The sequence below is a fragment of the Arcicella sp. BE140 genome (assembly GCF_031456255.1).
GTDB classification, from domain to species: Bacteria; Bacteroidota; Bacteroidia; order Cytophagales; family Spirosomataceae; genus Arcicella; species Arcicella aquatica.
Genome location: NZ_JAVDUE010000001.1, coordinates 692,059 through 749,729, shown reverse-complemented (window position 1 = coordinate 749,729; position 57,671 = coordinate 692,059). Strand labels below are relative to the sequence as shown.

At 34.6% G+C, this 57,671-nt stretch carries 46 protein-coding genes and 1 tRNA gene (2 of these 47 only partly in view); 25 read left to right on the top strand and 22 right to left on the bottom strand.

Annotation, left to right across the window (positions count from 1 at the left end; translation table 11 throughout):
* Positions 1–3,408: the 3' portion of a two-component regulator propeller domain-containing protein gene (locus tag J2Y60_RS03080; RefSeq protein WP_309911986.1), read on the top strand. The gene continues 672 nt to the left of window position 1, outside the view; only the last 3,408 of its 4,080 coding nucleotides appear in the window; the start codon falls outside the window, past its left edge; the stop codon is at positions 3,406–3,408.
* 107 nt (positions 3,409–3,515) lie between these two features.
* A complete protein-coding gene (locus J2Y60_RS03075; RefSeq protein ID WP_309911987.1) occupies positions 3,516–4,259 on the top strand; it encodes a phosphatase PAP2 family protein in 744 nt (247 codons plus the stop codon).
* A gap of 295 nt (positions 4,260–4,554) precedes the next feature.
* On the opposite strand, the gene J2Y60_RS03070 is transcribed toward J2Y60_RS03075, so the two are convergent.
* Positions 4,555–5,556, bottom strand: coding sequence for a zinc dependent phospholipase C family protein (locus tag J2Y60_RS03070; RefSeq protein WP_309911988.1), 1,002 nt, complete (start codon positions 5,554–5,556; stop codon positions 4,555–4,557).
* A gap of 211 nt (positions 5,557–5,767) precedes the next feature.
* Positions 5,768–6,232 carry a GNAT family N-acetyltransferase gene (locus J2Y60_RS03065; RefSeq protein WP_309911989.1) on the bottom strand — a complete coding sequence of 155 codons (465 nt, stop codon included), beginning with the start codon at positions 6,230–6,232 and terminating at the stop codon, positions 5,768–5,770.
* Between the two features lie 70 nt (positions 6,233–6,302).
* On the opposite strand from J2Y60_RS03065, the gene J2Y60_RS03060 reads away from it, so the two are divergent.
* Positions 6,303–6,920, top strand: a complete 618-nt coding sequence (locus J2Y60_RS03060) for a hypothetical protein (RefSeq protein ID WP_309911990.1) — start codon at positions 6,303–6,305, stop codon at positions 6,918–6,920.
* Positions 6,921–7,039: 119 nt separating this feature from the next.
* On the opposite strand, the gene J2Y60_RS03055 is transcribed toward J2Y60_RS03060, so the two are convergent.
* Complete coding sequence (locus J2Y60_RS03055) at positions 7,040–7,855, bottom strand: substrate-binding domain-containing protein (protein ID WP_309911991.1); 816 nt, start codon at positions 7,853–7,855, stop codon at positions 7,040–7,042.
* A 411-nt stretch (positions 7,856–8,266) separates the two neighbouring features.
* Here J2Y60_RS03055 and J2Y60_RS03050 point away from each other — a divergent pair, with 411 nt between their 5' ends.
* The 3 genes from J2Y60_RS03050 (at position 8,267) to J2Y60_RS03040 (ending at position 13,213) form a co-directional block, all read left to right on the top strand.
* The gene (locus J2Y60_RS03050) at positions 8,267–9,295 is read left to right on the top strand and encodes a GntR family transcriptional regulator (protein WP_309911992.1); all 1,029 of its coding nucleotides are present in this window, start codon (positions 8,267–8,269) and stop codon (positions 9,293–9,295) included.
* A 196-nt stretch (positions 9,296–9,491) separates the two neighbouring features.
* On the top strand, positions 9,492–12,440 hold the full coding sequence (locus J2Y60_RS03045; RefSeq protein ID WP_309911993.1) for a class I tRNA ligase family protein: 2,949 nt from the start codon (positions 9,492–9,494) through the stop codon (positions 12,438–12,440).
* 242 nt (positions 12,441–12,682) lie between these two features.
* Entirely contained in the window at positions 12,683–13,213 is a 531-nt protein-coding gene (locus J2Y60_RS03040) for a YfiT family bacillithiol transferase (RefSeq protein ID WP_309911994.1), read from the top strand.
* 84 nt (positions 13,214–13,297) lie between these two features.
* Here J2Y60_RS03040 and J2Y60_RS03035 read toward each other — a convergent pair whose 3' ends face one another.
* From J2Y60_RS03035 to J2Y60_RS03015, 5 genes are all read right to left on the bottom strand, one after another.
* Positions 13,298–14,383: a PLP-dependent aminotransferase family protein gene (locus J2Y60_RS03035; RefSeq protein ID WP_309911995.1), complete on the bottom strand. Its 1,086-nt coding sequence runs from the start codon at positions 14,381–14,383 to the stop codon at positions 13,298–13,300.
* 114 nt (positions 14,384–14,497) lie between these two features.
* Positions 14,498–15,850, bottom strand: coding sequence for an MATE family efflux transporter (locus J2Y60_RS03030; protein ID WP_309911996.1), 1,353 nt, complete (start codon positions 15,848–15,850; stop codon positions 14,498–14,500).
* Between the two features lie 282 nt (positions 15,851–16,132).
* A complete protein-coding gene (locus J2Y60_RS03025; protein WP_309911997.1) occupies positions 16,133–16,780 on the bottom strand; it encodes a response regulator transcription factor in 648 nt (215 codons plus the stop codon).
* A gap of 11 nt (positions 16,781–16,791) precedes the next feature.
* Positions 16,792–17,580: an ATP-binding protein gene (locus J2Y60_RS03020; RefSeq protein WP_309911998.1), complete on the bottom strand. Its 789-nt coding sequence runs from the start codon at positions 17,578–17,580 to the stop codon at positions 16,792–16,794.
* Positions 17,581–18,276: 696 nt separating this feature from the next.
* Positions 18,277–18,903, bottom strand: a complete 627-nt coding sequence (locus tag J2Y60_RS03015) for a hypothetical protein (protein WP_309911999.1) — start codon at positions 18,901–18,903, stop codon at positions 18,277–18,279.
* 316 nt (positions 18,904–19,219) lie between these two features.
* Between J2Y60_RS03015 and J2Y60_RS03010 the strand changes: the two genes are divergently transcribed.
* Complete coding sequence (locus tag J2Y60_RS03010; protein WP_309912000.1) at positions 19,220–20,983, top strand: ABC transporter ATP-binding protein; 1,764 nt, start codon at positions 19,220–19,222, stop codon at positions 20,981–20,983.
* A gap of 124 nt (positions 20,984–21,107) precedes the next feature.
* On the opposite strand, the gene J2Y60_RS03005 is transcribed toward J2Y60_RS03010, so the two are convergent.
* Positions 21,108–21,686 (bottom strand): DinB family protein, encoded by a 579-nt coding sequence (locus tag J2Y60_RS03005; RefSeq protein WP_309912001.1) that lies wholly within the window; start codon positions 21,684–21,686, stop codon positions 21,108–21,110.
* Between the two features lie 292 nt (positions 21,687–21,978).
* On the opposite strand from J2Y60_RS03005, the gene J2Y60_RS03000 reads away from it, so the two are divergent.
* From J2Y60_RS03000 to J2Y60_RS02985, 4 genes are all read left to right on the top strand, one after another.
* A complete protein-coding gene (locus J2Y60_RS03000; RefSeq protein WP_309912002.1) occupies positions 21,979–22,707 on the top strand; it encodes a hypothetical protein in 729 nt (242 codons plus the stop codon).
* 252 nt (positions 22,708–22,959) lie between these two features.
* Positions 22,960–25,224, top strand: coding sequence for a peptidylprolyl isomerase (locus J2Y60_RS02995; RefSeq protein ID WP_309912003.1), 2,265 nt, complete (start codon positions 22,960–22,962; stop codon positions 25,222–25,224).
* 208 nt (positions 25,225–25,432) lie between these two features.
* Positions 25,433–26,782, top strand: coding sequence for a peptidylprolyl isomerase (locus J2Y60_RS02990; protein ID WP_309912004.1), 1,350 nt, complete (start codon positions 25,433–25,435; stop codon positions 26,780–26,782).
* A 162-nt stretch (positions 26,783–26,944) separates the two neighbouring features.
* Positions 26,945–27,910 (top strand): MoxR family ATPase, encoded by a 966-nt coding sequence (locus J2Y60_RS02985; RefSeq protein WP_309912005.1) that lies wholly within the window; start codon positions 26,945–26,947, stop codon positions 27,908–27,910.
* A 79-nt stretch (positions 27,911–27,989) separates the two neighbouring features.
* Here the strand turns inward: J2Y60_RS02985 and J2Y60_RS02980 are convergent, their stop codons facing one another.
* From J2Y60_RS02980 to J2Y60_RS02940, 9 genes are all read right to left on the bottom strand, one after another.
* Complete coding sequence (locus J2Y60_RS02980) at positions 27,990–28,568, bottom strand: OmpH family outer membrane protein (RefSeq protein WP_309912006.1); 579 nt, start codon at positions 28,566–28,568, stop codon at positions 27,990–27,992.
* Between the two features lie 24 nt (positions 28,569–28,592).
* On the bottom strand, positions 28,593–29,237 hold the full coding sequence (locus J2Y60_RS02975) for an OmpH family outer membrane protein (protein ID WP_309912007.1): 645 nt from the start codon (positions 29,235–29,237) through the stop codon (positions 28,593–28,595).
* 145 nt (positions 29,238–29,382) lie between these two features.
* A complete protein-coding gene (gene bamA, locus J2Y60_RS02970; RefSeq protein WP_309994535.1) occupies positions 29,383–31,995 on the bottom strand; it encodes an outer membrane protein assembly factor BamA in 2,613 nt (870 codons plus the stop codon).
* 46 nt (positions 31,996–32,041) lie between these two features.
* Positions 32,042–32,818, bottom strand: coding sequence for an isoprenyl transferase (locus J2Y60_RS02965; protein ID WP_309912009.1), 777 nt, complete (start codon positions 32,816–32,818; stop codon positions 32,042–32,044).
* 307 nt (positions 32,819–33,125) lie between these two features.
* Positions 33,126–33,797, bottom strand: a complete 672-nt coding sequence (locus J2Y60_RS02960) for a DUF6089 family protein (RefSeq protein WP_309912010.1) — start codon at positions 33,795–33,797, stop codon at positions 33,126–33,128.
* 63 nt (positions 33,798–33,860) lie between these two features.
* Positions 33,861–34,904, bottom strand: a complete 1,044-nt coding sequence (locus tag J2Y60_RS02955) for a DUF6089 family protein (protein ID WP_309912011.1) — start codon at positions 34,902–34,904, stop codon at positions 33,861–33,863.
* Between the two features lie 189 nt (positions 34,905–35,093).
* Positions 35,094–35,984 carry an NAD kinase gene (locus J2Y60_RS02950; protein ID WP_309912012.1) on the bottom strand — a complete coding sequence of 297 codons (891 nt, stop codon included), beginning with the start codon at positions 35,982–35,984 and terminating at the stop codon, positions 35,094–35,096.
* A 243-nt stretch (positions 35,985–36,227) separates the two neighbouring features.
* The gene (locus tag J2Y60_RS02945) at positions 36,228–36,893 is read right to left on the bottom strand and encodes a CBS domain-containing protein (protein WP_309912013.1); all 666 of its coding nucleotides are present in this window, start codon (positions 36,891–36,893) and stop codon (positions 36,228–36,230) included.
* A 72-nt stretch (positions 36,894–36,965) separates the two neighbouring features.
* Positions 36,966–37,745 (bottom strand): alpha/beta hydrolase, encoded by a 780-nt coding sequence (locus J2Y60_RS02940; RefSeq protein ID WP_309912014.1) that lies wholly within the window; start codon positions 37,743–37,745, stop codon positions 36,966–36,968.
* Positions 37,746–38,355: 610 nt separating this feature from the next.
* Here J2Y60_RS02940 and J2Y60_RS02935 point away from each other — a divergent pair.
* Positions 38,356–39,573, top strand: coding sequence for an NAD(P)/FAD-dependent oxidoreductase (locus tag J2Y60_RS02935; RefSeq protein ID WP_309912015.1), 1,218 nt, complete (start codon positions 38,356–38,358; stop codon positions 39,571–39,573).
* Between the two features lie 56 nt (positions 39,574–39,629).
* Here the strand turns inward: J2Y60_RS02935 and J2Y60_RS02930 are convergent, their stop codons facing one another.
* Positions 39,630–40,547: an FAD-dependent oxidoreductase gene (locus tag J2Y60_RS02930; protein ID WP_309958969.1), complete on the bottom strand. Its 918-nt coding sequence runs from the start codon at positions 40,545–40,547 to the stop codon at positions 39,630–39,632.
* A gap of 249 nt (positions 40,548–40,796) precedes the next feature.
* Between J2Y60_RS02930 and J2Y60_RS02925 the strand changes: the two genes are divergently transcribed.
* From J2Y60_RS02925 to J2Y60_RS02875, 11 genes are all read left to right on the top strand, one after another.
* Positions 40,797–42,116, top strand: coding sequence for a vanadium-dependent haloperoxidase (locus J2Y60_RS02925; protein ID WP_309912017.1), 1,320 nt, complete (start codon positions 40,797–40,799; stop codon positions 42,114–42,116).
* Positions 42,117–42,209: 93 nt separating this feature from the next.
* Positions 42,210–43,556, top strand: a complete 1,347-nt coding sequence (locus J2Y60_RS02920) for a methyltransferase RsmF C-terminal domain-like protein (RefSeq protein WP_309912018.1) — start codon at positions 42,210–42,212, stop codon at positions 43,554–43,556.
* 313 nt (positions 43,557–43,869) lie between these two features.
* Positions 43,870–45,861, top strand: coding sequence for a DUF349 domain-containing protein (locus tag J2Y60_RS02915; protein ID WP_309912019.1), 1,992 nt, complete (start codon positions 43,870–43,872; stop codon positions 45,859–45,861).
* A 205-nt stretch (positions 45,862–46,066) separates the two neighbouring features.
* Positions 46,067–46,139 (top strand) — tRNA-Thr (locus J2Y60_RS02910).
* Between the two features lie 246 nt (positions 46,140–46,385).
* Positions 46,386–46,604, top strand: coding sequence for a hypothetical protein (locus J2Y60_RS02905; RefSeq protein WP_309912020.1), 219 nt, complete (start codon positions 46,386–46,388; stop codon positions 46,602–46,604).
* Entirely contained in the window at positions 46,601–46,981 is a 381-nt protein-coding gene (locus J2Y60_RS02900; protein WP_309912021.1) for a type II toxin-antitoxin system VapC family toxin, read from the top strand. The genes J2Y60_RS02905 and J2Y60_RS02900 overlap by 4 nt, the downstream gene beginning before the upstream one ends.
* 93 nt (positions 46,982–47,074) lie before the next feature.
* A complete protein-coding gene (locus tag J2Y60_RS02895; RefSeq protein WP_309912022.1) occupies positions 47,075–47,377 on the top strand; it encodes a hypothetical protein in 303 nt (100 codons plus the stop codon).
* A gap of 24 nt (positions 47,378–47,401) precedes the next feature.
* Positions 47,402–49,414, top strand: coding sequence for an NAD(+) synthase (nadE, locus tag J2Y60_RS02890; RefSeq protein WP_309912023.1), 2,013 nt, complete (start codon positions 47,402–47,404; stop codon positions 49,412–49,414).
* A gap of 57 nt (positions 49,415–49,471) precedes the next feature.
* Positions 49,472–50,095 carry an HAD family phosphatase gene (locus J2Y60_RS02885; protein ID WP_309912024.1) on the top strand — a complete coding sequence of 208 codons (624 nt, stop codon included), beginning with the start codon at positions 49,472–49,474 and terminating at the stop codon, positions 50,093–50,095.
* 64 nt (positions 50,096–50,159) lie between these two features.
* Positions 50,160–50,924 carry a type III pantothenate kinase gene (locus J2Y60_RS02880; protein ID WP_309912025.1) on the top strand — a complete coding sequence of 255 codons (765 nt, stop codon included), beginning with the start codon at positions 50,160–50,162 and terminating at the stop codon, positions 50,922–50,924.
* A 327-nt stretch (positions 50,925–51,251) separates the two neighbouring features.
* Positions 51,252–53,738, top strand: coding sequence for an outer membrane beta-barrel protein (locus J2Y60_RS02875; RefSeq protein ID WP_309912026.1), 2,487 nt, complete (start codon positions 51,252–51,254; stop codon positions 53,736–53,738).
* Between the two features lie 103 nt (positions 53,739–53,841).
* On the opposite strand, the gene J2Y60_RS02870 is transcribed toward J2Y60_RS02875, so the two are convergent.
* Together J2Y60_RS02870 and pgeF are read right to left on the bottom strand one after the other, a co-directional pair.
* The gene (locus J2Y60_RS02870) at positions 53,842–54,006 is read right to left on the bottom strand and encodes a hypothetical protein (RefSeq protein WP_309912027.1); all 165 of its coding nucleotides are present in this window, start codon (positions 54,004–54,006) and stop codon (positions 53,842–53,844) included.
* Between the two features lie 204 nt (positions 54,007–54,210).
* Positions 54,211–54,954: a peptidoglycan editing factor PgeF gene (gene pgeF, locus J2Y60_RS02865; protein WP_309912028.1), complete on the bottom strand. Its 744-nt coding sequence runs from the start codon at positions 54,952–54,954 to the stop codon at positions 54,211–54,213.
* A 138-nt stretch (positions 54,955–55,092) separates the two neighbouring features.
* Between pgeF and J2Y60_RS02860 the strand changes: the two genes are divergently transcribed.
* Together J2Y60_RS02860 and J2Y60_RS02855 are read left to right on the top strand one after the other, a co-directional pair.
* Complete coding sequence (locus J2Y60_RS02860) at positions 55,093–55,875, top strand: polysaccharide deacetylase family protein (RefSeq protein WP_309912029.1); 783 nt, start codon at positions 55,093–55,095, stop codon at positions 55,873–55,875.
* 38 nt (positions 55,876–55,913) lie between these two features.
* Positions 55,914–57,284 (top strand): M20/M25/M40 family metallo-hydrolase, encoded by a 1,371-nt coding sequence (locus J2Y60_RS02855; protein WP_309912030.1) that lies wholly within the window; start codon positions 55,914–55,916, stop codon positions 57,282–57,284.
* Between the two features lie 348 nt (positions 57,285–57,632).
* On the opposite strand, the gene J2Y60_RS02850 is transcribed toward J2Y60_RS02855, so the two are convergent.
* Positions 57,633–57,671 carry the 3' end of an acyl-ACP desaturase gene (locus tag J2Y60_RS02850; RefSeq protein ID WP_309912031.1) on the bottom strand. 939 nt of this gene lie beyond the right edge of the window, so the window shows 39 of its 978 coding nt (coding positions 940–978); its start codon lies beyond the right edge, outside the window — the gene reads right to left on this strand; it ends in the stop codon at positions 57,633–57,635.

Here is a 57,671-nt window from a genome sequence, read left to right as displayed (position 1 = left end):
GTGGAAGACCCACAAGGAAATATTCTAGTAGGAACGAGGGGTAATGGCTTGTATAGACTGAACCCGCAAACGAATGTATTCACTCAGGTGCTATACAGTCCTAATCAGAATAATCGAGCCAATTTGATTACTGATTTGGTTTATGACAAAGATGGAACGCTTTGGATCGGCACGGACAATGGAGTTTTTCTTGTAAAAAACAACAATTATACCCAGCTTAGCTACATAGAATCCAATCCTGATTCTGAAACAGGATTAAGCTCGCATGCTATTCAATGTATTTTTGTAGACCGTGATAACAATGTATGGATTAGTACTTGGGAAGCAGGATTGAACGTACATTACAGACATCGAAATAACTTCAAATTATACCGACATAAGATAAACTCGACACAAAATTTATTACGAGATAAAGTAACAGCCATTGCTTGCGAAAGTGACCCTAACCGAGTTTGGATTGGTAGTAATAATGGTCTGACACTATTTGATAGGGCTAAAAATACCTTTTCTCATTATTTTATAAGCCCTTCTCATGCCACTACTAGCACCAATGACATCAATAATTTATATTATGATAGTGATGGAGACCTATCAGTGTTAACGTGGGAAATTGGGCTTAGGATTATGAAAAAAGGCAGTAACTCTTTTATACTGTATCCTTATGATGATGGTAGCAATACAACACACCTTACCTGTCTGAGCCCTGCCAGAAAACCAAAACATTTGTGGATAGGTACACAAGAAGAAGGCATTTTGTTATTCAACAAACAGACGGGCGAATTCAGCCCTGTTCCAGACCTCAACCGTAAAGGTGTGCTATTGGGCATGCACATTAATTCTATCTTAGAAGAAGAAAACGGTACACTTTGGATTGGTACTTACAACAACGGTATTTACTGTTATAATCAGAAGAAAAGGCAAATTGTTCATATCCGTAAATCAAACCGCTCGGATGGATTAAGTGCAAATCAAATCAATAAAATATATCAGGATTCCCGCAAACAAATCTGGATAGGCACCAATGGTGGTGGTTTGAATCTTTACCAACCAGCTACTAGAAATTTTAAAGTTTGGAGAACAGAAGATGGATTACCTAATAATACTATCAAGGGAATTGTTGAAGACCGTCATTATCATTTGTGGTTATCGACCAATCAAGGTATTTCACAATTTATAACTTATAGCAATTCATTCAAGAACTATACAAAAGCTGATGGGCTTCAAGGCTCAGAGTTTTTGTTGAATGCTTATGCTCAAAACAATCGCGGTGAAATATTTTTTGGTGGTACAGAAGGACTCAACATTTTCCACCCCGACAGTCTGATTGAAAGTAATATAGTACCCAATGTATACCTTACAGGCTTAAAATTGTTCAATAAGCACGTGGTAGTAGGGCAACCCGGCTCGCCTTTGCAGCAAGATATTTCTCAAACAGAAGAATTGGAATTGGAGTCAGACCAGAATGTATTTTCAATTGATTTTACTGCCTTGGATTTTCAACAGTTCAAGAATAACCAATATGCTTATGTACTACAAGGCTTTGATAAAGAGTGGAACTATGTAGGCACACAAAGAACAGCCAACTATACCAACTTGAATGCAGGAAGCTATCTGTTTAGGGTAAAAGCGACCAATAATGATGGTGTTTGGAATCAAAGGGAAGCCATGCTACGCATTACGATATTACCCCCTTGGTACAGAACTTGGTGGGCATATTTCTTTTATCTAATCATTATAGGTATTGGGCTTTATTTTACCAGAAGAGTCGTGCTCATTCGTGAGCGTTTGAAATTGGATGTACAATTACAAGAAAGAGAAAAAGAACAAGTACAGGAATTAGACCGACTAAAAACTAATTTCTTTACTAATATTTCTCATGAGTTCAGAACACCTCTAACACTGATTATCAGCCCCTTAGAAAAATATTTAGCCGAAAACAAAGACATTCCAGATTCGCAACGCAAAAGGACGGAATCTATCTATAGAAATGCCAAGCAATTACAAAAACTGATTAATCAATTACTCGATTTATCTAAATTAGAAGCTGGCAAGCTATCGCCAGAAATTACCCAAAACGATGTAATTGATTTTGTTCAACAGATTACAGAATCATTTAGAGGATTAGCTGAACAAAAGAATATTAGGTTGATTTTCAAACCTTCTACGCCTTATTTATTAGCTTATTTTGATACAGACATTTTAGAGAAAATTGTCACCAATTTACTTTCAAATGCCTTCAAATTCTCGGATAATGATGGCGAAATTATCGTAAAAGTATCGGTAAATCCAGCCGATAATCAAAGAATTATTATTGCCGTAAGCGACACGGGTATTGGGATTGATAGTAAAAATTTACAAAATGTATTCAATCGTTTTTACCAGATTCATGGTAAAGACCCTCAGAAACATGTTGTAGGTACTGGTGTAGGATTAGCGCTGTGTAAAGAGTTGATAGAGTTACACAGAGGAGAGATTCTAGTTAGTAGCCGCTTAGGCAAAGGAAGTACCTTCACTATTCACTTACCTATTAACAAAGATGCCTACGATAGTAATTGGATTCGGGATAATGCTATTGACCCAGAACTTCCCCTGATTAATGTACATGATAATTTAATTGAGCCTCATAAAAACGAACATCATAAAAAGAATGTTCCGCTTTTATTAATTGCAGAAGATAACGACGATTTACGCAATTATATCAAAGAGATTTTCGTTGAAAATTTCAATATCATTGAGGCAAACAATGGTCAAAAAGCCCTTGACATTGCCATAGAACAAGTGCCTGATTTAATCATTTCAGACTGGATTATGCCTGAAATGACTGGTGGCGAGCTTTGCGAGCATATCAAAACCAAAGAAAGTACTAGCCATATTCCTGTAATTATCCTAACGTCTAGAAGTAGTAATGAAAGTAAATTGGCAGGATTAGAAATCGGTGCGGATGATTATATTACCAAACCTTTTAATGCTAGCTTGTTGGAAGCAAGGGTTAAGAACCTATTGGAAAGCAGGAAAAAACTAAGAGAAAGGTTTAGTAAAGAGGTGAAAGTAAATGCAAAGGAAATCACCTTAAATTCTTCAGATGAACATTTTCTAGAAAAAGCAGTTAGGATTGTAGAGGAAAATATGATGAATACGTCGTTGGATATTGCCTTTTTAGAAAGAGAGTTGAACATGAGCACGATGCAATTGTATAGAAAACTAAAAAGCTTAACAAACTTTTCAGGAAACGAGTTTATCAAGAATGTTCGTTTGAAAAAGGCGATTCAATTACTTGAAACTGACAGTTTTACCATTGCGGAGATTGCATATAAGGTTGGTTTTAATGACCCTTCTTATTTCACTAGAATATTTAAAAAGGAATTTGGTAAATCGCCATCTGAATACTTAGAAAAAACGCCACTATAATAACTATCACTATCTTCAAGTTTGCTTCAGATTTGTTAGGTATCTTGGTTGCGCTAAACCAATACTATTATCATTAAATTGTCTATAAGTCTTAACATTTCCGTCTGATGATGAATATAAAAAAAAGCTTTTATTTATTTATTTTACTTTGCCTAAGTATATGTCCTACTGCTTTTACGCAACAAAGAGATTCTACCTTCCGTAAATTAACCATCAAACAACTGATTGTTCCTGCTTCTTTACTTACTGGAGGTTATATCCTTAAAAGTATTAGCCTAAAACAAGAACAATTAGAATGGCATGATAAATATTATAAAGACTTTCATACACACGTAGATGATATTATTCAATATACGCCTTATGTAGGAGTTTTTGGGTTAGACTTAATGGGCATTAAAGCAAAACATACTGTGGGTGACCGTATTGGCATTTTATTGATTGGCGCTACTATCATGTCGGGAACGGTGTTTACCCTTAAGCATACTACTAAAGTGTTGCGTCCTGACCTTTCTGGACAAGATTCCTTTCCATCAGGCCATACAGCCAATGCTTTTTTTGGTGCAGCTGTTTTAGCGCAGGAATATAATGACGAAAGTATTTGGTATGGCGTCGGTGCTTATACTGTTGCTACCGCTACTGGAACGCTAAGAGTATTGAATAACAGACATTGGTTTTCAGATGTAATAGTTGGTGCTGGTGTAGGGATACTATCTGCGAAAGCGGCTTATGTAATCTATCCTTGGTTGAAGCAAAAATTAGGAAATAAACCAAGTGATAGTCCTTCTAAAATAGCTTTTACGCCTATGTATGATGGTAGGGTTGTTGGAGGAAATTTGGTGATTGGGTTTTAAAAAGTTGGCTTATTGATATTTTCATAAAACACAAACATGAGTCATCCCTAATTTTTCCTAAAATTGTGCGTTTTGGAGACAATTTGTGAGATTTTCTACTTAATTATCGTCTAGTCCTTACTTTTCTTGTCTTGAAACAAGAAAAGTAACAAAAGAAATTCAAGAATTCCTAAACTCGCTACCGCTCAAACAGTAGGAATTCATTGCCCATCAATCATAAAAAAGCGGTCGGAAAACTAATTTCGACCGCTTTTTTATGATTTTAAAATTCGGGATGACTCATGTTTGTTGAAAATTAAAACTCTTCTGGTTTTGCTTTTCTTGATTGTAACAAACCTTTTTTAATCAATTCGTTATTTTTCCAAGCTTTCTTCGCTATTTTGAATTTTGCTTTGTCTTCTTTCGTGACGGTCTCTAAATCAGATAGGTCTGGTTTGCCAGCATTTACCCAAGCAGTGTACCAAAAATCAGCGACACTTTCGCTTGATAATAACATCTGATTGTTGATGGTATTACCCAAACGTTCTCCGTAAGCCTTGGCAAATTCGCCCGTGTAATTCTTTCTCATTTGTCCGAAACGTTCAGAACGCTTGAATTTTCTTTCGTCGGTGAACCCTACGCTAGCATTTATTTCTTCTTTGAAAACACCATCTAATAATAAGCTCGTTGCTGCAATTTTTGTCCAAATCTCAGCCAATGGGTCTTTAATATATTTAGCTTTATGCTTTGTATAAAGGTTATAACTTTCAATGTTTATCTCTGGCACAGCGGTTTCCCAAAGCGAGTGAAGTCCTCTTTGGTTAGTCAATTGTCCATCATAATTATAACTCGTATGCAAAGGCACATGGGCGTCTGAAACATAATGACCTAAATCTGCGGCATAAAACAAAATACTGTCTTTCATTTTACTGCGGAAAGCCTCTGTCAGTTTTTCTTGCATTGCTACAACTACCCATGGTAAAGTACCATATTTTTTGAGGGTATCGGCAGTATATTTTTTTACGGCTGAATCCCAATCATGAGGAATGGTGTTTAGTGGGTCAGTACCATAAATAGGGGCATCTAAATCTATAAAGTGCTTAGGTGCTTCTGTTTTATCTGTATTTCTACGAACATCTGGACGAACAGAGTTATAAACCATGTAGTCTTCATTTTTCATAAAGAACGTTGCCATTTTTTTAGGCAAAGCATACGCTGAAATTTGATGAATGGTTTTGTGGCCTAAAAAGCCCCAAGAACAACAGCCTAACAGGATTAAAAGAGCAAGGATTTGTTTAAGTTTTGATAATTTCTTCATGAATAGTTGTTAGTTGTGAATTAGCGAGTTGTGAGTTAGTGAGTAGTCAGTATAAAATAAACGAGACTTCCATCTAAATTAAAATTCTAATACCCGTCCTCGTTGAAGTTATCTCCATCAGGAATAAAATCAGGGCAAAGATAAGTCTAAACGTTCGAGATTATCACCTTGCTTATTTATGTAATAATTAATTATTGCATTCCATATACGCTTAAAGTGCTAATTCAAAATATAGCACTTCCTCTAAAGGGTTATACACATAAGCGGACGTTTCTTGAAAGCCAAAAGAGCGATAGAGCCCAATCGCTTCTGTTAAGGTAGTTAAAGTATCCAATTTCATGGTTTGATAATTGGCATTTTTAGCAAACGTAATCAACTCTTCTACTAATTTCCTCCCTACTTTATGCCCTCTGGCACTTGGTTTTACATACAAACGCTTCATTTCACACACGCCTTCGGCAATGGGTTTCAAGGCAACACATCCTACAATCTCTTCGTTGATTTTAGCTAGGATAATACATCCAGCAGGAGCAGCATAAACTTTTGATAGCGTTTGTAACTCTTTCTCAAAATCCTGAAAACAAAGGTCTATCTTTAAGTATTCAGCATATTCTATGAATATTTTTCTTACCTCATCTAATTCATCAGGGGAGTAATTCACGTAATGGAATTGCATATTTTTAACTTTGTGAGTAAATAATTAGGGATAAAAAAAATTGAATGAAAATCACTTACTAATTTTGGGCATGAAATTACAAGAAATATTCCGAAACATCATTGCGACAGATTCGCTTCACGCTCGATTCTTGAATACTCTTTCATTAATGGAGAACACTGGTGCAAGAAAAATATCTGCTTCTGAAGATAAATCCAAAGTATCTTATATCGTTTTGAAGCACGCTGCAGAAGAAGCACGCCATGCTTTTTACTTGAAAAAGCAAATCCAAAAAGTTGGAAAAATATCAGATTTCCCAACTTATGAAAAACCATATCTTATCGCTCCTTTTGCTAGTTATACTTATTTGCATACCTTGGATATTCAGGTATGTAGGTATTTAAAACAAACCTTAAAGCTATCAGGTAATGATTTGAAATATGCAGCTTATTTGTTGGTAACTTATGCCATTGAAGTAAGAGCCGACGAATTATATCCTGTATATCAAGAATTACTCGAAGAGGTGTCATCTAAAGTAAATATGAAGTCCATTATTGTTGAAGAAGAAGGACATTTAGCAGAGATGATTAATCAATTAAAAGAGTTTTCGCCAGCATGGGAAATGCACGCTAAAGTGGCTTGCGATATTGAAAAGACTTTATTCGAACAATGGATTATTTCTATTGGTAATGAATTAGGAGTTAATTGAGTTTAGGAGTTTAAGGTTTAGGAGTCAAAAGTTTTTACTCATGAACCTTGAACTCATAAACCTTAACTTTATAAAGCTTGAAACCATAGACTCATAAACTTTAAACTCATAAACTCTCATCACAGAGAGTTTCTTCTGATAAACAGAAATGAGTTTCTGATATGTTCTTGCCTACCACTTAAAATTAAGTCGGCAGCATTTTTTCCTAATTGAAAATGATCTGTAGATACTACCGTGATTCCTCCTGATAATATTTCTTTAATGGGTGTTTCGTTATATGAAACAATACCTATATCCTCGCCTACTACCATCTTCTTATTCTTACAGCACATCAGTGTTTCGGCTAAATATCTTTCCGAAAGAATTAAATAAGCTTCTTTGCTTCGGATAGTATTTTCCTCAATATCCGAATAGATATTGTATTGGAGGTTATTCTCTTTGGCAAACTTTTTTAGTCCTTCAATGACAAAATACGCATTGGCATAATGTTCTTGAATAATACAATTCAGGGTACTGTATTTCAAAATGGCTTCTTTGGCTTTGAACAAAGCTTCGTAAATATCCTGCTCGAAATCTTGATAAACACAGGCATATTTCCCTCTGATAAATTCATTCCTTTTTTCCAGAATAATCAATTTATTGGTCGGAACACTATTGATAGTTTTTAGAAAATCTTCATTGAGATAACTCGTATGCATCATAAAAGCAAAGTAATCATACTGATTAATTTTCTCTTTTATTACCTTCTCAAAGTGAAAAGCATTCTGGGTACTGAACTGGTGGATGTATAAATCAACCGTAGCTTTCCCTTCGATTTTGTCCATAAATCCATCATAGATTTCATGTTTAAAATCGTTCAGCCTACTAAAAACCATGAGTATTTTTAGTTCTTTTGATTGAAGGCTTGTATGCGAATTGGCTAATTGTGCTGTCAATGAGAATGTCGTTTGAACTTATAGATACCAAGTAACTTATTCCCGAACAACTAAATATCCTGCCTTGCACCGTCAACAAAAATCAGGTCATAACAGGACACCAAATGTCCATTTCAACAATTTTGCAATATATATCCCAACATTTGCAAGAAATGTCCTAACCATTTAAATCAATTTGAGCCTACCTTTACGAAACAATTTATGCACTTTTTCAATAATTTATTTGACTTATTGGATTAATTCGTTTGTTTTTGACAAATGAAGCAATTCAGATAAAAAGTTTAGATTGAAATATACAAAAATTCGTACCACTATTATTTATAAGCATCGAATCAAGATTTCAATCACTTTGGCATTTATGTATTACCTACTATTACCAATATAACAACCCAATTTTATCCAGTAAATAAAATGATAAAGACATTCAGAGAGTTTTCTCAAAACAAGCAAGATTCAAAAACACCAAAATATCAGCAATTGGTAAACACCCTGTTGATTGATATTGAAAGCGGAAACTTACAAACGGGTGAACGCCTTCCTTCCATTAATGAAGCGAGTGAAGAGTGCTACTTGTCTCGTGATACTGTTGAACGTGCTTATTCAGAACTTCACCGCTTAGGTGTGATTACTTCTATTTTCAGAAAAGGTTATTTTATCTCTGGAAAGTCGGCTAAAACTAAAACGAAAGTTTTCTTTTTAGTTGGAAAAATTACAGAGAACAACAAAGCCATTTTTAATGCTTTTGTGAATGCTTCTAACAAAGATGTAACTGTTGACATTTTCACTTACAATTATAAGAGTGATAATTTCAGAGAAATCATCAATAGTCATTTAGGCAATTATCATTATTATGTAATCATGCCTCATTTGATTGAAGAAAGTGAAGAAAACATTAAATGCTTAAAGAAGATTTCTGGCGAACGCCTTATCTTTTTAGAGCAATCGTTGGCTTCTCTTCATGGATTAAATTCAAGCATTTTGAGTAACTCTGGTGATGAGATTGCTCAGGTAATGCAACAAAACATTAAACATTTCAAGAAATACAAAACCTTGAATTTGGTTTTGACAGAAGACGAGTATTTTGATTCGGAGTTGATTACTGGATTTAGAGATTTCTGTGAAACCAATCATTTTGATTTCCAAGTATTAGATGGCTTTCAGGATGAAGAAGTAATGGCAGGAAACGCTTATTTAACAATGGACGACATTGATTTAGTAGCAGTCATTAAATCTGCAGAACAACAAGGCTTAACACTCGGGAAAGAAATTGGGTTGATTTCATTAAACGATAACTGTTATAAAGAAATATTAGCTGGGGGGATTACAATAATATCCTCTAAACCTACCGAAATTGGCAAAATGGCCGCCAATATTATTCAAGGAGGAAAACGCCAACAAATACAAGTTCCGATGGAAATGGTATTGAGGAAATCCCTTTAAGACACTTTTTTAATTGAAAAATAGGCTAAGATGATTCAAAATCTTATTCCTTGTTACAACCTTGACTATGTTTAGTCAAGGTTGTTTTGTTTTCATGGCTCTTTTTCAGCTAAAAACCTGTAATTTTGCAATTCTAAAAAAATAGTCAATGTAGCCATACACTTATTGTTAATGACTACAACAAAAACCACAAGCAATGGAATACAATTTCAAAGAAACAGAACAGAAATGGAGACAGTTTTGGGAAGAAAACCAAACCTATAAAACAGAGGTTAATCATGATAAACCCAAGTATTACGTATTGGATATGTTTCCGTATCCTTCAGGTGCTGGTTTACACGTTGGTCATCCACTGGGTTACATTGCTTCTGATATCATCGCTCGTTACAAACGTTTGAAAGGTTTCAACGTATTGCACCCGATGGGCTTTGATTCTTTTGGTTTGCCTGCTGAACAGTATGCTATCCAGACGGGTCAACATCCAGCTATTACTACCGAAGAAAATATTGCTACTTATATTCGTCAGCTAAAGCAAATTGGTTTTAGTTATGACTGGTCGCGTGAAGTGCGTACTTCTGATGCTAAATATTACAAATGGACGCAATGGATTTTTATGCAATTGTTCAAGCATTATTATGATAAAGATGCCAACAAAGCTTTGTCTATTGCTAGTTTAGTTGAACGCTTCGCTGTGTCTGGTAACATAGGCATCAATGCTGTTTGTGATGAAGATACATCAAATTTCACAGCAGAAGAGTGGAATAACATGAGCGAACAAGAACAGCAGACTATTTTATTAAAATATCGTTTGACTTATCCAGATGAATCAGTTGTAAACTGGTGCCCAGGCTTGGGAACAGTTTTGGCAAATGATGAAATCAAAGACGGTGTTTCTGAACGCGGAGGCTATCCTGTTGAACAGAAAAAAATGAAGCAATGGGCAATGCGTATCACTGCGTATGCCGATAGATTAATCGATGGCTTGAATGAAGTAGATTGGTCGGATGCTTTGAAAGAACAACAACGTAATTGGATTGGTAGAAGTACAGGAGCAAGTGTAAAATTTAAAGTTGATGCTTCGACTGTTCAAGAGAATGCTCCAGAATTTATTGAAGTATTCACTACACGCGTTGATACTATTTATGGCGTATCGTTTATGGTAATTGCTCCAGAACATGAGTACGTTCCATTCTTGACAACTTCAGCACAAAAAGAAACCGTTGATGAGTATGTGAAATGGGTAGCTTCAAGAACGGAGTTAGACCGTATGTCTGAAGTGAAAAAAGTTACAGGAGCTTTTACAGGAAGCTATGTAATCAATCCATTTACGGAAGAGAGAGTACCTATCTTCTTAGCAGACTATGTGTTGGCTGGCTACGGAACAGGGGCAGTAATGGGCGTACCTTCGGGCGACCAACGTGACTGGAACTTTGCTACACATTTCGAGTTACCAATTATACCAATCTTGGATGCTCAGAAAAATATTGAAGAACAAGCGGATAATACCAAAGAAGGTAAATATATCAATTCGGGTATTATCAACGGAATGGGCTATAAAGAAGCTACGGCTACTCTAACAAAATGGTTGGAAGAAAGAGGCATCGGAAAAGGTAAAATTCAATACCGTTTGCGTAATGCCGTATTCAGTCGCCAACGTTATTGGGGAGAGCCAGTGCCTGCCTACTTCAAAGACGGTTTGCCATATTTGATTGAAGAAAGCGAATTGCCTTTAGAATTGCCAGTAATTGATAAATACTTGCCAACAGAAACGGGCGAACCTCCACTAGGTCGTGCAGAAGGTTGGAAATACAAAGGCGAGTACGAATACGAATTATCAACAATGCCAGGATGGGCAGGTTCATCGTGGTATTGGTACCGTTATATGGATGCTCAGAATGACCAAGAATTTGCTTCACAAGAAGCTATTAATTATTGGAAGGCAGTAGATTTATACTTGGGTGGCTCTGAACACGCTACTGGTCACTTGTTATACAGTCGTTTCTGGAATAAATTCTTGAAAGATTTAGGCTTAGTACCTGAAGAAGAATTTGCAAAAAAATTGATTAACCAAGGCATGATTCAGGGGCGTTCTAATTTTGTATATCGATTAAAAGAAACTGTATTTCAAAAACCTGATGATAAAATTGGCTTTACAAATCATTTCTTTAGTTACTCATATTATAAAAAATTCCTTAATGGTGATTTATCTAGCCTTGATTTGTATAAATTAATTTTTCCAAATCTTGCTACTGATGAACATTTCAAACTAGTTGAAAAGGGATTGATAAAGTATGATTTAGTAGCTTTAAATGTAGATGTAAACATCGTAAATAATGATGTTTTAAATACTGAAGCATTTAAAGATAGAAAGAAGAATTTATCATTTCAGCCTGATTTTGAAAATGCTGAATTTATCTATGAAGAAGATGGAAAATATATCTGTGGGTTTGAAGTTGAAAAAATGTCAAAACGTTGGTTTAACGTAGTGAACCCAGACGTATTGGTTGATAAAGTTGGGGCAGATACTTTGCGTTTGTACGAAATGTTCTTAGGGCCATTAGAACAAGCTAAACCATGGAATACTAATGGTATCGATGGTTCATTCCGTTTTATCAAAAAAGTATGGCGTTTGTTCTATGACGATTTAGGCAACTATAAAGTAAAAGACGAAGCACCAACACCTGCGGAATTGAAAGTATTGCATACTTGCATCAAGAAGGTGGAAGAAGATTTAGAGCGCTATTCATTCAATACCGTGGTTTCTACGTTGATGATTTGTGTGAATGATTTAGGGTCATTAAAATGTACAAGTAAAGCTATCTTGCAAGAATTAGTGATTTTAATGTCGCCATACACACCACATATTGCCGAAGAGCTTTGGGTATTGTTGGGTAACGAAGCAGGAACGATTTCTTACGCTACTTTCCCTAAATTCAATGCGTCATTGTTAGTAGAAGCTAATTTCGACTATCCGATTTCTATCAATGGAAAAGTAAGGGCTAACATCTCTTTCCCAACTGATGCGATTCCAGCAGATATTGAAGCAGGAGTTTTGGCACACGAAGTAGTTCAAAAATGGTTAGATGGAAAAGCTCCTAAAAAAGTAATCGTAGTACCGAAAAGAATTGTGAATGTAGTATTATAATAAAGACAAAATTAATAGCAGTCGCTCGCTTCAAGCGAGTGACGACTATTACAAGGCTTCAAGCCTAAAAAAAAATATGTATGGCATGATGCCATATAATAGTAATCACTCGCTTGAAGCGAGCGACTGCACGATTGCATTACTATTATCAGCTCTCCAAAGATTAATGATTTTTTTATCTTTGGAGAGCTTTTTTGTTTTTTATTGTTAATAAATTACAAACATTATCTAAACACATATTTATGGATTTACAAGCTTTACAATATCCAATTGGAAAATGGACTCCGAAGGAACAACATACTTGGGAAGAGATTCAAGAAAGTATTGCCCAATTAAAGACAATTCCAGCACTATATAAAGAACTTACCGCAGGTTTGAGCGAAGAGGATTTACTAAAACAATATCGCGAAGGAAGTTGGACTGTCAGACAAGTGATACACCATGTCGCAGATATTCATGTGCTGTATTTTGTGCGTTTTAAACATGCGCTTACTGAAATAAATTCTGAAGGAGTGGTAAGTAAAATAGATGCTTGGGCTAATTTAGAAGAAGCTAAAAATGCTCCTATCGACTATTCTTTGACGCTATTAGAAGGTATCCATTTGCGTTGGACATACCTTTTAGAACAAATGACAGAAGAGGATTTTCAGAAAGGTTATTATCATCCTACCCGCAAAATGTATTTAACATTGATGGATGCCGTGGATGTAGGCGTTTGGCATAGTAAACACCATTTAGCACATATTAAAATTGCTTTAGGGAAAGACAAATAAGTGTTTTTTGCTACTTGTACATATTAAAATCTTTCTATTAGGGTGCGACTTAAGTCGCACCCTAATAGAAAGATTTTTACGTATCTAATTAATCTCTAATTCTTTAATCGTCGCTACAAGTACTCTTACCGCATTAGTTAACCTTTCTTTAATTTTCTCCCCTCCCAAAGCTATTCTAATATATTTTTCGCCATCAATGCTTTCATCAATGGCAAATTCATTTCCACTGGTGATGATTATTTGTTTACTCGCCATATCATTTACTAATCTAGTTGAATTGATAGTGTCAGGTAAAGTTATCCAAATATGACTACAAGTAGGATTTGTTCTATAGATAAGTCCTTCTAAAAGTGGCGTTACCATATTCTGTAACCTTTCTGCCAAAGCTTGTTTTTGTTCAATAATTGTTTGAAGAGCATTCGTTTGTAATAAATAGCTAGTCAACCCACTAAGTAATGATGAATTGCCACTAGACGACATCCTGATATAATCTGCCACATTCGTTTTCAAATACTTCGGAAGGGCTACAAAAGCAGTTTTAATCAGTGGATTAAAGGGTTTGGACAAGCTATAAATGTGAATAGTCTGTTCTGGCAGTAAATCCAAAAATCTAAGCGGAGGATTGACACACATAAACCGATAGGCATCGTCTTCAATAATTAAAAGGTTATGTTTCTTCGCATACTCAGCTATCTGATGTCTTCTTTCAATAGGCATGACCACACACGTAGGATTCTGTATGGTTGGTTGTATGTATAACAATTTACTTCCAGTGCTTTTTACAATAGCATCTAAGCCTTCTATCGTAATACCTTCATTATCAACTTCGCAGGATATTAATTGATAGTTATTTTCTAAAGCAATGCTTTTAAAGGATACATACGTAAAAGGCTCAGTAATGATTGAATCATATTGTTTGCGACAAGCCTGCAATAAACAGAGTAATGCTTGATTGCCACTATTACACATGACAATATCAACAATATCTGGGAAAAGTTCAGACGATAAGCCCAGCCATGAAGCGCCTAAATCAATCGTATTTTTATCGCCATGAAAGGGAGGAAATAATAAAAAATCTTTTTGTTCATTGACAAAGTCATTCGTAAAGTATTGCTTGATTAAATCCATCTCTGTAGGAACAGAGGGATAATTAAATTTTAAATCTATCATTATAAGGTTCGTTAATTTTCAAAGTTAAACAGTATGATTTACAGTTTTAATTTACAAAATAATTGAAAATTTCACTAACCTTTAGTTCACGACTTGGAAAGTCGTGCTACAATATTATAATTCCATTTTGCCTACTTTATTGTAGAATCTCCAGCTTAGTAGACTTGCCGAAGCCAGCAGACTTAGCGTTAAACCTATCCAAATACCAATATGTTTTAAATCATAGACAAACCCTAAAACATAACATAAAGGCAAGCCCACCCCCCAGTAAGCAAAGATGGTAATGAGCGTAGGGATGTTTACATCCTGTATACCTCTTAAAATACCAATACTTACAGCCTGAACGCCATCAAACAATTGAAAAATACCACCCCATATAATTAATTGAGCGGCTAGTACAATTACGCCTTCATCTTTTACGTAACTCGCAAAAAAATCATTAAAACTAAGCATCAATATTCCGCAGATACTCATAAAGATTATCCCCATCAATAAAGCAGCCGTACCAGCTTTAAAAATAGCACTTCGGTTTCTTTCTCCTACTCCTGCCCCTACCCTGATGCCTCCTGCGGTCGCAATACCTGTAGATGCCATATAAGTAAGTGAAACAAAACCAATAGCAACTTGGTGAGCAGCTTTATGCTCAATACTTATCCAACCCATCATTACAACAGCCCCATAGAAAGCGGCAATCTCAAAAAATCCTTGAAAACCACTAGGGATTCCCACTTTCAGGATATTTTTGATTAGTGCTGACATTTCATCTACCCGAAGCGTAGCATCCAAATAATCTTTAAATTTTCCAGAACGAAAAACGTAGTAAGTAATAGCAATCAGCATGTATACTCTGGCAATACAGGTAGCATAACCCGCTCCCTTTAAACCTAAAGTAGGAAAAATCCAGATACCATTGATTAGAAAATAGTTCAGAACAATATTCAACAATAAGGCAGTCCATGTAATATTCATGGCTACCTTCGTGTGCGAAAGACCATCTGTAAAGCTCTTCATGGCTGAAAAAAGAAATGCTGGAATGGTTGATGCAGTCATAATCCACAAGTATTCTTGAGTAAGCGTCTTAATCTGTGGAGGTTGCTGTAAAATTTCCATATTAAGACCAAAAGCCACTACTGCAATAGAGCAAACTATCCCCATGAGGATAGCTACCCATAAACTTGATTTCAATAATAGATGACATTTCGCAAAATCCTTTTCGGCTTTGGCTTTTGAAACCATAGGAGAAACAATTTGCAAACAGATATATCCAATAATAGAAATATTAATCAAAATACCATTCGCATCTGCTGCTGCTGCTAGCGACTCTACCGCACCTTTATCGATTCGGCCTACTTGTATAGTATCTACCAAACCCATAATCATAATACCGAGCTGACCAGCAATAATGGGTAGCGACAAACGGAAAGTAGCAATTAGGTCAGTTTTGTAATTTTTAAATAAATTTTTCAAGGAGATTGTTTTAAGAGAATTATTGATAAAATAGTATTGTGAAGTATAATCCTACAAATTAAAGCATAATTGAATCGTAAAAGTTCTATTTCATTTTGATAAAATAAATTAATAATAGTCTTTATTAATCTACTAATACTTCCTTAACATTCGACCTTTTAGTTTTTCAAATTGTATAAGACAAAAAATCCCGTCAAGATTGCTCTCAACAGGACTTTAAAATGGGTAATTAAAATTACTTTCTATTTCTAATTAGCTGATGACTAATAGAAAAGTTCAATGTTATAAAACCACTATTCCCAACCGAATAGCTTCAATTACGATTCCTACCCTAGATTTCACATTCATCTTATAGAAAGCCTGTTCTCTGTATCCATCTACTGTCCTATTGGCACAACACATTTTACTGGCAATTTCATTGTAGGTAAGTTCAGAACAAGCATAACGAACAAACTCCAATTCACGGTCGCTAAGTCCTAATTCTTTAATAGGGTTTTTAACTTTTTCAGGGTTTAAACTTTTCAATAATTTATCTGTCACAAATTCAGTATAATAAAACCCTTTATCCATCACATTATCCAAAGCAATTCTTAGTTCAGACGGTTTACATCCTTTTAATAAATATCCTCTGGCACCGTTTCTCAACATTCCAACAATGGCCTCCTCTTTATCATACATCGAAAGGGCAATCACCTTTACTTCTGGATGATTATTCTTTACCCATAATGACGTTTCATAACCGTCCATTTCAGGCATATTGATGTCTAGTAGCACAACATCTGGTATCATTTTTAATTTAAAATGGTGTATCAACTCTTTCCCATTAGCAACTTCGTACATCACTTCATACTTTTCCATTTTTTGAACCAAACCTGCCAAAGCATTGGCAACCAAAGTGTGGTCATCAACAATAGCGATTTTGTATTTCATTCTTTATAATTTTAGTGGCTTAATGTTATCTTAATCTGGGTTTGGATTCCTATTTCAGAGGTTATACTACATGTTCCTCCAATTAGTTTTACTCGTCGTTGAATATTTCTTAATCCAGCTCCCGACTGGCTTATTTCTTTCTGTTGGATGGCCTCTATATCAAAACCTTGTCCATCATCTTTAATACACAATTCAAAACTATCAGGCAAATAACTCAATAAAATGCTAAGGTTTTTAGCTTTAGAATGCTTTAGAGCATTATTTAAAATTTCTTGCGATACCCTAAATAAAACAATTTCTCGTTCATATCCAAGCGAATTTTTTTCACCAATAATATTAATTTCTGTAGCAAAGCGTTTGGTTTTACGAATCCTTTCAATTTCATACGACAGGCTCTCTTCCAGACCAAATTGTTGCACAAAATCTATATCTAAGCTTTTGGTTAAAGCCCGCAAATCCTTGATAGATTGATGAATAATTTCATTAGTCTGTTTAATGTAACCATCATTATCAGGCATTTCCTCTTCCATTACATTCAAATTCATTCTGGCTACAGAAAGCAATTGACCAATATTATCATGCAATTCCTGTGAAATCTCTTGTAATGTTTGATTTTGTACTTCTAATTGAGAGGTTAGAATCTCTTGTTCGTAGGCGATTTTAAGCGCTTGTTTTTCTTCACGGTGCTTTGCCTGACGTTTTTGAAATAGAAAAACAAAGGAGATAATAAAGGCAACCAGAATACCAAAAATGATAATACCTACTATAAAAGTGAGTAAAAGCTCATAGTTATTTATCATGTTGGCTAGAGATTGTATTTTGTTTTACTAAAAACGCGACTATAAATGAGCTATAGTAGAGGTAGTTAGAGAAGTACCTGATATATAAAAGAATTTTCATGATAAATTTATTCGTGACTCCGTTTGATTTACTATCTATAATGTAATTGAAAGCTCCTAATAGAAATATATTAGCAATACAAAAAATTAATAGTCCACAGCTTATCCAAAATAGTGAAAAGTCTTTTAATTTAATATTAGTTTCAAGCGATAATAAATCTCTAAAATATTTGATAGTAAGAATGGTAAATAACAAGATTTCAATATTCATGTAATAAGTATTGACATGAGGCAAAGGCTGAATCCATAAACTCAATATCATACCAAGTAAAAGCATACTTGGTATGATATACAATATGATTTTATTTTTTAAATCAAGATAATATCCTAGTAGTACTAGTACACACTGAATAGGTGTAAAAAAATGATATATGATATAATTAGATTTTCCTTTGATAGAAACCGCTCTTCCTGCTAGCTCTGCAATAATTGTAAGGAGAATTAATACCAAGAAAACTCTATTCGTTTTGTTAAGTACATTAATTTTTATCCCTCCTACTACAAGGGAAGCTAGCAAAATAATGATATATATATTGTATTTTAAATCATTCACGGTTTCAAAAAATTATTAATTGAAAAAACTTTATATACTTAAAATCATTTTTTGTAGGGTTTTGAGTAAGGTATATAATATTTGCTTGTGATATTTTGCCACTCTTGCTCTGTAAATAAATCATCTTGTAAAGGACAAACGTCTGGACAAAGACCCATTTGGTCTTGAATTTCTATTTGTCTACCAACCCCTGGTGTTTTATCTCGCAACAAAACACCATCTTTTTCTATCATTAAAATAAGTGTTAAAGCATTTTGATCGGCTGTCAAACCAGGAAAAATTCTAAATTTTAACGAACCCGGTTTGTAATTGCGACTATTTACGTAATTGTTTAGTTTATATTTTTTTTCGATTTCATTAAAGTCTTCAAAATTTAAAGAATAACTTCTTCTAAAAAGTGTTGGAGTCGAGCATGCATCACTGTTCATACGATTATATAGATCAGTAATCATATTTCTTGCTACTTTATATTCAGTTGGCTCAGGGATAGGGTCTTTTTTGATTTTTTCAAAATTTATAACCGTATCTGATTTATACTCTGATACTTTAAAGTTAGGATTATTTTCTATAATATCTTCCCCTAAAACAGTCTTGGGGTAAGCACTCACAACCATTGCTCCAACAAACATTCCAATGATAGCAGTAACTAGTGGGTTAAATAATTTTTTCATGGTATTTAAGCAGTTAAAGTTTTATAATTGATTTTACGATTTGAAGCTACCATTTTATCATTAGTATCACAATAGGCACATTTACTCAAACCGCTCAAAACCAATCCATTAAGTCTTTTTCATTAAAAATACCGTATTTATACCCTACAAAATCGGGTAAAATACGGTATGCTACTTAGTGTTTTTACGCCTTTAAGATATCTGAAAACTGATAGTTAAAAGCTACTTATTTCCATCATTATAAACCATTCCACAAAATCTTATGTTAATTTTGAAGTAAGTATTGAAAACCACCTCAATTCTTTAAAAATATTAAATGAGAAAAGAAGAAAAAAGCGGCCAAATATTTGACATTCAAGTCCTTAAAAGAATATATAGTTTCCTTTCCCCTTATCGATTACGATTCTGGTCTTTGGTACTTATCATCATGGTTGCTGCTTGTGTTGTACCACTCAACCCTTTATTAATTCGCCATACCATTGATAATTATATCGTAGCGGGCAATTACCCTATGCTTACCAACATGCTTTTGTTGATGGTAGGTGTGTTGCTGTTACAGGGCTTTCTTCAATTTGTTAGTGCTTATATGGCTGGTTGGTTAGGACAAACCGTCATTCGTGATATCCGTGTTGAATTATATGAGAAAATACTATCCCTTCGACTAAAGTTTTTTGATGATACTCCTATCGGGCGCCTTGTTACCCGTACTGTATCGGATATTGAAACACTTAATGATGTATTTTCAGAAGGGTTAGCAGCTATTGCTGGGGATATTTTACAATTGATATTAATTACAGGCGTGATGTTTTGGACAGATTGGCGACTAACCTTAATCTGTCTGTGTACAGTGCCATTTATGGTTGTTTCAACCTACCTGTTTAAGGAATATATCAAGAAAAGTTTTAATGAAGTACGTTTGGCAGTTGCCAACTTAAATTCATTTGTCCATGAACACATCACAGGGATGAACATTGTACAAATTTTCAATTCAGAGAAAATAGAATACAATAAATTCCATGCTATCAACGAAGTACACCGTGATGCCCATATCCGTTCTATTTGGGCATATTCAGTCTACTTCCCTGTAGCAGATGTGATTTTAGCAGCAGGAACAGGTTTAATTGTATGGTTTGGTTCAAAACAAATCCTTACACACGACATGACTTTGGGTACGCTTACGGCCTTTATCATGTTTATGAACTTGTTCTTCCGCCCTATTCGGTTCTTGGCCGACCGTTTCAATACGCTTCAAATGGGTATTGTTTCTACTGAAAGGATTATCAAACTATTAGAATCTGATGAATACGTAGTGAATAACGGTACTTACAAAGCTGATCAGTTAAAAGGCAATGTTCGTTTTGAAAATGTTTGGTTTGCGTATAATGACGAAGAATATGTATTAAAAGATATTTCATTTGAAGTAAAACAAGGCGAAACCATTGCATTAGTCGGAGCAACTGGTGCGGGTAAATCATCAACCATTAATTTATTGAGTCGCTTTTATGAAATCAATAAAGGTAAAATATGGGTGGATGATATCGACTTACAAAATTATGAATTGAATAGTTTGAGAAGTAAGATTGGGGTAGTGTTACAAGACGTATTTTTATTTTCAGATACCATCGAAAACAATATTACGCTTGGAGACAAAAGTATTACCCGAGAAAAAATCATTGAAGCGGCCAAACTAGTAGGTGCTCATGAGTTTATTGACCGATTACCTGATGGTTACGACTATAATGTAATGGAAAGAGGGGCTACCCTTTCAGTTGGACAAAGACAATTAATTTCGTTCGTAAGGGCTTTAGTACACGACCCTAAAATAATTGTTTTAGATGAAGCTACTTCTTCAGTCGATACTGAAACCGAAGAGATGATTCAGAATGCCATTGCTAAATTGATGAAAGGCAGAACGGCCATTGTGATTGCTCACAGACTTTCAACGATTCAGAATGCCCATAAAATATTAGTTTTAGATAAGGGTGAAATAAAAGAAGAAGGCACTCATGAAGCTCTTTTAGAAAAAGATGGCTGGTATGCAAGCTTACATAAAATGCAGTTTATTACAGAAAACGCCTGAGAATAAAAGTTAAAGATAGACTTACCAAAGATAAGCTCGTTATATCATCGTATAACGAGCTTATTCTTTTTTAGCGTATTTACACACTCATATATTAAATAGGATTTAGAGGATACAGTAAATTTTAGTCTTCTACAGGCTGGTTATAACTAATGTATAAATTACGTTTGGCTTGTAAAATATGGCGGTGATTATGGGCAATTAAAAATTGGAATACATCTCCTAATCTCAATCGTATAAATTTTGCAATTGAAATTGGTATACGGATAGCATTCATATCTACTTCAATACTTTGTTTTAATAAGCTCAAAAGTTCCTCTTGTTGTGCAATAAACTCGGCTACTACGGCATAGGCATCTAAGTCAGTTGATGGGCTATGGCTTTTGGTAGCTTTCATCTTCATCATCTTTTCTTTTGGCTCCATCAATTGTGTAAAGTATGCCCCCAACATAGAACTCTTGAAGACTAAATTTGGATGATTAGATTGTTGGGTACTCAACTCTTTTTTAATAGCGGGTAAATAATAGTGTCCATAACTATTCAAGTGTTCAAGGCATTGAGCAATACTCCAGCCCCCATTACTCGCAGGGTGGAGTAAAACACTCTCATGAAGGTTTTGAAAAAGTTCAATGCTTTCTTTTAAATGAAGCTCTATCCTATTTTCTAATTGTTCTATCAGTTGCTTGTTAGTTATGCCTTTCATATCGTTGATCTTTTAGGAGGTTAAAATCATATTGCAAATTTGAGTTATCTAACAATAATAAATGTTGGTAAATACCAATATTTTATAAATTGAGTTTTATTTAAATTACACCACTAACTTTGTTGATTATGAGGCATTTTCATCAAGATAATATTAAAATGCACATTGTATTAACATCATTTATCACCCTCTGATTCATCCAAAAGTGGAGTCTTTAAGGATTGTAGCTAAGAAAATTTGCAAAGAAGCATAGAAATGCCCTATTTTGAATTATTAAACCATGATTTACCAAATGATAACAATATCCTTCCTCAAGAACAAAACTGCCGCTAACAGTAAATTTATCCTATTAATAGCTGTTTGTCTATGCTTTACGGCTTGTAAGAGCAATAAAGTTGTTAGCGCTACCACTACTCAGGCACCCGTAGTGAAGAAAGATAAAATTGTAGAACTGACGATTAAATCACTTGAAGCGATTGATTTGGAAGAAGACCTAAGCTTTGCTGATGAGGTTTCTTTAACTTATGCCCTTACGTTGGTAGATGAAAACAAGAAAATCTTAAAAGTTATCAATAATTCTTGGGGCGTTGAAAGCCTAAAGAAAGGTCAAGTTGTAAAGGCTGATAAATTTAAAACGATAGAATTAATAGTTCCAGAAAATGGCAAATTGTTATCTTCTGTTATCTTGATGGAGATTGACGATTATGAAAAAGCAATGGCAACCATCAATAAAATCAATAATTTTGGAGGATTAGCAAAAATACCAGCTACTATCATCAACATTGCTGAATATGAAACCCCACTTGCCGTCGTCTTCGCTAGCTTACAAGCCGCAGGCTTAGGATTGAAGGTTGCAGAGCGTTTTGACCAAGACGATTTATTAGGACAAAGTACCTTTGAATTAAAACTAGATTCTCTTTCTACTACCCAAAATACCTATCCCGTCAACTTAGTCTTTGAAGGAGAACATTTCAAGAACACTTTTCGGTATAAACTCACTTATGAGTTAAAAATACGCTGATTTAATACACCCATTTACCATAAGCACCTAAAAAACAGCATTTTATAAAATTATGTATATTTTTTAATAAAATAGACATAATACTTTGCTGGGTTTTTATTTATATTTTTGTCATTCTCTTACAATAAACATAAGCATTTAATAGTTACATAAGGTACCATGTACTTATACGTTTTGTGTGTTGAAGCGAATAAAATCTAGGGGTATCAAAGGTTTGGAAGTAATTGCTTCAAACAATTAAGATTGAAAATAATGAATAAATCACTAACCAGAATATACAGGCTAATTGCATTAATATTGATAACGGTTACCACTGCCGAAGCTCAAAATGAAAATTATGCCCTTAAAATCGGGAATAGAACTATCAATTCAAAAGAATTCTCCCAAACTTACCAAAAGCTTACTCAAAGCGATAGTGTCCGAAAAGATAATCAGAAAGAGTTTATTAATAATTACATTAATTATAAGCTAATCGTATACGCTGCCGAGCGTATGGGGAAAGATACTACGCGTGCATTTCGTGAAGAAATAGAGACCTACCGCAAAGAATTGGCTAGCCCGTATTTAGTAGATAAATTGATTTTAGAAAAGCTTATCCAAGAATCGTATGAAAGAATGCGTGAGGAAATAAGGGTAGCTCAGATTTTTATTCCCTTGGCCAAAAACGCTAGTCCTGCCGATACAATGGCTGCCTACAATGAATTGAAAAGTTTAAGAGCTAGGATAACCAAAGGAGAGTCGTTCGACCAATTAGCAAAAACTTATTCAAAAGATACTTACTCTGTAGCCAAAGGCGGAGATTTAGGCTTCCTCTCTGTATTAGAAAATAATTATACGTTTGAAACCGCCGCTTATAATACTCCTAAAGGCGAAATGTCTAATCCTTTTAGAACCAACAAAGGATTTCATTTGATAAAGGTATTAGATAGACACTCGTTTAGAGGAAAAGTAAAACTAGCCCACATTCTTGTAAGTCTTTCGCCCTCTGCTTCATCAGAAGAAGCAACAAAGGCTAAGAAAAAAATAGATGAGGCCTACGAATACCTAAAAAGAAATGAACCTTTTGAAGGCGTGTGTAGAGTTTTCTCTGAAGATACTCGTACCAAAGATAATGGTGGGGTAATGAACAGATTTTGGGATGCAGGTACACTGATTGACCAAAAAATTGTTGAAACAGTTTTTGCCTTAAAGGAAAAAAACGATTATACACAACCCATTCAAACTTCCTTAGGTTGGCATATTTTCAGGTTAGTTGAAAAGAAAAGTTTGCCAAAATATGATGAGATGGCTCCTTTCATTCGTCAGAAAATAACAGCTGATGCTTCACGTAATATCATTATCAAGAATAATTTAGTAAAGCGTTTGCAAAAAGATAATAACTTTCAAGAGATATTATCGGTAAAGCAAGAAGCCATCGAAAACTTCTATAAAGATAGAATCGGCACGGAAGACTATCTGGCTAAAGCACTCTTCACTATCAATCAGACAAGTTCATCGGTAAAAGATTTTTATAGTTTTGTGACGAAACATCAACGCCAATTAGCCAAACTAAAAGCCCTTGATGAAAAAACACCACAAGATTGGTACGACCTTTTTGTGGAGAATCAAAATCTTAGATACGAAGAATCAAATCTTGAGATAAAATTCCCAGAGTTCCGTGCTGATATTCAGGATTACAGAGAAGGTATCCTGCAAAAACAGATGCTGAATGATAACGTCTATGAAAAATCATTGGATTCATTGGCACTAGTAAAATTCTACAATCAGCACATCGACCAATATCAATACACACACCGAGTGTTAGCCAAAGTAATCACTAGCGACCGTAAAGAGACTTTAGAACAAGCAAAAACGTTGTTGGCGAAAGCTCCTTATCCGATGAATCGCAGATTCCCTGATATTTATTTTGAAAAAGATAAGTCTGTGCTTTCTAGCGATGCTCAGAAGATGCTTTATGATTTAAATATTATTCTATTAAAAAATAGAGATTATATAGTGGAAGTAACAGGTAATTCTGACCCCGAAGAAGCTGAAAATATTTCGGCAGAAAGAGCAAAAAAATCTGTAAACTATTTAATAAACAGTGGCATTACTCCGATGAGAATCATCGAAAAAGATGATGGAAAGTATAAGCCTATCTCGAAAACTGATAGAAGCAAAAACAGCAGAGTAGGTATTAGATTTTTATCAGACTCGATGGAAGACGTTGTTAAGCGTTTCAATGCTTTGAAACCAAATAGTCTTACTGCCGAAGAAGGATTTTTCAAGAAAGATGAAAACGAATATTTAAAAGATGTTGAATGGACGGTGGGTGAAAAAAATCTAAACCTAAAAGGCAGATTCGTTTCAATCAATATTTTGAAAGTAGAAGAACCTAGAACAAAAACTTTTAAAGAAGCTCGTGGTCAGATAACCAGAGATTACCAAAAACAGTTATTAGAAAACTGGATAAATCAACTAAAATCAAAGTATCCAGTAACTGTTAATGAAAATGAAATACAGAAAGTAGTAAACTAACACAGAAAGTCAAAAGATGAAGTAAACGTATTTCTCTTTTGACTTTTTTTCATATTAATCTCCCCATTTATCATTTTGGTAAATTCTTAACACTTTTTAACGGTACTGGCATATCAAATTAGAGATTAAAAAACGTTATCTTTGTCAATCTACGTACATTTTAAAAAACCATAAAACCCTGTACGTTTCATATTAATTCATTTTTTAGATGAAATTTTCGAAATTATTTATTTTCCTTTTCGCAATCTGTCTATTTTTTAGTCAATCATTACAGGCACAAACGCCAGTAGTAATTGATAAAATTATTGCTAAAGTAGACAACCATTATATTTTAAAATCAGAGTTAGAGTCACAAGTACAACAATACAAACAAAGTGGACAAGCTGGTGCTCCTTCTAGTTGTCAGATTTTTGAAAGCTTGGTAGTTGGTAAAATGATGTTGGCAAAGTCTGAAATTGACTCTATTACTGTCGATGATAAAAGAGTAGAAACTGAACTTTCTTCCAGAATGGAACAAATGGAACAACAGTTTGGCTCTCAGAAAAATATTGTTGAAGCTTATGGGAAAAGCATCTCTTCTTTAAAAGACGAACTTCGTTCGGCGATAAAAGAGCAATTGACAACTCGTAAAATGCAAGAAAAAATTACGAGTGATGTTAAGATTACTCCTAAAGAAGTAAGACGCTTTTTTGAGAGTATTCCTAAAGATTCTATTCCATATATGCCTTCAGAAGTAGAGATTGGTCATATCGTTAGGCTAGCCAAAACTACGAAGGCACAGAAGGACGAATTATACAAAAGACTAAACGACTACAAGAGACGAGTAGAAAATGGCGAGTCGTTTGAAGAATTAGCTAAATTATATTCGGAAGATTTAGGTTCAGGTAAAAGAGGCGGAGATTTAGGTTTTGCAAAACGTGGACAAATGGTTGCACCTTTTGAAGCGGCTGCTTTGAAGTTAAAACCTAATGAGTTATCTGGCGTAGTGGAATCTGAATTTGGTTATCACTTAATTAAAATGTTGGAAGTTCGTGGACAAGAATATCATGCCCTACACATTTTATTAAGACCAGACTATCAGAGATTGGATGTACAAGAACCTACACGTTTCTTAGATAGTATCCGAGTATTGATTCAAAGAGATAGTATCAAATTTGAACGTGCTGCCAAAGATTTCTCTGAGGATAAAGCTACACAAGATGCAGGAGGAATGATTACCGACCCACAGACACGCTCTATCAAAATGGCTTTAGATGGCACCATGGAATCAGGTTTATATTTTACTATTGATTCAATGACGGTAGGAACAATTACTGCCCCAATGCCATATAGAACAGAAGATGGACGTTCGGCGATGAGAATATTATATTACAAGGCTAAACATCCTCCTCACTATGCAAACTTAGAAGACGATTTCCAACGAATGTCTACTTATGCCTTAAATAGGAAACGAAATACAGCCATTGAAAAATGGTTTGCCACTGCCAAAAACGATGTATTTATCTATATCGTTGATGAATACAAGGAATGTAATGTCATGAAAACGAATGATCAGTGATTTTAAGATTCATTATTCTTTGGTAAAAATCTTGTTTTAATTTAAATTGTGTCAGGTTAAATTACAATTAGCCTGACATTTTTAATTTTAAGTACATCGCTCATAAATAGTAAGAAATATTTTGTGTTATAAAGCACAAAATCGACAAACACAATAGAAAATATGGTTCAATTCAAATCAGATGTTGAAGCAGTAGATGCTTTAAAAGAATCCTATCAAAAACTTACTTCAGAAATCGGAAAAGTTGTAATTGGTCAAGATGAAACTGTTAAAATGCTTCTTACAGCTATTTTTTGTCAGGGACATTGCTTATTGGTAGGTGTGCCGGGTTTGGCTAAAACATTGCTTATTCAAACCATTGCGGGTGCTTTAGATTTAGATTTTAATAGAATACAATTTACTCCTGATTTAATGCCTTCTGATATTGTTGGTTCTGAAACATTAGATAATGAGAGAAATTTTAGATTCGTAAAAGGGCCAATATTCGCAAATATCGTATTAGCGGATGAAGTAAACAGAACTCCTCCTAAAACTCAATCAGCGCTCTTAGAAGCCATGCAGGAGTACGCTGTGACAGTTGCAGGGAAGAAATATCCTTTAGAGAAGCCTTTCTTTGTATTAGCCACACAAAACCCAATTGAACAAGAAGGTACTTATCCATTACCAGAAGCTCAATTAGACCGCTTTATGTTTATGGTAACGCTTGATTATCCATCATATGAAGCAGAATTGGATATTGTTAAAAATACTACTTCAGATAAGAAGTATAACGTCACTCAGCAAGTTTCAGGGCAAGAGATTTTAGCTTATCAGCAATTAGTTAGACGTGTTCCTATTGCCGATAATGTAGTTGAGTATGCCGTTAAACTAGTGCATAAAACTAGGCCTAATACAACCATGGCAGATGCTATCGCTAATAAGTATTTAGAATGGGGAGCAGGACCGAGAGCCTCGCAAAACTTGATTTTAGCAGCCAAATGTAATGCCCTATTAAATGGTAATTATTCTCCAGATATTGAAGATGTAAAAGCCGTAGCGATGGCTGTGCTTCGCCATAGAATAGTGAGGAATTTCAAAGCGGAAGCAGAAGGCGTAACAGTTGAAAATATCATCAGTAAGCTCTTATAATACCATAAAATATAGACCATAAAAAAGCCTCAGGATTTTAAAATCTTGAGGCTTTTTTTATAAAGAAATAATACTTTGATTATTTTTTAGGAGCTGTTGCTGCTGGAGTAGCTGGCGCTGGCGTAAGTGGTTTTGGCGTAACACCCATTCTTTTTAACACTAAGTCAGAGATGTTTGCATCATCTGGAGCATGTAAAACGATTGGAGTAGTTCCTTGACCTGCATCATAGTTGAATACAAAAGCAAAACCATTTTCTTTTGCTACACCATGCATGTTATCTTCAATTTTCTTTAACAAAGGTTGTAACAATTGTGCTTGTTTCTTTTGTAAAGAAGTAGAAGAGTTTTGACGGAATTCTTCAATGCTAGACTGCATTCCTTGTAATTCTTTCTCTCTATCAGCTTTAATTACATCTGCCATAGTAGCAGCATTTTTCTCATAATCAGCCAATTTAGTTTGGAAATCCTTCACTTTTTGCTGATACATATTGTCATATTGCGTTTTAGTAGTAGTCAATTCTGTTTCTACTTGTTTTGCTTCTGGCATTTGAGCTAAAATGTAATCTAGGCTAATATATCCGATTTTTTGTTGTGCATTTACATTAGCTGTAGCTAAAGCAAGAATTGCAAATAAAGCAATTAAAAATTTGTTTTTCATTGTTCTGTGATTCTGATTTGGTTATTACTCTTTTTTGAAGTTGCTAGTTACTCCTTTTCTAGTTGATTTACTTTTTGTTGTATTGTCACTTTCTTTGTTCTCTTCTCCTTGTTGCTTGGCCTCTTGTTCTTGTTTCTCTTTCAGTTGCTCTGTCGAAATACCCAACTCTTCCATCACATAATCTGTATAATCATGAATGGGATTGGTGTACAACATCGCTAATCCATCTGACGATTTATCAAACAAAAAATCAAGCTTTTTTAATCGAGCTACCTTTTCTACCGCTTTAGCTACTTCATCTAAAACTGGCTTCATGATATCTTGCTTCTTTTTGATGAGCTCTCCATCAAAGCCAAAGATTCTATTTTGTAATTCTTTAGCTTCTTTCTCTTTATCAGCAATTACTTTTAACCGCTGCACTTTCATTTCCTCCGTTAACAATACTTCTTCAGCTCTGTAGGCTTTCTCTAACTTAGCTAATTCATCATTTTTTGTTGATACTTCCTTAATCCACTTAGTCGTTAGTTTTTCTATTTCAGCCTGAGCACTTTGGTACTCTGGTAATTTAGAAGTAACATATTCGGTATCAATATAGCCAAACTTTTGTGCTTCAATTGTTGAACACAAACATAAGAATGGCAAAATTAGTAAAAATATCCGCTTTTTCATGGCTAAGGTGGCTAATTTAGTGAATGTATTTGATTAACGCCTTGAATACTATCTTATTGCTATTCTATATTGTTTAACAAAACATTAACAATGCTTAGCACTAGCCAATTTATCAATCGGCTAGTGCTAAGCTTAATATTTATTATTAACGAATTTGCTGACCTATTGAGAAAGTAAATGCCTGCTGACCAAAGCTATTGCTTGAAGTTTGTCCTGGCACTTTATCAAAAGCAAAACCATAGTCAATACCAATCATCCCGAATGCAGGCATGAAGATTCTAGCACCAAATCCAGCCGACTTATACAATTTAAATGGATTGTATTCTGAATAGTTAGCAAAGTTGTTTCCACCTTCAGCAAAACCTAATAAGAAGATTGTTGCTGATGGGTTCAATGAAACTGGATAACGAACCTCCATTACAAATTTGTTATAAGCAACCCCACCACTCGGCAAGCTACCTTGCGACCCAAATACTCTATCCTTATATCCACGCAAAGCAATGATATCACGGCTAATAACATTATAACCCGTTTGCATACCAGATCCTCCAAGGTCAAATCGTTCAAAACGAGTAATGTCTTTACTAGAATTATACGACCCTAAGAAACCCATGTGTGTACGCATGTGGAAGACCAGCTTGCTAGTAATTGGCGTAAACCATGAGGCATCAAACATCCATTTATGATATTCAATTAAGTTTTTATTATCGCCACCAAACAAAGAGTATGGAGGTGTTAATGAAGCTGTTAATGAGAAACTAGACCCTGAACGTGGGAAAGTAGGGTTATCAATACTATTTCTAGAGAAGTTAGTAACAAATGAAACTGCTACTGAATTTCCTTCTGGATAGCCATAATAAGGTAAGTTCTTCACATCAATCAGTTGAAGCGATAATGAATTACTCAATGAGAAATAATCATCAGGAACTTTTAAACGCTTTCCTAAACTGAATGCTAAGGTTGTACTATTAAAGTGTGCATCATTCTGAGCCGCAGTAGCACTATCAGAAGTTGATGTATTTAATCCTGTACCGTAGCCATAACCATAGCCACTTCCATAACCATATAAACTACTTCCATAACCCGAACCATAGCCACTCAACTGATTATACTGCTGAATTTTATATGGATATGAAATACTTCTACTCAATGAGATTGAGAATGAATTTGGTTTCTTCCCTCCTAGCCAAGGCTCAGTAAATGATAAGGAATAGTTTTGGAAAGATGTACCATTCGCTTGAAAACGAACAGAAAGTTTTTGTCCGTCACCTGAAGGCAATGGTTTCCAAGCACTTAGGTTCCCAATATTTCTAGCAGAGAAGTTATTGAAGGTTACCCCTAAAGTACCCACAAAACCAATATAACCACCCCAACCACCAGAAAGCTCTATCTGGTCAGAAGGTTTTTCTTCTACATTGTATTCTATATCAACCGTTCCGTCAGCTTTTGGAATTGGGTTCGGGGTGATTTTTTCAGGGTTAAAATAACCAATCGTTGATAATTCACGAACGGTACGAATGATGGCAGATTTACTAAATTTTTGTCCTGGTAAGGTTCTAATCTCACGCATTACCACGTGGTCAGAAGTTTTAGTATTACCATTTACAATAACTTTATTGATGGTTGCTTGCTTACCCTCAGTAATTCTAAAAGTCATGTCCATCGAATCTCCAGCAACTGCAGTTTCAACAGGTTCACATTGATAGAATAAATAACCATTATCCATATAGGCTGAACTTACGTCTTCGCCAGGTTTTCCATTCAAACGTTTTTCTAAATCTTCTACGTTATAAACATCTCCTTTTTTAACGCCTAACAATTCTGTTAAAATTGAATCTGGATAAATGTAGTTTCCTTCCCAATAGATGTTTCTATAATGATACTGCTTACCTTCATCTAATTTAAGGATAATTTTAACCGTTTTCTCTGAGTCTTTGAATACTGAGTCAGAGATAAGTTGAGCATCTCTGTACCCTTTTTTGTTATAGAACTCAATCAGCTTTATCTTATCCTCTTCAAACTTTTTAGGGACATATTTTGAAGAAGTAAATATTTTATAGAACGCCTTTTGCTTAGTACCTTTCAATTTACGACGCAGAATACTTTCTTTTATTTCAGTTCTACCAACAAATTCGATTTTTGAAATTTTAACTTTATCGCCTTTTTTGATAGCCACTTTCATCGTAGCATTATTACCACGAAGAGAATCTGTTCTTTCAGCAATTTTGATACTTACGTTCAAATAGCCTTTATCTTGATAAAATTTCTTAATTGCTAACTCTACGTTTTTCTTAACCGTTTCAGTAACGATTTTACCTTTGTAGGTTTTAATTTTATCACTTAGTGTTTCTTGTTCTCCTTTTTTAATTCCTGTGTATTCTAGTTTATACAACCTAGGTCTTTCTTTGATAACAATATTCAACCAAATTTTATCACCTTCAATTTTAGTAGCTTCTACTTGTACTTCTTCTAAAATCCCCTGACTCATTAATTTCTTAATGGCAGAAGTAGCGGCATCACCCGGAACCCTAATTTTATCTCCTACTCTAAGTCCCGAAAGCGAAATCATTGAGTTGCCATCATAGAATTTAGAGCCAGTCGTGGTAATTTCAGCAATTTCATATTCTCTTGGTTCTGCATAATTCAATTCAACCGCTTTTTCAGCAATTGGCGAACGTGCTCCCATTGCACCACGCAATTGTGCTTGTGAAAGGAAAGAAATTAATAAGCATGAAAGCAGTAAAGTATATTTTTTCATTGTGCGAATAGTTCTCAATTCTGATGAGAAAGAATACATTTGTATTTTAAGCATTAATTGGGTTTTTAATTTGCTCTGAAGTTTTGCCAAATCTCCGTTCACGTTCTTGATAATTAAGGATTGCCTCAAAAAGGTGTTCGCGTCTGAAATCAGGCCAGAACAATTCTTCAAAAATATACAATTCAGAATAAGCTAATTGCCACAGCATAAAATTACTAATGCGATGGTCGCCTCCTGTACGAATCATTAAATCAGGATTGGGTATTCCTTTCGTATCCAAAGATTGTTCAAAAAGCTGTTCGTTAATATCATCAATGGCTATTTCTCCATTTTTCACCTGCTGTGCTATTTTTTTTGCAGTGGTGATAATATCCCATTTACCGCTATAGCTCAAGGCTAAAATAACTACTACGCCTGTATTATCTTTTGTTTCTTCAATAGCACTTCTAAGTACTCTCTGCGAACTTTCAGGCAATGTATCAATAGCACCTATGGTATCTAATCGTACATTGTTTTTTTTCATGTCTTCCAGTTCGTCTTTTAGCGCACTAATCAAAAGCATCATCAAAGCATCTACTTCTGCTTTCGGACGGTTCCAGTTTTCAGTTGAAAAAGCATAAAGTGTTAAATATTTGACACCTATTTCAGCACAACCCTCAATGGCTTCTTTCACTGCTTTTAAAGCATTTCTATGTCCGAAAATTCTATCAACGAAGCCTTGCTGTTTTGCCCATCGTCCGTTTCCGTCCATGATAACGGCAATATGTTTTGGTAGATTGTTAGGGTCTAATTGTTCTTTCACCGATTTAACACTTTTTAACACATAAAACTTATAATAGTAGGCCTTCAAACACGCAAGAAGCAAGTTCTGAGCCTTTAATTCCTAGAGTGCTTAGTTCTTCTTGTAGCTTTTAAAACTTTGTTTGTAAGTCAAAAAATGGACTAGGAGTACTTTTTGGGAATAATATGACAAATTTAACGAATTCCCTATCCTATTCAAAATCAAGAAAGGCTTATTGCGAGTAAGAATGGATTTAAAACTGCATAAAAAACAATTGAACATAAAACAATAGCAGGTTTTTAGGCCTATTATTCCTTTATGTTCAATCAATAAACCTTGAAATTTTTTCTTATTTAGGACAATACACTTTGATAAATTTGTAGGTTAAAGACAGAGAGGTATAGTAATACATATCTGCACGACTATAATCGTTTTGTTGATTTTTCGGGAGTGCAGGGTTATCACCCCCCAAATTATCTAAATAATCGGTAAATGTTTTTCTAGTACCAAATTCTACGTTAATATCCCACGGCCCTGTCACATTGTATTTAATACCTATCCCAAAAGGAATTACTACTTGAAGTGTTTTATAATCACTCGTTTTTTCATCTCTTGGAGAGAAACTCATGAGTCCTACCCCCCCGAACACATAAGGAGTCCAGTCTTTGTGATAACGGTTGTATTTGTAGTCAAAAAAGTTGTATTCCGTTACTACATTCAATTCACTGATGGAGGTCTTGAAAGTCTTCCCTCTCAGTTGATTGAATGAATCATCTACTTTGCTATCATCTCCATAAATTGAGCCCAACACCAAATTGCTTCTGAATGATACTATTTTATTGGGGTTGTATCTAAACAGAAGATTACCCCCCAAACGAGCAAAAGCTGGGGAAAAGTTAGGAGATATATCTCCTTTATAGTTCATTGCTCCTAAACCTCCTCCTATTTCAATTTTTTGTGCAAAAGTATTCAAGCTTGTTAGGCAAAATACCAAAAGGAAAAACTTTTTAGATAATGTCATAATTAATAAAAAAAGTCAGGTGAAATATACACCTGACTGTTCATGAATGTTATTCCAGATTGATTAACGGACAACTGGGCATTTAATTTTATTTGGAATATGATAAATCAATTTTACCGTAGTTAATAAATAAGAATCATTATACTTCGGGTTTCCTCGCAAGTCTGTTTTGTCTGAAAAACCAGGAATCGACGTCAAAGTAAAAGGGTCGTATGGTGATGCTGGGTCATAAAAACCTTTTGCTGTTAAATAGTTAATAACGCCCTGAGTACGGTCTTTTCCAGTACGAGCTGCAATTTTTTCTAACGATCTATTACCCATTGATGCTGCTATAGGACTTTGAGCTTGTAAATCGGCAGAGTTAGCAAAATTGCCACTAACATCATCCAAATAATCGCTTAATGTATAACGGTAGCTGAGTTCGATACCTAAATCCCAATTGCGATTTAGTCTATATTTAACCCCAACACCTACAGGGAAGGAAACACTAATTAACGAATAAGGAGCATTAGGATAGCCCGGTAAACCTTGTCCTTCGGTATGAAGTGGTTGCAAACGCACCCAATCATTGCCATATAAAGAAGCTTGAGGTTTAGCCACTGGGTCATGAGCAAAAACGCCTACTCCTCCAAAAATATAAGGAATAATGCTTGCTCTGCGTAAATAACTACGACTAGTACGTACAAAATCGTATTGGCCAGTAATAGAAAGTTCTTTAATGTCATTTCTAAAATGTAGATTTCTAATAAAGTTAGCTTCATAGCCTTTTACGCCTTCAAGATAATTATCGTCTCCAGAGATTCTTGCATAAGTAAGTCCAAAACGTAAGCCAAATGTTGGTGAAAGTTGACGTGTAAAATTGAAATTGACATTCCAACGCATTCCATTTATGGTAGATGGCAAAAATCTGTTGTATGGAGAAATATCGCCATAATAACTAGATGTACCTATTCCTAAGCTGACATTAGAGTTGGGCTCAAATAATCTGTTTTTACGTGGCTTATCTTTGCCTCCGAAAAGATTTGAAAACCTAAATTGTGCCTTTAAATCTTGTGTATTCAATGCACAAATTATCAATATCAGAAGTATTGAAGAATATTTTTTCATATTTGTCTGGTAATGGATGGAGTCAATGTGGTTAATTTATCTTTTTAGTAAAATATCTCTCAAAGCTGTGTTTACACTTTTTCTTAACGTAAAATAGGTGCGTTTGTTATGATTTACCCTTAAATTTTGCTACGAAAATAATATATTATCATGGAAACAAACAGTATAATTTAACTTTTGAGCAAAGTATTAATTTCTAGCATCAAAACCCCAATTAAGTTTACTCCTAAGGGTATTCAAAAAATTACTATCACTCAATTTAATGATATTTGCTTTAAAAGCCTCTCTTTTCATCCTAATTTTCACATTACTGTCTATTACTTTAGAGCGTGCATCTAAAGAAATCAAACAGCTATTGCTGCGGCTCTCTACTTCAAAATCCAAGATTACATCTGTAGAAACGACTAAAGGACGTACATTCAAATTATGAGGACTCATTGGCGAAATCACAAAAATATCAGAACTTGGCATGACCAACGGCCCCCCTACACTAAGGTTGTAGCCCGTTGACCCTGTAGCAGTAGCAATGATTAAACCATCAGCCCAGTAAGTATTTAAAAACTCTCCATTTAAATATGCCTTCAACATAATCATGGAAGAAGTATCGGTTTTCATGATACCCAATTCATTCAGTCCAAAATTGATGCCATTAAAAATATCAATGGGTTCATTATTAAGGCGTGTTTCAACGCTTACTAACGTGCGAGGGTCTAAGGTATAATGGCTAGCAAAGATTTCATTCAAGCTTTCGGTAATTTTATCAGGAGAAACCGTTGCCAAAAAACCCAATCTCCCTGTATTAATTCCAAGAATTGGTGTTTCTCTTTTGCTAACATGTGTCACAGCATCTAGTAATGTGCCATCTCCACCCAAACTTAAAACCAAATTGGCATCAAAGAGGTCGTCTTGAGAAGTATAAAATTGGGTCGCATGGTGGTTTACTCCTATCTCAGCTAAAAACTGTTGATAGACATCAGAGATTTGAATTTCAACTCCTTTTTGAGCCAGAAAATCAAACATTTGTTGCACAAAAGGTTTGATTTCATCCTTAAAGTTTCGCCCATGAATGGCTATTTTCATCTTGTATTGTCTGTGTGGGTTGAAAGCTTTATTAAACAATTTGATAAAAACTGCTTATTTATCTATCTAAAAAACAAAAGAAGAAAGAAGATGGGGAATTGCCAAACTTTTAGGTTTGAATATTAGTATTTGTTTGTGATTTTCACGTAGAAAAACGTTTAAGTGCTATTTTTTCTTACTTCTAAAAAATACTAAGGTATGTTTTTACAAAAAAAGCTCTTGAGGTTTTCTCAAGAGCTTTTTTTATATATCTAAATATTTCATCAGCATATTGTATCGCTCTTTATCTGGCGAAGTAATCTCTTCAAAATTATAAGCTCCGACGATATCGTACTCAAAACGTTCGAGGGTGGCTATTACTCTTGAAATATCTTGCTGATTTAATTTTAACGTTAAAATATCTTTTGAATCTTCTAGTCCACCACCACTTGTGTAATATGAACTAATTATTTTTACATTGTTAGATTCAATCAATCTACTAATTTCAGAAAGCGAATAGCTTCTATTTTCAACAGCTATTTCTAACACTGCCCCAATTTCCTGCGAACCTAAGCTTTTTGAAAACTGAGTAAGTAATTCTTGTACACTGATTGTTCCTGCAAAATTTTGTTCTTCATCCAATACTACAATCGCTTGTAAATTGTATTGCTGAACAATTTTTAGAATTTCAAAAGTATGTTGGTGAACATTTACAAATACTTCTTCAAATTCTGGTTGTAGGGCCAAAAGAGGTAAGTCTTCATCGGCATCTATCAGAACATCTTGGCTAATTAAACCTTGGTATTCTTGTTCATGAATCAATGGCAATTGTCCTATTCTATATTCTTCCATCCAGTTTAACGCATCTCCTACTGTATCTGAAGATTTTAGTACTGGCAACATTGGATTAATAAAATTGTTTGCGAGCATATTGTGTTGATGAAATTTAATATAATTAAGCTAATATAGTTAATTATTGATAAATTCCAAATTTTAAGTTGATTATACCAACTCAACTACACGAATAGGAGTCTTTTCGAGCCATCCATCCAAAATTTCATTAAATCTTTCTGGACACTCCATCATAGGTGCATGACTACACTTATCTATAAAATGTAACTCAGAATTTTCAATTAAACGATTGAATTCATGACCTACTTGTGGCGGCGTTATGGTGTCGTTCAATCCCCAAACCAATAGTGTTGGTACTTTAATTTTAACAACATCTTTGGCCATATTGTTCCGCTGTGCCGACTTTGCAATAGAGATAATTCTAATTACTTTAGATGCACTGTTTGTTATTTCAAACACTTCGTCAATCAGCTCTTTTGTGGCTGTTTCTGGACGATAAAAAGTATATTCTACCCTTTCTTTAATGTATTGATAGTTTCCACGTTTTGGGTACGACCCGCCCATGCCGTCTTCAAAAAGCCCCGAGCTACCAGTAAGTACTAATCTTTTTACTTTTGAAGGGTTTCTTAGGGTATATATCAAAGAAACGTGCCCGCCCAAAGAATTGCCCAGAAGTGTTAATTCATCAAAACCTTTCCAATTCACAAACCCTTCAATGAATTCTGTCAATCCTTCACATCCAGCTTTGGTTATGGGCATTTCATAAATTGGCATCATTGGAATAATAACGCGGTATTTATTTTTGAAGCCTTCAATTACTCCTTCCCAGTTGCTTAACGCACCGAAAAGCCCATGAAGTAAAAAAAGAATCTCTCCTTCTCCTTCGTCGATGTACTTGTAGCCATTTCCTTCGTGAATTTGATAGTTCATATCAGTATAATTTTAAAAATTGATGATGATTTTAACTTTTACAGTCTAATCAAAAAAATAGTTGCTTGTGGGTACTCCAACTTTTCAACCAATCTAAATAAAATACAATTTTCCTTAAAAATTTAATACTTCTTTTAAATAGGTTATCGGTTTAATTCAATTTTACATAGATTTTAAATGTGATGCAAAATAATAAAAAATCTCTGAAAAGTATATTAATTATATGTTATTAGTTTAAACAAATTAGATTAAGATAAATTCATTTTTATGTAAAAAATTATTCAAATACCTGATTTACAACAATTTATACCAAAACACTTAAAATATAATTATTTCAATTGTTTAGATGAATGTAAATTTAATAATTCATCTTTTCTCATATTTCCAGAAAAACTACCCATTTTACAATATTAGAATAATTATATTTTCCTTCATTTTGTCATAATGATTTTGAGCAATTTTCATGAAAGTCAAAACTCTTTGACTTTAAGTTTGTTAAATCTATTATTAAGACAAATCTAACAAAAGCTCTCAAAATCTATAATACAACTAGACTAAAAGCTACATATAATTAAGAAACTATTTTAAAAAAATTAAAATCAATATAACAATGGTTATCATTATCGGAGGTGGCATTGCTGGCTTAACATGTGCCAGATATTTACAAAACAGAGGGATAGAATCATTAATTTTAGAAGCAAGCGAAGCAGTTGGGGGGCGTGTAAGAACTGATAAGCAAGATGGCTTTTTATTGGACAGAGGCTTTCAAATTCTACTCACGGCGTATCCTGAAGCATTAAAGCTGCTCAATTATGAAAACTTAAATTTAAAAACATTTAAATCTGGTGCTTTGATTAGAGATAACGAGCAAAATAAATTCATATCAATGCTAAACCCATTGAAAGATCCTTCAGCGCTGTTCTCTACTTTGTTTTCGAGCATTGGTACTTTAGCCGATAAACTCAGAATTTTGAGATTAATTATGGACATACAAAACATCCAAGATGATGTTTTTGAAAATAAATACCAATCGACATTGAAATTTCTTCAAAACTATAATGTGTCAGAGAAAATGATACTACAGTTTTTCAAACCATTTTTTGGTGGAGTATTTCTGGAAGATGATTTAACAACTTCTGCTAATTTCTTTAAGTTTATTTTTGATAAATTCAATCAAGGCGAAGCTGCTATTCCTGCAAATGGCATGCACGAAATACCCTTACAAATAGCCAGTACATTACCCGCACATTCAATTCGCTTAAATACCAAAGTAGTAAAAATAGAAGGTAATAATGTGTACTTGGCGAATGGAGAAAAGCTTTATGGCGAAAAAATTGTGCTGGCTACTGATGGGTTTGCTGCTGAACAACTTTTAGGAAAAAAGCAAGAAATTAAATTCAATAAAACAACTTGTACCTATTTTGCAGCAGAGCAATCTCCTCTCACTGAAAAACTACTCGTACTAAATCCTGATAGAAATGCTAAAGTTCATAATTTGTGTGTCCCAAGCGATATAGCTCCTAATTATGCACCACTTGGCAAATCGCTTATTTCGGTTTCAACACAAGGACTAGATACACAAGACCAGCAAGCTCTAACAACTAGCATTCAACAAGAATTAGTTACATGGTTTGGGAAAGAGGCAATCAATTGGAAACATATCAAAACATATCATATTCCCCAAGCTTTAGCTACTTTCAATGAAGACAATTCAAAGGGATACCCATTACAACTAAGCGATGTGCTATATCGATGTGGTGACTATACGGCATATCCATCTTTAAATGCTGCGATGATGACAGGTAGAAAAGTTGCTGAGAATATTTAACATAGTATTACTTCTCTGAAAAGACATGATAAACACTTTTCAGAGAAGTCTGTTTATTATAATAAAGCCTTTGCCAGTGTCAATCCTGATAAAAAAGCCCCTTCTACATTTCCTATACCAAAACCATCACCAGCCAGAAAAATCTGTTTACCTTCAAGCTGATAAAATGAAGCTGAATATCTACTTGACGCCAAGCTATACCGCCAACGATGTACCTGAAAAGTTTCGATTGATGATTGGGGGATAAATACTTGGACAGATTCAAGCATTTTCTTCCCAATTTGATTCAAATCACCTTCTAAATTTTGTTTACTGAATTCATGGGAAGCATGAAGAGTAACAGTAGGCTTATGAGAAATACCTTTTTGAAAATTATCGGCTATCCAAGCTATAGGATGATTATCCATCATAATACCTCCGCTTTCAAAGGAAGTTGCCTTATTTAAAAGTGCTATTACAGCAATACAAGGTTGGTACTTGATAGCATTCAAAACGGTATCGTCAATAGAAGAAATCAACATTGATGATTGTTCCAACAATTCTCGTATCTGTGGAATGGGTTGAGTAAGAATTAATTTATCAAAACTATATTCATTTCCCCTCTCCGTGATAAGTTTGTTTTGTAAAAGCTCTACCACTTTTTCATTGGTAATAACATTAATATTGTCAGCAATTGCCTTCGGAATCATTTTCATTCCCTCAGTTCCGAAATACCGAATATTTGAACGCTGAGCCAATTGCCATGTTGACACAATTTTTCTTTCTTGCAATTCATCAATAAACACCTGGAAATCATTTGATTGAACTGAAAAATATTGTGCTCCATGGTCAGCGACACCCTCTCCTATTCTACGGGTAGCCATTCTTCCGCCTATACCTCTTCCTTTATCTAAAACAGTTACTTCGTGATATTTTGCTAAAATTCTAGCAGCCGATAGTCCGGCTATCCCTGCACCAACAATAAGTATTTTCAAGATTTTATGATTGTTTCTTTTAATCAACTCCATGAAGGATTTAATGTTTCAAAAAGACAAATAAATTTACAAATAAAGGCACTAGTCAATTTAAAAAGCATTAAAAAAGGCAAATTAGACAAGAAAGGTTTATTATTTTTATCAAAATAATTAAAAAAAATGACTAAAATCTCCCATTTTAAAGAATTATTCCATTTTTTTGGAAATAAACTTTTGTATTTTTGCCTTATCATTTTAAAAACCCTACCAATGAGCAAAAAAGTTGTATTAATATTATCGTGTATTACGCTACTGTTTAGTTGTAAAAAAGATGATGGAAGCTGGAAAAAAGCAGCTGACAACCCTGAGTTTCTAAGAAAAACGCAATTGCAAGTTACTGAATCAATTATCCATGATATTTTCCCACCTCCTGTTTCAAGCCGTATTTACAGTTATGCCTCTTTAGCAGCTTATGAGGCACTTGTTCCTGCTAACAAAGGGCTAAAATCAATGGTTGGGCAATTCAATGGTTTTGAGAAAGTGTATAAGCCAGAACCTAACAAAGAGTATTGTTATGCTTTGGCTGCCACTAGGGCTTTTTTAACGATTGGTAAAAACCTAACTTTTGCACAGGATGTGTATGTAGATTTTGAGAAAAAACTTTGGGCAGATTATAAAGCCACTGGTATTCCTGAAGAAGTATTTGAAAACTCTATTGCTTTTGGCGATTCCGTAGCGGCTTCTATCATGAATTATTCAAAGAAGGATAATTATAAACAAACGCGTGGTTTCCGTTTTACAGTTACCAACAAGCCAGGTACTTGGGTGCCTACTCCTCCTGCTTATTTGGATGCTGTGGAGCCTCATTGGACAAAGATTCGCTCATTTACGATGGATTCTTCTGCACAATTTCGCCCAGTCCCTCCCTCAAAATTTGACTTAACAAAAGGAAGTGAATATTATCAGGAAGTAATGGATTGCTATAATACTGTGAAAAATTTAACTGACGAACAAAGAGCCATTTGTAATTTCTGGGATTGCAATCCTTTTAAAATGAATATTACAGGGCATGCTATGTTTGCTACTAAAAAGGTATCTCCGGGTGGTCACTGGATGGGAATTGTATCGCAGGTGAGTCGCAATCAAAATGCAGATATTTATACCACAGCACGTGCATATCTCTTGACATCAGTGGCTGTTTTTGATGGATTTATTTCTTGCTGGACAGAGAAATATCGTACAGTACGCATTCGCCCAGAAACGATTATTAATGCTGCTATCGATAAAGATTGGCAACCCGTTTTACAGACACCACCCTTCCCTGAATATACTTCTGGGCACTCTGTAATATCTGGTGCGGCATCTGTTGCTTTATCTTCTGTATTAGGTAATAACGTTGCTTTTGCCGATTCAACTGAAATTCCTTATGGCTTACCTGTACGGAAATTTACGTCTTTTACACAAGCTGCTGACGAGGCATCAATTAGCCGATTGTATGGTGGTATTCACTTTAGACCAGCATTAAATAACGGTTTAGTACAAGGGAGAGCCATTGGAAATTGGATTGTAGGAAAATTAAAAACGAATTAGTCACTCTTTTCTTTACTGTAGTGCATTCATGAAAAAATAAAGCAAAAAGCCAGACTAACTAATCAGTTTGGCTTTTTTGTGTAATTTCACTTTATGAAAATCCCACAATCATTAATTAGTTCATTACAAAACATTAAAGGGTTCAATGAAAATGCATTTGTTGATACGCATGAAAATGAGGCGTCGCCTATTGCAGTTCGCATTAATCCTTTTAAGAAAACCGATACGTTTAATCATGCTGAGTCTGTCATTTGGTCGGAATATGGCAAATATTTGCCTGATAACTATCTTGCCACTTTTGACCCACTTTTTCATGCGGGTGCTTACTGTTTCCAAGAAGCAAGTTCAATGTATTTAGCCCAAATCTTGAAAAGTAGCGTTGATTTATCACAAGATTTGAAAGTCCTTGATTTATGTGCTAGTACGGGTGCGAACAGTACTTTGTTGGCTAGTTTACTAACGCCCGATTCGTTGTTAGTAAGCAATGATGTGCTAAAAGTACGTGCCAATGTATTGGCTGAAAATCTAACAAAATGGGGGACAATGAATACTATTGTTACGAATAATGACCCTAGAGATTTTACAAGACTTTCTGGTTTTTTTGACGTACTATTAATTGATGCTCCTTGTTCTGGCTCTGGTTTGTTTAGAAAAGACCCTAACACTATCAGAGAATGGTCTGTTGGCAATGTAGCACAGCATGCATTAAGACAAAAAAGCATTATTACCGACGCTTGGAGTAGTCTGAAACAAGGGGGAGTGATGATATATTCCACTAGTTCATATTCAAAAGCTGAAAACGAAGACATTGTTGATTGGATAGAAAAGCAATTTGGAGCACAACATTTAGTGGCAAGCAATAAGGACAAACTAGGCAATGAAGTAATTTCCGAAGGTTCGTATCGGTTTTATCCCGACCAAGTAAAGGGCGAAGGCTTTTTTATTACGGCTTTTCAAAAAAGAAATTCGGAGAAAGAAGTATTTATTCGTTCGGGAAAACCAATAAAAAATAATAATCGTAGAACTGAACGAGAAATTTTCAGAAATTGGGTAAAAAATATTGATGACCATACATGGTTTGGGAAAAATGACGACTTTTTTTTAATTAATCCATTGCATGAACACATCGTACAATTAATTCAGCTTAATTTTAACCTCAGAAAGGTAGGAGTTAGCATGGGTAAACTTTCAAGTAAAGATTTAATTCCTGAGCATGAATTAGCAATGAGCTTATTTTTATCAGAAAAAATAAACAAGGTAGAACTTTCACAACAAGAAGCTATCAAGTATTTAAAAAGAGAGGAATTTGCATTAGAGCAAGCTGTAAAAGGCTGGTCATTGATGACTTTTCAAGGCTTTGGACTGGGTTGGGCCAAAATTTTACCCAACAGAATCAACAATTACTACCCAAAAGAGCAAAGAATTTTAGGCAAAGAATAGTAATGAGGCTAAAAAAGCACAAGGATTAATTGAAAAGATTATTATTGAGCATTGTTTGTAAGTATTTTACTTATTTTTGTACCAAATTCATTATTAAGTATAAACCAAGTAGTTAAAAGTAAAACTAAGAAAGAGAATTTGATATTTTCTTTTAATGATTGAATCTTTAATTCATTATTTTTAGTAATAAATTTAAACCGGCAATAATTTACTGTCTGTCAGCAGGTAAAAAACCTGATTGTTAAATGTCTATCTCAAATGTAACAGTAAACTGTAATGAAACGTACATTTTAGTGAGCTGTCAAAAGAACGCATGATTAACGAAGAAGCAAAAGAAATTAAAGAAGAAATCGAAGCACAAGCTATCGAAGTAACAGAATCCGCAACAGACCCAAAAGCGGAAGACGTCTCTATTATTGAGGTTGCAGAAACCTCTGAACCAATTGAAACAATCTCTGAAGTGCTACCTGAGCCTATTCTTGTATCAACGATACTTGAAACTAGTGAAGAACCAGAAACAATTGAAAACCAATTGATTGATTATTCTAATTTTCAAAAATCAGACTTTGTAAATACTTTAGAAAAAGTACTTGCTGATGTAAAAGAAAATCCGTCTATTGGCATTTTTAGGAAATCTGAAGATACTTTGAAAGAGATTCGTCCATTGTTTGAACAAATAAAAAGTGCTGAAAAAAACGAAGCATTAGCAAAGTTCAAAGAAAGTAATGATGGTTCTGAAGATGGTTTCGAATTTAAGCCTGATACTTTAAGTGAACAATTCGATAAGCTTTTCAAAGCCATCAAAGAGGAACGTTCTAAGTATTTTGCCAACATTGAGAAGGAAAAAGACAAAAATTTCAGTCAGAAAACAGTATTAATTAATAGACTTAGAACGCTTGTTGAAGGGGAAGACAGCAACGATCCTGCACATATCAAGTCTGGTTTTAATGAATTCAAGAAAATTCAGGAAGAATGGAAAAGTGCTGGAAATGTAAACTCACCACATAATAATACGCTTTGGCAGACATTCCATGCACTAGTTGATAGATTTTATAGCAATCGCAGTATATATTTTGAATTATTAGAATTAGACCGTAAGCGTAATTTACAGCACAAAATAGAATTGTGTAGTAAGATTGAGAAAATTGCGGAAACGTCTAAAACTGAAAATGTTACAGGCAAAATGTTAGATGAAGCCGTAGCAACGTTTGAAGAATACAAGCACATAGGGCCTGCTCCGAAAGAAGAAAACGAACTTATCTGGCAAAGAGTAAAAGATGCTTTAGATATTATTTATGGCAAACGCCGTGAACAATTGGAAACATCAAAAGCAGAAGCAGAACAAGTATTTGGTTTGAAATCATCTATTGCAGAACTGATTCAACCATTTGCAAGCTTCAATTCAGCCTCTATTACAGAATGGAACGACCGCACAAAGGCACTTTTAGCTTTACAAGACCAATGGAATAATATCAAAGGTTTTATGCCTAAAGAAAAAGGCAAAGAATTAAGTGATAAATTTTGGTCAGATATTAAAACGTTCTTCCGTAACAAAACAGAATTTTTCCGTTTGTTAGAAATCAAAAGAGAAGAAAATTTAAAAGCTAAGAATGCTATTATTGAAGAAGTAGAAGCATTGTTGGCTAATGAAGATGAATCTCAAGAAGCTGCTAACACAGTTATTCGTTTGCAAAAAGAATTCCGTGAGATTGGTCATGTTCCTGAAAAAGACAAAGACATTATCTATACAAAATTCAAAACAGTTTGTGATGCCTTCTTTAATGCTAAAAGAGCGAAAAACCAAAGCATAGAAAAAGAGTTTGAAGCAAATTTGGTAAAGAAAACAGCACTTTGTGAACAAATAGAGAAAGAAGCCGTAGAAGGAGCTGATACAGCTAGATTAGCTGAATTCAAATCACAATGGGCATCAATTGGGTTTGTTCCTAAAAAGGAGATGCAAAATATCGGAAAACGTTATATCAATGCCATCAACAAGTATGTAAGTGCAATGGCAAAACTTTCTGGTAGAGAACGTGAGCAACTAAGTTTACAGAATGAAGTTGAAATGGTAAAATCTCATGGAGAATCGCCAAAAGATTTAATTCGTAAAGAAAACGATATCCGTCGTAAAATGCAGACGATAGAAAATGATATAGCTGTTTACAGAAATAACTTAGAGTTTTTTGCAAAATCTAAAAATGCAGACAAGCTTCGCCAAGATGTTGAAGCAAAAATTCAAAAAGCTTCAAAAGAATTATCAGATTTGAAACATCAAATTAAGATAATCAGAGAAGCAGAAAAGTAAAAATCACTAAAACAGGGCTAATTTCAACGTTAGCCCTGTTTTTTTTGAAAAAAATTTTCAAGCTTAATCTTTTGACATTCAGAAACTTGCAAAAAAGTTTAACAAAATGTTAAAAATTTATTCTTAAAACGTTTGGAGAGTATTACAAAACCTACTAATTTTGCATCACGATAAACGAAGAACATCTCGCTAATCGTTGAGAAAAGCCTTCTTAGCTCAGCTGGTAGAGCAACTGACTTGTAATCAGTAGGTCATTGGTTCGATCCCGATAGAAGGCTCAAAAATTACAAAAACCCTTCATGCATGGCGTATGAAGGGTTTTTTGTTTGAAAAATACTGTCCGTTTGAAATTGCTCTCAAAGTCCCTATCTTATTGGTTAGAATAAACAATTACGATTAGTTTTATTCATTCACTTCCCTTTATACCATTAAATATTATATTTCCCTTCGATAGTATATAAAAGCAATAAGTAAGTTGAATTACTTTCTAGTGTTTTAATTAAATTTGATAAAACAATAAAGCTATGCAAACATACTCTGTTGAAATATTGAATCCCAAGGCATATAAATTATTGAAAAATTTAGCCGATTTAAAATTAATTTCTTTTAAAGAAGAAAAACCTTCTAAAAAGGAATTAACTGATTTTCAAAAAAAATTACTAGAAGGTCCTACATGGACAGAAGAAGAATATCAGACATATTTAAAAAATCGTGACGAAATTAATAAGATTGGAGAAAAATGATTTTAATTGATACATCTATTTTAATTGAATATTTTAGAAAACAGCATAAAAATAAAACACTGCTATTTAAGCTTTTTTCTGAAAATGAAAGTTTAGCGATATCAGTAATAACTAAGTATGAGCTATTGATTGGTAGTAATCAACAACAAGATTTATTTTGGGAGTTTTTATTACAGCAATTAACCGTTATATCATTGGATGAAGCAATTATTGATGAAACAATCTCTATTAAAAAAGAATTAAAAGTCAAAAATAATGAAATCGGTCTAGCCAATATGATAATAGCCGCTAAAGCTCGCTTTAATGATTTTGAATTAGCTACCTTAAATATTAATCATTTCAATAAAGTAAATCGTTTAAGAATTGTCAGGATATAAATATTTAATTATCCTTCTTCTCCTCCAAATCTTCCCTCCTTTTTTTCGATATGTTTTAAAATGGTGTATTTTTGTTCTGCAAACTCAATGCTGATGAAATATAATCCTCAATTTTATTTATTTCTTTTCTTACTTTCATGCTTTACACTGTCGGGATGCATTTGGGCAAGGCGATGTCCTGAAAAGACTTGTCGCGTAGCTACTGAACATAAACACGAAGGGGGAACTTTTCGTCCCCGTGCAGCATTCTCTTGGACAACGACCAAAAAACATTGGCCGTGGAATCCTGTTAAAGGAAGCAAGAAGTTCAATGGTAAAAAAGATAAGAAATCTGGCAAGACTAAATTTAAATATACCCTTCCTGGGGAAAGAGTCAATTTCGACAAAAAGAATTAGTCTTAGCTATTCAACATACAACATATGAATCTAATTAAAGTATCTGCCGGAGTGGTTAATCAAACGCCTTTGGCATGGGAAAGTAATAAAAACAATATCATTGCTTGTATCGAAGAGGCAAAAAAACAAGAAATTAGTCTTTTGTGTTTACCTGAGCTTTGTATTACGGGCTATGGTTGCGAAGATATGTTTTTTGCACAAAGCACTTGTGATACTGCTTTAGAGATATTAGAAGACATCGTTTTGCATACTTCTAGTATAGCCGTATGTGTAGGGTTGCCTATTCGTATTAATAATCACATTTATAATGCAGCTTGTTTAATCGTCAATAAGCAAATCAGAGGTTTCGCTTGCAAAAAGACGCTTGCCAATAATGGTATTCATTATGAAACCCGTTGGTTTCAGCATTGGCCAGCTGGTGAAAAAACAGAATTAAGAATTGGAGAGTTTACTTATCCTGTAGGCGATTTATTGTTTGAAGTAGGTGGTGTAAAAATCGGCTTTGAAATTTGTGAAGATGCTTGGATTGCCAATCGCCCGGGAAGAGAACATTATTTAAAGGGCTGTGATATCATTCTCAATCCCACAGCTTCACACTTTGCTTTCTTTAAGACCCAAACCCGCGAACGCCTCGTTCAAGATGGCTCTCGTGCTTTTGGTGTTGCTTATATTTATGCCAATTTATTAGGTAATGAGTCTGGTAGAGCCATTTTCGATGGCGATGCCATGATTGCCCAAGCTGGTGAAATGTTGGTATCTGGTACAAGGTTTTCGTACAAAGATTATTATTTAACCACAGCAGTAATCGATTTAGATAAAATTCGATTAGAACAAAGCCAAAATTTATTCCACTTCAAGGCTTCAAATGCTATTCAAGTGCTTTTTGATTATCCAGACATCCCTCCTTTCAAAAACCATTATGCAATGGAACACTGGGAAGCCAATGGTTTTCAAAAAGAGGAAGAATTTGCAAGAGCTATCGCTTTGGCATTGTTCGATTACCTCCGCAAATCTCGTTCAAATGGCTGGGTAATTTCGCTTTCTGGTGGTGCAGACTCCTCTGCCATCACGGCTCTTTGTTATTTAGCCATTGAGTTATCCGTACAGGAATTAGGCTTGGAGGGTTTTAAACAAAAATTAGGATATATTAAAGCTATTCAATCGTGTAGTTCTGTCGCTGAATTATCGGCTGCTCTGATTACTAACGTATATCAAGGCACACAGAATAGTTCTTCAGATACGCGCCATTCGGCTACTTCTTTAGCACAAGATTTGAATACTACTTTTTATGATATTGATATTAATGGTTTGGTAGAAACCTATAAAGGATTAATTCAAGGGGCTATCGGAAGAGATTTGTCTTGGCAAACGGATGATATTGCCCTCCAAAATATACAAGCGAGGGTGCGTAGCCCAAGTGCTTGGTTATTAGCAAATATCAATAATGCGTTGTTGTTATCAACCTCTAATCGCTCAGAAGCATCTGTTGGCTATGCCACTATGGATGGCGATACTTCTGGGTCAATATCGCCCATTGCAGGTATCGATAAGCATTGGTTGCGTCACTGGCTACGTTGGTTAGAAAACACAGGTTTGGGCGGAACACTCAACATTAAGGGCTTGAATGCAATGAATAATTTGCAGCCAACTGCTGAATTACGTCCGCTTGAAGCCAAGCAAATAGATGAGGAAGATTTGATGCCTTACGATTTATTAAATGCTATTGAAACTTCTGCTATTCGTGATAAGAAATCTCCGACAGATTGCTTTAAAATCATGGAAGTAGAGTTTGAGGGTATTTACACACGTGAGCAATTAATGACGTCTATCGAGAGGTTCTTTAAACTTTTTGCTAGAAATCAATGGAAACGCGAGCGTTATGCACCAAGTTTTCATGTGGACGACCGCAACCTAGACCCTAGAAGCTGGTTAAGATTTCCGATTTTATCAGGAGGTTTTGAAAGAGAAATTGCTGAAATGCTAGAATATGCTAATAATGCTGGAAAAGGAAAAAGACGAGGAAAAATTGGTTTCTAATAATTTCTCAGACTAAACCCAGAGCAACTAGCTAGCTATCCAATAACAATATTCAACATGTCACAACAAATAAATACTTTAATCTTTGATTTAGGCGGTGTATTAATCGACTGGAATCCGCTTTATGTTTTTAACGACGTAATTCCAGACGAAGAAAGAAGAAATTACTTCTTTGAACACGTTTGCCCATATCATTGGAATGAGCAACAAGATGCTGGAACTCCCATTGCACAAGCTACAGCTGAAAGAATTGCTCTTTTCCCTGAATGGGAACATGAAATTTCGGCTTATTATGGCCAATGGGTAAAAATGTTGGGCGACCCTTTTCATGGTACTGTTGAAATTCTAAGGAAAGCGATTGATTCACCTAATTATCGAGTTTACGCACTTACCAACTGGTCGGCAGAGACTTTACCGATTGCTAGGTCGCTTGAACGTTTTGAGTTTTTGAATTGGTTTGAAGGTATTCTAGTTTCTGGAGAAGAATTTATGCTGAAACCACATCCTGAAATTTATGAAACCATCCTGACTAGGTATAACATTGATAGAACCAAAGCTGTTTTTATTGATGATAACATCAAAAATATTGTTGGTTCAAAAGCTGTCGGTTTAGAGGCTATCCATTTTCAGTCTCCCGAAACTTTAGCAGAAGAATTTATTAAATTAGGCATTAACTTATAAGACATTTTAAATCAATATACAATACATCTTCGCGATAAACCACGTCGTGTTTAATTATTAAAATATGCTACTAGCCATAGACATTGGTAATACCGACATAGTTTTCGGAATTCACAATCAACACGCATGGATTCATCAATTTAGGATTCCTTCGGATTCGTCTCGTCGTTCTTCTGATTTTGAAGCAAAGCTTCGCTTGTTTTTCTTAGAAAATGGTTTAAAAATAAGTGAAATCAATCGCTCGATTATTAGTTGTGTAGTACCTGATTTAAAAAGTACGCTAAAAGAAATGGTACAAGAAATGATAGGTATCGACCCTATTATTATTGGCCCAGAAATGTATGACCAATTGAAGATGGAGATTTTGAGTCCTTATGAAATTGGTACAGACTTAGTTTGTAATGCTACTTATGCTTACTATACTTATAAAAAAGCCTGTCTGATTGTAGATTTCGGCACTGCCCTTACTTTCACAGTAGTGTCTGGTGAAGGTAAAATATTGGGGGTTTCCATTGCTCCTGGGTTAAAAACAGCGGTAAAATCTTTATTCTCTAATACAGCTCAGTTACCCGAAGTACCCTTAGTCATGCCAGAATCTGCCATTGGTAAAAATACCGTTCATGCCATTCAAGCGGGTATCCTGTGGGGATATGTAGGGATGGTTCGTGAGATGATTAGGCAAATTAAAAAAGAAGTTGGTCAAGATTGTTTGGTTTTAGCCACTGGAGGGCTTTCGTCCATTCTAACACCACTACGTGACGAATTTGATGAGGTAGATAAATTACTTACGTTGAATGGACTAAAAATCATTTCTGAAATTGTAAAATAGCTTAAAATTTATTTTCCAAATAGGCGACTTGGTTCAACACTAAGTCGCCTATTTTTTATTTATGAAAATCTTTTTTTATTTTTTTCAAATTTACCTGCAACCTTTTTCTTTTACCCTGCATCTTAGCTACAAATTACTCCTTTTATCGTTCCCTTTTTTTTAGTTATGATATTGTTTCAACCATTTATCCTTTAGGGAAGCCGATTAAGTAGTTTGCATAACAAGGTAGTAGGTATAAAATTAATTTTGTTTCAATAATCATCCAAGATAATTTCAGTTTAAGCAAAAGTTTAGCCGATAAATCTAAAAACCTAAAATTCATTCATCATGAAAACAATTTTTTACTCATTCCTTATCTTATTTAGTTTATCTACTATTAAGGTACAAGCTCAGGGGAAAATCTCTGGACAAATTACTGACGATAAAAGTAAAATTGTAGAATTTGCTACTATTACATTGTTGAACGCCAAAGACTCATCTCTAGTAAAAGGGGCATTGGGCGATGTAAACGGCACTTTTGAGTTCGAGAAAGTAAATTATGGTACCTATATCATTAATATCTCGCAATTGGGCTATAAAAAATACTATACGCCAAAATTCATTCTTTCGGCTGAGACTTCTAATATCAAATTATCAAAAATAGTATTATCAGAAGATTCTAAGCAACTAGGTGAAGTACAGGTAACGGCTAAAAAACCTTTTATAGAGCAACAAATAGACAAAACAGTCGTAAATGTTGAAAATTCAATTGTATCGGCTGGCAATACTGCTATTGAAGTTTTAGAGAAATCGCCAGGTGTTACGGTGGATAAAGACGGAAACATTTCGTTGAAAGGAAAGCAAAATGTGATGGTAATGTTAGATGGCAAGCCAACGTATATGTCTGCTAGTGACCTAGCTAATATGCTTCGTAACATGCAAGCAACTCAGTTAGATAAGATTGAAATCATGACTAACCCTCCTGCTAAATATGATGCCGCAGGTAATGCAGGGGTAATTAATATCCGCTTGAAAAAGAATCAGAATACAGGTTTGAATGGTTCGGCAAATATTGGTTTAGGATATGGGCCTTATAAATCTTTACCAAAAGAAAGTGCTGGGCTAAACTTAAACTATAGAAGTGGGAAAGTGAATGTGTTTGGAAACTTCTCTGCTAATGATAGAAAAAGCTTCCAATATCAAACAATCAACCGTAAGTTTTTTGAAAATGGAAAAGTGATTTCTGGTTTCGACCAAGTGGGCGATAATGATAGAAGAAACAATTCTTTCTCTTACAAAATGGGTGCTGACTATTTCCTTGACAAAAAGAACACCATCGGATTTTTGTTCAATGGAATGAATGGAACTTGGAAAGAAGACTTGAATAACGAGACTTTAATCAAGAATGCAACAGCACAGTTAGATACTACATCAAGAACATTAGGAGCAATCAACAACAATTGGGGTAATTACTCAACCAATATTAACTTCAAACACGTGATTGATTCTACTGGCAGAGAAATAACTGCTGACTTAGATTATGCACGATATGATGCCAACAATTCTATGAAGTATCGTACTTCAAAATATGATACTCAGAATATTTTGCGCCAAACTAGAAATGAAGATGGTTTGACTGATTCTAAGATTAATATTTATTCTGCTAAAGTAGATTTAACGTATCCTATCAACAAAACATCAAAGTTTGAAACAGGATTAAAATCAAGCTATGTTCATTCTGGAAATGATATGAGTTTTGTATTCCTAGTGGGCGATTTAAATACGCCTGTACTAGACCCAACGCGTACTCGTGATTTTGTTTACAAAGAAAACATCAATGCTGGATATATCAATTACTCAAAAGAGTTCAAAAAGGTAAGTATGCAACTAGGTTTGAGAGTTGAGAATACAAACGGACAAGGTACTTTATTAGGGAAAGAATTATTAAACAGACATTATACCAACTTTTTCCCAAGTGTATTTTTCCGTCAGAAATTAGCAAAAGATCATCAATTAGGTTACTCGTTCAGTCGTAGAATAGACCGCCCTAGCTACGAAGACTTAAACCCATTCTTATTCTTTCTTGATCCGTATACTTTCCAGAGAGGTAATGAATTATTACAACCACAGTACACTAATGCCTTTGAAGTATCGCATACTTATAAAGATGCCATTACGACAACTTTAAATTTCAGTAGAACCAATGGAGTAATGACTGAAATTTTGGAACAAAACAATGCCTTGAAAACAACTAACGTAACTAAAATCAATATTGGTTATGTAGAAAACATGGGTATTTCGTTCTCAGTGCCAGTACCAATTACAAAATGGTGGTTTAGTAATACTTACTTGAATTTGTACAACAATCATTACGTAGGTGATATTCCTAAAACGACTATTAACTCAGATGGTACGTCATCGACTATCCTTCAGCCTTTGGATGCTCGTGCTACTACTTATCAAGCTAATATGACACATCAATTTACTTTACCTAAAAAATATACTTTAGAATTGAGTGGTTGGTATATGTCTCCATTTGTTGAAGGACAATTAGCTGGTCGTCCAATGGGAGCTATGTCATTCGGTATTCAGAAAAAATTCATGAATGACAAAGCTACATTGAAATTGAATGTTAACGATGTGTTCTGGTCAAATCAATTCAGAGGGTCATTCATCTTTAACGACATTGATGTACAAGTAACAAATAAATGGGAAAGCAGAGTAATTCGTTTGAATTTCTCTTACCGTTTCGGAAATAGTAAAGTCGCTGCTGCTCGTCAACGTAGAACTGGATTAGAAGATGAAAAGGGACGTGTAAAAAACAGTGGTAACTAAAATGATTTTTCATTACAGTGAAAAATAACTCGAAATCTATTGACTATTGAAAATTAAGAAAGGATGCCGTAACTGGCATCCTTTCTTTGTAATGTATAAATTGCTACTTTGTGGCAACGTAAATGTTAGATGGCGTTAAGAAATCGAAAAAACGCTCTAACCAGCCTTTGTCTGCATCATTACTTTTATTTTCTGACGCTTTCAAATTTGTCTTGGGGCTATTTGATTCTTCCAGAATCATCTCGGCCAATAAGGGATAATATTTCATAAATTTGTGTTGTTTAATGAAACGCGATTAATGATTATTGATACTCTAAACTGAGACTCACTTAAAAAGTGATAATCGTTAAATTCGCGTTAATTACTTGACTGACACAAAGTTACGAATAATAGCTTTAACAATTGCAAAAAATATAATTATTCCAATATATATTCTTTAAATACTTCAATTATATTTAATTATTCCTAGAAATCAACCATTTTTGACACCTATTATAGCTAACATTCTTCCTGTTTTCCCTTTTTCTTTTCTATGTGAAAAATAGTTTTCATTGTCTAATACAGTAGAGAATTTTGATATTTCAATATGGTTAGTCGGCACACCTAATGCTAGTAATTGTGCCTGATTGGCTTTCTTTAAATCAACAAAATACTTTGCCTTTTCTGCATCAAATCTTTTGAATTGACTATCAAAATTTTGGGCAACCTCCTCGCCTACTTCAAAAGAACATTCATCAATACAAGTGCCTACATAGGCGAAACAATCTTTCGGATTGGTGCCAAATGCTGTGGTCATTTGTGTAATTGTTTTACCAACAATTCCTAAAACCGTTCCTCGCCAACCTGCATGAATGGCTGCTACTGCTTTTTGTGTAGCATCATAAATTAAAATAGGCGTACAATCGGCTATAGTAACCGCTATATATACATCGGCTTGATTGGTAATCAGGGCATCAAAACCATCATAAGAACCTGCCTTAGTTACTGTTAATACTTTATCTTCATGAATTTGATAAGAAAAAGCTACCTTTTCAGCAGAAAAACCCAAAGCTTCATAGAATTTATCCCTATTTTTATGCACATTTTCGAGCGAATCGCCAGAATATAACCCTAAGTTTAAGGAATTGTAAGGAGCCTCGCTAAAACCATTTTTACGAGTACTTTCAGCCGCTACCAGTGCTGTAAATTGTTCAAATATCTGAGGTCGGGTAAACATTTTTATGTTTTTTTGGATTTGGAGACTAGAGGACTTTAGGACTGAAAGATTTTAGGAACTTTAGACTAGAGTTCATACCCTAAAATCCTTCATCTTAAAGTTCTAAAGTCTAATATTCCTATAATCCTACAATCAAAAATGAAACTAATTTATATACTATTCTTTTTGCTATTAATAAGCTGTCAAGAGAAAAAAGCTTCCCAGCCTACTGGCATAGCACTTTCTTTTGATGACCGATTTATTAAAGAATGGTATCAATTAAGACCACTTTTCAAAAAATACAACGCAAAAGTAACATTTTACGTGACACAACCCGATAGTCTTTCTAAAGAAGAAATCATCATGCTACGTCAATTACAAGCCGAAGGGCATGAAATTGGTTGTCATGGCGCCATGCACGTAGGCTCGATAAGGTATGTTTGGGAACATTCTATGGATGAATACATGGAAAAAGAAGTCTTTCAAGCGCTTAGGACGATGAAGCGACAAGGATTTAATCCCACAACTTTTGCTCATCCAGGAGGCTCTCAAATTTGGTATATTGATAAAGAGCTATTAAAGCACTTTAAACTTTTGAGAGACGTAGCGATAAAAGAAAGAAAAATATTAGGATTTACTTACCGTCGTGAAGTTGAAAACATGGATGAAATATATCATCAACACAACGATAGCCCAAAGGTAAATGCCTTGTTGATTGATGTGGGTAATAATACGACGATAGAAGATATAAAAAAAGGATTAGCAAGAGCTCAGCAGGAAAACAGTGTAATGATGCTTTTTGGGCATCGCCCTTTGCGTATAATCACTCATAAACCAGAAGAATATGGTTTTGATATACATTTTTTAGAGCAAATCTTAGCAGAAAGTGCTAAATTGAAACTTCAATATTTTACAATGAACGAACTTCATTCAGGTTTATGAATTAACACTCATATGCTACATTAACACAAAAATTTTCAATGAAAAAACAAACTACCTTCATCACTACTATTCTTTTATCATTATCATTATCCACTTTTGCACAAGATAATGATTCAACTGTCATCCGTAAATTCTTTGATGAATCTCTTGCTCGTGGCAAATCTTACGAATGGCTTCGTGATTTAACCGCTAATGTTGGTCCGCGACTAAGTGGGTCTGAAGGGGCTAAAAAAGCCGTGCAATGGGGAAAAGCATTATTAGAAACAGGTGGTTACGACCGTGTTTTCTTGCAAGATGTAATGGTGCCACACTGGGTACGTGGGGCAAAAGAAGAAGGTTATATTTTAAATGGTAAACAAAAAATATCAGTACCATTAGTAGCCTTAGGGGGGTCAATCGCTACGCCTAAAAAAGGAATCACGGCTGAGGTAATTGAAGTAAAGAACTTTCAGGAGCTAAGAGCATTAGGAAAAGAAAAATGCGAAGGCAAAATAGTTTTCTTTAATCGCCCAATGGATCCTACCAAAATCAATACTTTTGAGGCGTATGGACAAGCAGGCGACCAACGTCGTAGTGGTGCTAACGAAGCTTCAAAAGTGGGTGCTATTGGCGTAATTATTCGTTCGTTGAGTAGTACTGAAAACGATTATCCACATACAGGTTCAATGACGTATGGAACGGGTGTTCCGTTGATTCCAGCGGCAGCTTTAAGTACAAAAGCCGCTACTTTATTGAGTAATACCTTAAAGGAGAACCCTGCGACAAAATTTTACTTCAAACAATCTTGTGAAACTCTTCCAGATGCGCCTTCTCATAATGTGGTTGCAGAAATTAAAGGTAGCGAACATCCAGAAGAAATTATTGTAGTAGGCGGACACTTAGATTCTTGGGATTTAGCTCAGGGTGCTCATGACGATGGTACAGGTATTGTGCAATCAATTGAAGTAGCTCGTTTGTTTAAAACCTTAAACATTAAGCCAAAACATACTATCCGAATAGTATTATTTATGAATGAGGAAAACGGAACACGTGGAGGAATTAAATATGCAGAGTTGGCTAAACAAAATAATGAAAAACACATTTTTGCTTTAGAGTCAGACAACGGAGGTTTTACACCTCGTGGTTTTGGGGTTCAAGGTGCTTCTGCGGAATTATTAACTAAAATCCAGTCGTACCGTACTTTGTTAGCACCTTATGGCTTACATGAAATTGAGCGTGGTGGCGGCGGTGTTGATATTGGTCCATTAGCTCCACAAGGAACGGTATTAGTAGGCTTTAAACCAGACGCTCAACGTTATTTTGAATATCACCATGCTTCAAATGATACTTTTGAAACCGTTAACCAACGTGAATTAGAACTAGGTGCTGCTTCGATGGCGAGTTTAATATATTTATTGGATAAATTATAGGTAGTTTTTTAGCTTTGAGTGATGAGCTTTGAGCTTTTTTTGTATTGAAGGTTTCAGAGCTTAATGATTATCCACCTCTTTAAAAGATGTAATTATTGATCAAAGCAATTGAAATTTCAAGCCTTATCACTATCGAGGGACTTAAGCCCCTCGATAGTGATAAAATATTGACTATCAAATATTTAACAAATTTAAAATTTAAAGTCACATAAAAAAATGCCTCAATCTTCGGATTGAGGCATTTTTTATTTATGTGAAGCAAGCGTTAAGTAATGATGTAACAGTACATTATTGAAATAACTAATTTACTGATAATGAAAACATTACTCACTAAATCACTCAATTACATTAATTAATCCAGCTAAATTTATATTCTAATTCAGGCAC

What these genes read in the sequence shown, in the direction of transcription:
- J2Y60_RS03075 (WP_309911987.1), top strand. Translation starts at nt 3,516, where the DNA reads ATGATGAATATAAAAAAAAGCTTTTATTTATTTATTTTACTTTGCCTA.
- J2Y60_RS03070 (WP_309911988.1), bottom strand. Translation starts at nt 5,556, where the DNA reads ATGAAGAAATTATCAAAACTTAAACAAATCCTTGCTCTTTTAATCCTG.
- J2Y60_RS03065 (WP_309911989.1), bottom strand. Translation starts at nt 6,232, where the DNA reads ATGCAATTCCATTACGTGAATTACTCCCCTGATGAATTAGATGAGGTA.
- J2Y60_RS03060 (WP_309911990.1), top strand. Translation starts at nt 6,303, where the DNA reads ATGAAATTACAAGAAATATTCCGAAACATCATTGCGACAGATTCGCTT.
- J2Y60_RS03050 (WP_309911992.1), top strand. Translation starts at nt 8,267, where the DNA reads ATGATAAAGACATTCAGAGAGTTTTCTCAAAACAAGCAAGATTCAAAA.
- J2Y60_RS03045 (WP_309911993.1), top strand. Translation starts at nt 9,492, where the DNA reads ATGGAATACAATTTCAAAGAAACAGAACAGAAATGGAGACAGTTTTGG.
- J2Y60_RS03040 (WP_309911994.1), top strand. Translation starts at nt 12,683, where the DNA reads ATGGATTTACAAGCTTTACAATATCCAATTGGAAAATGGACTCCGAAG.
- J2Y60_RS03035 (WP_309911995.1), bottom strand. Translation starts at nt 14,383, where the DNA reads ATGATAGATTTAAAATTTAATTATCCCTCTGTTCCTACAGAGATGGAT.
- J2Y60_RS03025 (WP_309911997.1), bottom strand. Translation starts at nt 16,780, where the DNA reads ATGAAATACAAAATCGCTATTGTTGATGACCACACTTTGGTTGCCAAT.
- J2Y60_RS03020 (WP_309911998.1), bottom strand. Translation starts at nt 17,580, where the DNA reads ATGATAAATAACTATGAGCTTTTACTCACTTTTATAGTAGGTATTATC.
- J2Y60_RS03015 (WP_309911999.1), bottom strand. Translation starts at nt 18,903, where the DNA reads ATGAAAAAATTATTTAACCCACTAGTTACTGCTATCATTGGAATGTTT.
- J2Y60_RS03010 (WP_309912000.1), top strand. Translation starts at nt 19,220, where the DNA reads ATGAGAAAAGAAGAAAAAAGCGGCCAAATATTTGACATTCAAGTCCTT.
- J2Y60_RS03005 (WP_309912001.1), bottom strand. Translation starts at nt 21,686, where the DNA reads ATGAAAGGCATAACTAACAAGCAACTGATAGAACAATTAGAAAATAGG.
- J2Y60_RS03000 (WP_309912002.1), top strand. Translation starts at nt 21,979, where the DNA reads ATGATAACAATATCCTTCCTCAAGAACAAAACTGCCGCTAACAGTAAA.
- J2Y60_RS02995 (WP_309912003.1), top strand. Translation starts at nt 22,960, where the DNA reads ATGAATAAATCACTAACCAGAATATACAGGCTAATTGCATTAATATTG.
- J2Y60_RS02990 (WP_309912004.1), top strand. Translation starts at nt 25,433, where the DNA reads ATGAAATTTTCGAAATTATTTATTTTCCTTTTCGCAATCTGTCTATTT.
- J2Y60_RS02985 (WP_309912005.1), top strand. Translation starts at nt 26,945, where the DNA reads ATGGTTCAATTCAAATCAGATGTTGAAGCAGTAGATGCTTTAAAAGAA.
- J2Y60_RS02980 (WP_309912006.1), bottom strand. Translation starts at nt 28,568, where the DNA reads ATGAAAAACAAATTTTTAATTGCTTTATTTGCAATTCTTGCTTTAGCT.
- J2Y60_RS02975 (WP_309912007.1), bottom strand. Translation starts at nt 29,237, where the DNA reads ATGAAAAAGCGGATATTTTTACTAATTTTGCCATTCTTATGTTTGTGT.
- bamA (WP_309994535.1), bottom strand. Translation starts at nt 31,995, where the DNA reads ATGAAAAAATATACTTTACTGCTTTCATGCTTATTAATTTCTTTCCTT.
- J2Y60_RS02960 (WP_309912010.1), bottom strand. Translation starts at nt 33,797, where the DNA reads ATGACATTATCTAAAAAGTTTTTCCTTTTGGTATTTTGCCTAACAAGC.
- J2Y60_RS02955 (WP_309912011.1), bottom strand. Translation starts at nt 34,904, where the DNA reads ATGAAAAAATATTCTTCAATACTTCTGATATTGATAATTTGTGCATTG.
- J2Y60_RS02950 (WP_309912012.1), bottom strand. Translation starts at nt 35,984, where the DNA reads ATGAAAATAGCCATTCATGGGCGAAACTTTAAGGATGAAATCAAACCT.
- J2Y60_RS02945 (WP_309912013.1), bottom strand. Translation starts at nt 36,893, where the DNA reads ATGCTCGCAAACAATTTTATTAATCCAATGTTGCCAGTACTAAAATCT.
- J2Y60_RS02940 (WP_309912014.1), bottom strand. Translation starts at nt 37,745, where the DNA reads ATGAACTATCAAATTCACGAAGGAAATGGCTACAAGTACATCGACGAA.
- J2Y60_RS02935 (WP_309912015.1), top strand. Translation starts at nt 38,356, where the DNA reads ATGGTTATCATTATCGGAGGTGGCATTGCTGGCTTAACATGTGCCAGA.
- J2Y60_RS02925 (WP_309912017.1), top strand. Translation starts at nt 40,797, where the DNA reads ATGAGCAAAAAAGTTGTATTAATATTATCGTGTATTACGCTACTGTTT.
- J2Y60_RS02920 (WP_309912018.1), top strand. Translation starts at nt 42,210, where the DNA reads ATGAAAATCCCACAATCATTAATTAGTTCATTACAAAACATTAAAGGG.
- J2Y60_RS02915 (WP_309912019.1), top strand. Translation starts at nt 43,870, where the DNA reads ATGATTAACGAAGAAGCAAAAGAAATTAAAGAAGAAATCGAAGCACAA.
- J2Y60_RS02905 (WP_309912020.1), top strand. Translation starts at nt 46,386, where the DNA reads ATGCAAACATACTCTGTTGAAATATTGAATCCCAAGGCATATAAATTA.
- J2Y60_RS02900 (WP_309912021.1), top strand. Translation starts at nt 46,601, where the DNA reads ATGATTTTAATTGATACATCTATTTTAATTGAATATTTTAGAAAACAG.
- J2Y60_RS02895 (WP_309912022.1), top strand. Translation starts at nt 47,075, where the DNA reads ATGAAATATAATCCTCAATTTTATTTATTTCTTTTCTTACTTTCATGC.
- nadE (WP_309912023.1), top strand. Translation starts at nt 47,402, where the DNA reads ATGAATCTAATTAAAGTATCTGCCGGAGTGGTTAATCAAACGCCTTTG.
- J2Y60_RS02885 (WP_309912024.1), top strand. Translation starts at nt 49,472, where the DNA reads ATGTCACAACAAATAAATACTTTAATCTTTGATTTAGGCGGTGTATTA.
- J2Y60_RS02880 (WP_309912025.1), top strand. Translation starts at nt 50,160, where the DNA reads ATGCTACTAGCCATAGACATTGGTAATACCGACATAGTTTTCGGAATT.
- J2Y60_RS02875 (WP_309912026.1), top strand. Translation starts at nt 51,252, where the DNA reads ATGAAAACAATTTTTTACTCATTCCTTATCTTATTTAGTTTATCTACT.
- J2Y60_RS02870 (WP_309912027.1), bottom strand. Translation starts at nt 54,006, where the DNA reads ATGAAATATTATCCCTTATTGGCCGAGATGATTCTGGAAGAATCAAAT.
- pgeF (WP_309912028.1), bottom strand. Translation starts at nt 54,954, where the DNA reads ATGTTTACCCGACCTCAGATATTTGAACAATTTACAGCACTGGTAGCG.
- J2Y60_RS02860 (WP_309912029.1), top strand. Translation starts at nt 55,093, where the DNA reads ATGAAACTAATTTATATACTATTCTTTTTGCTATTAATAAGCTGTCAA.
- J2Y60_RS02855 (WP_309912030.1), top strand. Translation starts at nt 55,914, where the DNA reads ATGAAAAAACAAACTACCTTCATCACTACTATTCTTTTATCATTATCA.